Source organism: Arsenicicoccus dermatophilus, from assembly GCF_046267915.1.
In the GTDB taxonomy this organism is placed as follows: domain Bacteria; phylum Actinomycetota; class Actinomycetes; order Actinomycetales; family Dermatophilaceae; genus Arsenicicoccus; species Arsenicicoccus dermatophilus_A.
Genome location: NZ_CP176520.1, coordinates 789026 through 845559, shown reverse-complemented (window position 1 = coordinate 845559; position 56534 = coordinate 789026). Strand labels below are relative to the sequence as shown.

Genomic DNA, 56534 nt, shown 5'->3' with positions numbered 1-56534 from the left:
GCCACCTGGCACTGGTGCATGGCGTAGATCATCGCGGTGGAGGCGCAGCCCTTGGCGAGCTCCTCGCAGGCCAGGCCGATCTGCACGACGTCCGCGCCGGCGCCGCCGAGCTCGGTGGGGAGCCACGCGGAGAGCAGCCCGGCCTCGGCGATCGCCTGCATCGCCTCCCGGGGGTAGCGGCCGTCACGGTCGACCTCGGCGGCGTGCGGGGCGGCCACCTCGGTGGCGATCCGCCGCGCCTCGGCGACGACGTCGTCGCGCTGGAGGGTGGCCATCAGGCGTCCACGAGCGGGGTGAGCGCCGACTCGAGGGTGGCCACGGAGGCGAAGGTGGACTTCACCAGGAGGCTGTCGGGGATCTCGATGTCAAGCGTCTCCTCGAGCTCGAGGACCACGTTGACGGTGGCGTGCGAGGTGAGCCCCGCGGCATAGAGATCGGCGTCGGCGGGTATGCCGTGCGCGTCGACGCGCAGGCGGCCGGCCTCGGCGAGCGCCGAGCGGATGGCGGTGCTGATGGTGTCTGCAGACATGGATGGACCCTTGCTCATCGATACCTCGTGCGGGCCGGGCCCAGCCGTTGTCTCCCCCACCGGCGGCCCGTGCCGCGACTCTAGCCGCGCGGGCAGGTGGCTCGTGGGGGAATTCGGGGCACTACCCCGTACCTGGTCACCGCTTCGTACCACCCAGTTACACAGGGTCATCCTCAGTCACGGATATGGTCAGGCCTTGGCCGCGCTCGCAGCCGCCGCGATGTCGTCCAGCATGACGGCCTGCACCAGGTCCGCCGCCCAGCGCAGCACCGCCACGTCCCGCAGCACCCTGCCGCCCACCCGGGCGGTCATCGGCGCCGGGACGAGCAGCTGGTGCTGCTGGCCCTTGACCACGGTGCCCGGGTAGAGCCGCTCGAGCCGCAACAGCTGGCTCTCGCGCAGCTCCACCGGCCCGAAGCGCACGAACTTGCCCTGGACCCCGATGTCGTTGACCTTGGCCCGGCGGGCGACGGTGCGCAGGCGGGCGACCTCGATGAGGTTCTCCACGGGGGGCGGCGGGGTGCCGTAGCGGTCGGTCAGCTCGGCGACGATGTCCGAGAGCGCCGCCTCGTCCTCGACCACGGCGAGCTTCTTGTAGGCCTCCAGGCGCAGGCGCTCCCCCGGCACGTACTCGTGCGGCAGGTGGGCGTCGACGGGCAGCTCGATCTTGATCTCCAGCGGCTGCGTGGCCGAGTCGTCGCCGCGGAAGTCGGCGACGGCCTCGCCGACCATCCGGACGTAGAGGTCGAAGCCGACCCCGGCGATGTGGCCGGACTGCTCGCCGCCCAGCAGGTTGCCCGCGCCCCGGATCTCCAGGTCCTTCATGGCCACCTGCATGCCGGCGCCGAGGTCGGTGTGGCTGGCGATGGTCTGCAGCCGGTCGTGCGCGGTCTCGGTGAGCGGCTTCTCGGGCGGGTAGAGGAAGTAGGCGTAGGCCCGCTCGCGCCCGCGACCCACCCGGCCGCGCAGCTGGTGCAGCTGGGACAGGCCGAGCACGTCCGCCCGCTCCACGATGAGGGTGTTGGCGCTGGAGATGTCCAGCCCGGTCTCGACGATCGTGGTGCACACGAGGACGTCGAACTTCTTCTCCCAGAAGTCCAGCACCACCTGCTCCAGGCGGTGCTCGCCCATCTGCCCGTGAGCGGTCTCGACGCGCGCCTCGGGCACGAGCTCGCGCAGCCGCGACGCCGCACGCTCGATCGTCGACACCTTGTTGTGGACCAGGAAGACCTGCCCCTCGCGCAGCAGCTCGCGGCGCACGGCGGCGACGACCTGCTTCTCGTCGTACGCCCCGACGTAGGTCAGGACCGGGTGGCGCTCCTCGGGCGGGGTCGCCAGCGTGGACATCTCCCGGATCCCGGTGATCGCCATCTCCAGGGTGCGCGGGATCGGGGTGGCGCTCATCGCCAGCACGTCCACGGCCGTGCGCAGCGCCTTGAGCTGCTCCTTGTGCTCGACGCCGAAGCGCTGCTCCTCGTCGATGATGACCAGGCCCAGGTCCTTGAACTCGATCTCCTTGGACAGCAGCCGGTGGGTGCCGATGACCAGGTCGACCGAGCCGTCCTTGAGGCCGGCGACGACCTCGCGCGCCTCCCGGTCGGACTGGAAGCGGGACAGGCTGCGGACCGTCACCGGGAACTGGGCGTAGCGCTCGGAGAAGGTGTTGTAGTGCTGCTGCACGAGCAGCGTCGTCGGCACCAGGACGGCGACCTGCTTGCCCTCCTGGATCGCCTTGAACGCGGCCCGGACCGCTATCTCGGTCTTGCCGTAGCCCACGTCGCCGCAGATCAGCCGGTCCATGGGGACGGCCTTCTCCATGTCGGCCTTGACCTCGTCGATGGAGCTGAGCTGGTCGGGGGTCTCGACGTAGGCGAAGGCGTCCTCGAGCTCGCGCTGCCAGGGGGTGTCCGGCCCGAAGGCGTGGCCGGGCGTCGCCATCCGGGCGCTGTAGAGCCGGATCAGCTCGCCGGCGATCTGCTTGACGAACTTCTTGGCGCGGGACTTGGTCCGCTGCCAGTCCGAGCCGCCCATCTTGGACAGCGTCGGCTGCTCGCCGCCGACGTAGCGGGTGACCTGGTCCAGCTGGTCGGTCGGCACGAAGAGCTGGTCGCCGGGCTGGCCGCGACGGGAGGAGGCGTACTCCAGGACGAGGTACTCGCGGGTCGCGCCACCGACCGTGCGCTGCATCATCTCCACGAAGCGCCCCACGCCGTGCTGCTCGTGCACCACGAAGTCGCCCGGCTGCAGCTGCAGCGGGTCCACCTGGTTGCGGCGTCGTGAGGGCAGCTTGCGCATGTCCTTGGTCGAGGCCGCCCGCCCGCCGGAGCCGGTCAGGTCGGCCTCGGTGAGGACCACGAGGTCCACCCCGTCGCAGACGAACCCGCGCCCCAGGGTGCCGGTGGCCAGGCTGGCGACCCCCGGCTCCAGCGCCCCGTCCTCGCCGAGCAGACGGGCCGCGAGACCGCTCTGGCCGAGCAGCTCGACGAGCCGCTTGGCCAGGCCCGCGCCGTCGGTGGTGACCAGCACCCGGCGTCCGGCCTGCAGCCAGCCGCGCAGGTCCGCGGTCACGGCCTCCTGGTCGCCGCGATAGGCGGGGGTGTCCGCGGTGGGCAGGGTGAAGGAGAGCACGTCGTCGGTCTCGTCCATGAGCTCGGCAAGCTCGGCGTCGGCCGCGAAGGGGGTGAGGGACCACCAGGGTCGTCCGGTCGAGAGCGCGTGGTCGCGCACGTCGGCGAGGGACTGGTAGGACGCGGTGCCCAGGGTCCCCTGCAGGTCGACGGGCACGGCGTTGCCGGCGGCGGCGTTGGCCCAGCTGGCCTGCAGGAACTCCTCGCTGGTCGCGACCAGGTCGCGGGCCCGGGTGCGGACCCGCTCAGGATCGCAGAGCACCACGTGGGTGCCCTGGGGCAGCACGTCGAGCAGCGACTCCATCCCGTCGACCAGCGCCGGGCCGAGGGACTCCATGCCCTCGACGGCGATGCCCTCGGCGATCTTGGCGAGCATGTCGGCCACGCCCGGCAGCCGGTCGGCCAGCGCGCGGGCCCGCTCGCGGACGGTGTCGGTCAGCAGGATCTCGCGGCAGGGCGGCGCCCACAGCCCGTGCCGGGCCACCTCCAGCGAGCGCTGGTCGGAGACCCGGAACCAGCGGATCTCTTCCACGGTGTCGCCCCACAGCTCCACGCGCAGCGGGTGCTCCTCGGTGGGCGGGAAGACGTCGAGGATGCCCCCGCGCACCGCGAACTCGCCGCGCCGCTCGACCAGGTCGGTGCGGGTGTAGGCCGCCCCCACGAGCTCCTCGACGAGTCGCTCCAGGGGGCGCTCGTCGCCCGCCTGCAGGGCCACCGGCTCGAGGTCGCCCAGGCCCGTGGCGATCGGCTGGATCAGCGCCCGGACCGACACCACCAGCACCTGGATCGGGCCGTGTGCCGGGTCCTGGTCGCTCGGGTGGGCGAGCCGGCGCAGCACCGCGAGGCGACGGCCCACGGTGTCCGAGCGCGGGCTGAGTCGCTCGTGCGGGAGCGTCTCCCAGCTGGGCATCTCGGCCACGGCGTCGTGCGGCAGGAAGCACCGCAGGGCCGCGGCCAGGTCGTCGGCCTCGCGCCCGGTGGCGGTCACCGCGAGCAGCGGGGTGCCCCCCTCGCCCTGCCGGGCCAGGAGAGCGAGCAGCGGGGCGCGGGACCCGGTGGCCCCGGCGACGTCGACGAGCTGCTCCCGGCCGACCGACTCGAGCACCCGACGGACGGTGGCGTCACGTCCGAGGACGTCGAGGAGGGCAGGCAGCGCCATGGGGAGGTACTCGCTTCCGCAGGTGGTGAGGGCCGCGGACCAGCCTACGCCGCGGGACCGTCCCCCCGGCCGACACCGTCCCCCCGGCCGACATCGTCCCCCCGGCCGGTCCGGGCCCGCTGTCCGGGACCGCTCGGGCTGCTGCCGACCTGCGGCAGCGCGTGGTCAGCGGGCGTTCCAGCGGTCCTGGGCGAAGGTCACGCCGCGGGTCACCAGGTCGTCGACGATGTCGGCGGTGTCCTCCAGCATCACGTCGACGTCCGGCCGCTCCTTGCCGGAGAAGTCCCGGAGGACGAAGTCCGCCGGGTCCTGACGACCGGGGGGCCGCCCGATCCCGAGACGGACCCGCAGGTAGTCCTTGGTGCCGACGGCCCTGCTGATCGAGCGCAGGCCGTTGTGCCCGCCCTCGCCGCCGCCGCGCTTGACCCGGGTCACCGCGAAGTCGATGTCGAGCTCGTCGTGCAGCACCACCAGCCGGTCGGGGGTGATCTTGTAGAACGACATCAGGGCCTTGACCGGGCCGCCCGACTCGTTCATGTAGGACGCGGGCACCGCCACGACGACCCTGGGCCCGGGAGCGCCGCCGGGGAGGGCGCCGAGGCGCAGCTCGGCGGCGTCGGCGCGGGCCTTGTGGCGGCGCAGGGTCGTGCCGGCGCGGGCGGCGAGCACCGCCACCGCCATGGCGCCGACGTTGTGGCGGTTCCCGGCATACTCCCGGCCGGGGTTGCCGAGACCGACGACGAGCCAGGTGTCGGAGGAGGTCATGCCGTCAGTGTCCCATCGCTCTGGTGGCCGGACGCCGGACACGGCGCCCGGGCCGGAGCCCGGACGCCGCGTCCGTCAGGTCTGCGCAGCGGTGCTGCGGTCGAGCCGAGCCGAGGCTCAGGACTCGTCGCCGCCCTCGGTCTGCTGCTTCTCGGCGGGGGCGTCGCCCTCGGCCTGCTCCTTGGTGGCGCCGGTCTCCTCGGACTCCTCCGCCGACTCCTCCTTCTCGATGCCGGCCTCGGCCTCGGCCTCGGCGAGCTCGGCCTCCAGGGCCTCCTCGGAGATCATCGCGGTGATGTTGACGACCAGGAGCTCCTCGTCGGCGACCAGGGCGGAGCCGGCGGGCAGCTGCAGGTCCTTGGCGAGGATCTGGGTGCCGGCCTCCAGGCCCTCGATCGAGACCTCGATGCCCTCGGGCAGGCGGGTGGCCTCGGCCTCGAGCTGGATGGTGCCGTTCTCGACGGTGACGACGGTCTCGGCAGCGGCCTCGCCGACGGTGGTGACGGGGACGTCGACGGTGACCTTCTCGCCGCGCTTGACGATGACCAGGTCGATGTGGTCGATGACCGGCTTGATCGGGTCGCGCTGCACGTCCTTGGCCAGGGCGAGCCGCTCCTGGCCGTCGATGACGATGGCGAGCAGGGCATTGGTGTTCTTCAGGGCCTGCCAGGTGTCGTGGGCCGGGAGCGCCACGTGCACGGGGTCGGTGCCGTGTCCGTAGAGCACGGCGGGGACCTTGCCCTCACGACGGGTGCGGCGGGCGGCGCCCTTGCCGAACTCGGTGCGGGTCTCGGCGGAGAGCTTGATGGCGTCGGTCATGACGACTCCTCGGGGGGTGGTGGGGATGAGGTGGGCCTCGACGCGGGACAGGGCGCGGGGCGGACACGTCAGCGGGAGGTGCTCCCACCACCGCGTCGATCACGGAGCTCCTCGATCGGCCGACCGGTCCGTCCCCGAAGGGCGACCAGGCGTCGGCTCCCGTGCAGCGTCCCTCGCCGAGGCAACCTCGTCAGCATAACCGAGCCGGGGGTATGCCGAAAAGCCCGTGGGCCCCTGCGGGGGACGCACGGTCCCGGTCGGCCCGTCACCAGGTGGTGGAGGCGCGTCCCATGCCGCGGTAGCTCCAGCCCGCCGCCTCCCAGGTGCGCGGCTCGAGGGCGTTGCGGCCGTCGATGATCGCCCGGTCCTTGACCACCGATCCGAGCTGGTCGGGAGTCAGGCAGGTGAACTGGCGCCACTCGGTCAGCAGCATCACCAGCTCGGCGTCCACGCACGCCGCCCGCGCGTCCGGCGCCGTCTGGATGTGCGGGTAACGGGCGTGCAGACCTGGCAGGGCGATCGGGTCGGTGACCACCACGTCCGCGCCCTGACCGACCAGCCGCGTCGCGACGTACAGCGCCGGGCTGTCCCGCAGGTCGTCGCTGTCGGGCTTGAAGGCCGCCCCCAGGATCGCGATCCGCCGACCCTCGACCCCGCCACCGAAGTGCCGCTCGGCCAGCGCCACCGCGTGCTGCCGGCGCCGCTGGTTGATCCCGTCGACCTCCCGCAGGAAGGTCAACGCCTGGTCGACGCCCAGCTCACCCGCCCGCGCCATGAAGGCCCGGATGTCCTTCGGCAGACAACCACCCCCGAACCCCACCCCGGCCCGCAGGAACTTCGGGCCGATCCGCTCGTCGTGCCCCAGCGCCTCCGCCAGCCGGGTCACGTCGGCCCCCGTGGCCTCGCACAGCTCGGCGATCGCGTTGATGAACGAGATCTTCGTCGCCAGGAAGGAGTTCGCGGCGACCTTGACCAGCTCGGCCGTCTGGTAGTTCGTCACCAGCCGTGGCATGCCGTGGCTGAGCACCCCGGCATACACCTCGTCCAGCAGGTCCCGCGCCCGCTCCCCCGCGACCCGGTCCTCCGGCAGCCCGTACACCACCCGGTCCGGCGTCAAGGTGTCCTGCAGCGCGAAGCCCTCCCGCAGGAACTCCGGGTTCCACACCACCGTCGCGTCCACGCCCTCGTCGGCGCACCACTGCTGCAGCCGCGCCGCCGTCCCCACCGGCACCGTGGACTTGCCCACCACCAGGGCACCCGGCACCGGATGCTTCTTGAGCACCGCGATCAGGTCCCGGACCGCCGCGTCCAGGTAGGACAGGTCGGCAGCCAGCCCTGACTCCCGCTGCGGGGTGCCCACCCCGACGAAGTGCACGCAGGCCCCCGCCACCGCGGCCGGGTCGGTCGTGAACGACAGCCGCCCCGACTCCACGTTGCGCGTCAGCAGCTCGGCGAAACCAGGCTCGTAGAACGGCGCCTCCCCCCGCGCCAACCGCTCCGCGCGCGACGGGTCGACGTCGACGCCGACCACCTCGTGCCCCAGCTCAGCCATGCACGCCGCGTGCACCGCACCCAGATATCCACAACCGATCACCGAAATCTTCACCCGGGCATGGTGACCCGCAGCCACCCCGATGCACGTGTCGACACGGCGACGGCGATGCCAACGGGGGGTGAACGATCGCGCCGGAGGGTGATCCCGGGGCGAGGGGTGGATCTGCGCAGGTCCGGGCCCCGGGCCGGGACGGGGCTCGTTACACTGGCTGCCCAGGGGGGATGCTCGCGCGCGACAGCAGCCCGGCGCGAGGCCACGCAGGTGAGGACGGATGGATGACCGTGGTGGGGGTGGGGATCGATTCCACCGACGTAGCCGAGGTCCGGCGCGCCCTGCGCCGGCACGGCGACCGCTACCTGCGCTTCGTCCTGACCGACCGCGAGCTGGCCGAGTGCCGCCACGAGCCGGACCTGGCCACCGCCACGGCGCGGCGCTGGGCGGCCAAGGAGGCCGTCACCAAGGTGCTCGCGCCGACCGACGACGACCCCTGGCCCTGGACCCACGTCGAGGTGCTGGGCCTGGGGACCGGCACCACCGCCGTCCACCTGCACGGCCGTCCCCGTGCCCTCGCCGACTCCCGAGGCGTCCGGCACCTGCAGGTCGAGCAGATCCGCACCACCCGCGCCGACAGCGTGACCTACGCCGCAGTAGGGTCCGGGCTCACCACGCCCGGCCCCGTGACCTCCCCCGACACGAGAGGATGAGCATCATGAGCACCACCACCATCGAGGACGTGCGCGCCGTCGTGGCCGCGCACGCCGGTCTCGAGCGGGACGCGGCCACCCTGCGCCCTGGCGAGGACCTCTTCGACGCCGGCATGACCTCCCACCGCAGCGTCAACCTCATGATGGCCCTGGAGGAGGAGCTCGACATCGAGTTCCCCGACGCGATGCTGACCCGCGAGACCTTCTCCTCGCTGCAGTCCATCGCGGACGCCGTCGAGCAGCTTCGCTGACATGACCGCCCTGCAGGACGCGCAGCAGGACTTCCTCGACGAGATTCTCGCCGCAGGCCACTACCTCCCGCTCGGGCGCACCGGCGTCTGGGGTCGATCCGACGAGCTCGAGCACGTGGTGCTGGGCTTCGTGCGGCTCCTGGACGAGTTCTACGCCACCCGACCGCAGCAGGCGGTGCACTTCGGCCCGCTGGTCCCGCAGCCCCTCCTGGAGAGCACGGGGTACGTCGACACCCAGCCCCACCTCGTCGGCAGCATCGACGCCTTCCACGGCGACGACCACGCGCACCGGCAGCTGGTCACCGACCGCGAGGAGGGCCGCGACTGGCGCCGGCACCTGCAGCCGGCGGGCCTGACGATGGTGTCGTCGGCCTGCCACCCGCTCTACGGCGCGCTGTCCGGCCGGCAGGTCAACGGCAACTACCTCGTCCTCGGGTGGGTCTTCCGCCACGAACCGTCCGGCGACCCCTACCGGGTGGCGTACTTCCGGCAGAAGGAGTCGGTGCACGTCGGCAGCCACGAGGAGTGCGTCGACCACCGCGACCACTGGGTCCACCGCGCCGAGGACATGCTGCAGGGGCTGGGGCTGCCCGTGCACCTCGAGCTGGCCAACGACCCCTTCTTCGGTCGGGCCGGCCGGCTGATGGCGCGCGGCCAGCGCGCGGCCGCGCTCAAGAAGGAGCTGCTGATCGACGCCTACGGTGCCGACCTGCCTCCGGTCGCCCTCGCCTCCGGCAACCTGCACGGCGACCACTTCACGCACGCCTTCGAGATCCGCCAGGCCGACGGCTCCGCCGCCGAGACGGCGTGCATGGGCTTCGGGCTGGAGCGGGTGGCCTTGTCGTTGTTCAAGGTCCACGGCATGCGCACGTCCGACTGGCCCGCCGAGGTCCGCTCCCAGCTCGGTCTGTGACGGTTCTCCCCGGCGGTCGGTGACCCCGGTCGCCCGCCGTCGGGACGAGACCCACGTGCCCGGCCACCTCGAGGGTGGCCGGGCACTCGCACGCGGGAGACCGGACCGTCGGTGCGTCAGTCCTCGGCGTGGGTCAGTCCTCGGCGTGGGTCAGGTCGAACAGGCTGGTGACCGAGCCGTCCTCGAAGACCTCACGGATCGCGTCGCCGATCAGGGGAGCGATGGACAGCTGGGTCAGCTTGGGGAACTGCTTCTCCGGGGGGATCGGCAGGGTGTTGGTCACGATCACCTCGGACGCGCGGGACCCGGAGAGCTTCTCCACGGCCTTGCCCGACAGGATCGCGTGGGTGGAGACGATGACCACGTCCTTGGCCCCGGCGGCCATGATGGCGTCCGCGGCCTGGCAGATCGTCCCGCCGGAGTCGATCATGTCGTCGACCAGCACGCAGGTGCGGCCCTGGACCTCGCCGACCACACGGTTGGCGACCGACTCGTTGGCCCGGTGCACGTCCCGGGTCTTGTGGATGAAGGCCAGCGGCGTACCCCCCAGACGGTTGGACCACTTCTCGGCGACCTTGACCCGACCGGCGTCCGGGGACACGACGACCAGGTCCTGCCCGGCATACCGGTCGTGGACGTACTCCGACAGGATCGGGATGGCCTGCAGGTGGTCGACCGGGCCGTCGAAGAAGCCGGAGATCTGCTCGGTGTGCAGGTCGACGGTGATCAGCCGGTCGGCGCCGGCGGTCTTGAACAGGTCCGCCATGAGCCGGGCCGAGATCGGCTCGCGTCCCAGGTGCTTCTTGTCCTGGCGGGCGTAGCCGTAGAACGGGATGACGGTGGTGATCCGCTTGGCGCTGGCCCGCTTCAACGCGTCGATCATGATGAGGTTCTCCATGATCCACTCGTTGATCGGGGCCGTGTGGCTCTGGATCACGAAGGCGTCGGACCCGCGGACGGACTCCATGAAGCGCACGTAGATCTCGGAGTTGGCGAAGGTCCGGAAGTCCGTGGGGACCACCTGGGTCTCCAGCTGCTGGGCCACCTCCTGCGCGAGCGCCGGATGGGCGCGCCCGCTGAAGAGCATGAGGTTCTTCTCGTTGGTGCGCTTCACACCGGTCATCGCGTGGTGCCCTCCTGGCTCGACGCCTGGTCGTGCTCGTCCGAGGCGGCTGCGGCCTCGGCTGCCTTGGTCCCCGGGCGGCGCCTGACCGTCCATCCGGGGCTGTTGTGCTGCCGCCCGCGGGCGACCGCAAGCTCGCCGGCCCCGACGGGGTCGGTGATCGCGGACCCGGCCGCGACGAAGGCGCCGTCACCGATCTCCGCCGGTGCCACGAGCACCGAGTTGGAGCCGATGAAGACCTGCCGGCCGAGCCGCGACCGGTGCTTGTGGTCCCCGTCGTAGTTGGCGAAGATCGTGCCGGCCCCGACGTTGGTGCCCGCACCGATCTCCGCGTCCCCGCAGTAGGTCAGGTGGGGCACCTTGGCCCCGTCCCCGATCTGGGCGTTCTTGGTCTCGACGAAGCCGCCGATCTTGCCCGCGACGCCCAGTGCGGTGCCCGGGCGCAGGTAGGAGAAGGGACCGACCGTGGCACTGGCCCCGATCTCGGCCAGCAGGGTCTGGCTGCGGACCACGCTGGCGCCGTCCCCGACCCGGGTGTCCTGCAGCGTGCTGTCGGGACCGATCTCGGCGCCCTCGCCGATCGACGTCGCGCCGAGCAGCTGCACCCCGGGGCGCACGACGGTGTCGCGGCCGATGGTGACGTCGGCGTCGATCCAGGTGGTGGCCGGGTCGACGACGGTGACCCCCGCGCGCATCCAGCGCTCGACGATCCGGCGGTTGAGCTCCCTGCCCAAGGTCGCCAGCTGCACCCGGTCGTTGACGCCCTCGGTCTGCCACAGGTCGTCGACCACGTGTGCGGAGACCGTCAGCCCCTGCCGCCGGGCGATGGCGAGGACGTCGGTGAGGTACTTCTCGCCCTGCGCGTTGTCGGTACCGACCTGGTCCAGCGCCTCGCGCAGCACCCGCCCGTCGAACGCGTAGAGCCCCGAGTTGATCTCGGTGATCGCCCGCTGCTCCTCGGTCGCGTCCTTCTGCTCCACGATCGCGGCGACCGACCCGTCCGCGTCCCGCACGACGCGGCCGTAGCCGGTCGGGTCGTCCAGGTGGGCGGTGACCACCGTGACGGCGCTGCCGGAGGTCGAGTGCTGCGCGAGCAGGGCCGTCAGCGTGGCCGGCTCCAGGAGCGGCACGTCGCCATACGTCACCACGACCGTCCCGGTCAGGCCGGACGGCAGCTGCTCCAGCCCGCACTCGACGGCCCGGCCGGTGCCCTTGACCTCGTCCTGGTCGGCGATCAGGGCGTCGGGGGCGACCTCGGTGACGTGGGCGGCGACCCGGTCACGCTCGTGGCGGACGACGACGACCAGGTGCTCCGGGTCGACGCCACGGGCGGCGGCGATGGCGTGGCCGACGAGGCTGCGCCCGCCGATCGCGTGCAGCACCTTGGGGGTGGCGGACTTCATGCGGGTGCCCTCACCCGCGGCGAGGACGATGACGGCGGCGGGACGGACTGCGGTCACGAGAGGCTCCAGCCTGGCGGGGACGGATGCGGCGCGCGCGGGCGCGACCGAGGTGAACTCTACCGGTCCGGCAGGTGTCCCCCGGCCGAAGGGCCGACGGGCCGCCGCACCCCGCCCCGCGCGGGTCAGCCGCGCGGCAGGTGCGTCGGGGTCACGAAGCCCAGGACGTCGGCCAGCGTCACCACCCCGAGAACCTCTCCCCCGCGGTGCACCAGGGCCAGGTGGGTGCTCGTGCGCCGCATGCGCGCGAGCGTGTCGCGGATCGACAGCTCGGCCGGCAGCCGCAGCACCGGTCGGGTGACGTCGGCCACGGGCTCCCGGTCCGCCAGCGACAACGTGTCGCGGACGTGGACGAGGCCGGTGAGCTCGCCCGCGCGATCTCGCACGAGGACCCGCAGGTGGCCGCTGTCCAGCGAGGCGGCCCGGACCTCGGCTGCGGTGGCTCCCACCCCGACGGCGACCGGAGGCGCCCGGTGGACCAGCCCGTCGATGGCGGCGTCGCCGATCTCCAGCGCGGCGGTCAGGCGGGCCGCGTGCGGGGCGTCGAGGACCCCGGCGTCCACGGAGTGCTCGACCAGGTGCCGTAGCTCGGCCGGGCTCCGACCGCCGGCCGCTGGCGCGTCGGGGTCCGCGCCGGCGCGCCGCACCAGCGCGGTGGCCGTGTCGTTGAGGACCACGAGGAGCGGCCGCAGGACGACCATGAACGCCCGCATCGGCAGCGCCAGCAGCACCGCCGAGCGTTCGGGGTGTGCGATGGCCCAGGACTTCGGTGCCATCTCGCCGACGACCAGGTGCACGAAGGTGACGACCAGCAGGGCGAGGACGAAGGCCAGGACGTCGACCGCGGCCACCGGCAGGCCCAGCGTCCCCAGCAGGGGCACGAGCGCGTGGTGCACGGCGGGCTTGGTGACGGCGCCCAGGGCCAGCGTGCAGACCGTGATGCCCAGCTGGCAGCCTGCGAGCAGCACCGTGAGCTCCGCGCAGGACCGCAGGGCGGCCCGGGCGGCCCGGCTGTGCAGCGCCTGGTCCTCCAGGCGGTGCCGCCGAGCGGCCATCAGCGAGAACTCCACGGCGACGAAGAACGCCGACAGCGCGACGAGGGCGACGGTGATCAGGAGGACGGCGAGGGGGCTCATCGGACGGCACCGTTCGTGGGATCGGTCGGGAAGGTCTCGTCGGGGGGCAGGTCGACGACCTCCACGCGCACGCTCGCCGGCACGTGCCGCTCCACGGCCAGCACCTGCAGGTCGAGGGCTCGGCGCACCGGCTCGTCGTCGTGGACCAGGTCCGCGGGGTCCACGGCCAGGGCCGCCCGCACGGCGCCACCCACCTCCAGCAGGCCACCGTGGACGCTCATCGTCAGTCCGGCGAGGGTCTCGACGTGGTCCGCCCCGATCCGGGCGCCGACGATCCGCTCGACCTCGTCCAGCGGCACGTCGCCCGCCATCAGCCAGACCCGGTCCGGGTCGACAGGTATGACGTCCGGCCCACCGGCGTCGTGCTCGTCGGTGATCTCGCCGACGATCTCCTCGGCCAGGTCCTCCACCGTGACGATCCCCGCGAAGCCGCCGTACTCGTCGACGACGCAGGCCATCTCGGCCTGGGCCGCGCCGAGCCCGCGGACCGCCCGGGGTAGCCCCGTGAGGTGGGACAGGACGAGCGCAGGCCGGGCCAGGTCGTCGACGGGGGCATCGGGTCGGTCGAGGACGGCCAGCAGGTCCCGCAGGTCGAGGATGCCCACCACGTCGCCGTCCGCACCGACGAGCGGGTAGCGCGAGTGTCCCTGGGCGGCCATGCCCGCCCGGAGCTCGCCCACCGTCGTGCCCGACTCGACCACGTCCACCCGGGCCCGCGGCACCATGGCGTGCTCGAGGGTCCGGTCCGGGAAGTCCAGGATCCGGTCGAGCATCGCCGCCTGGTCCTCCGGCAGGTCACCGGCCTCCTTGGACGCGGCCACGATGTGCTCCAGGTCGCGCACGGTGGCCGAGTGCTCGACGTCGTGGACCGGCTCCATCCGCACCGCGCGCAGCAGGGCGTTCGAGGCGGCGTCGAAGACCCGGATCAGCGGGCCCAGCACGCGCAGGTAGGCCAGCGTGGACCCGGCCAGCCGTCGCGCCACGGGCTCCGGTCGGGCGATGGCGTAGTTCTTGGGGAAGAGCTCGCCGAACACCATCTGCACCACGGTCGAGACCAGCAGCGCCGTCGTGGCCCCCACGCCGAGGGCGACCGCGGGGCCCAGGCCCGTGCGCCGGAGCAGGGTCGCGAGGGACTCGCCGACCAGCGGCTCGGCGACGTACCCCACCAGCAGGCCGGTGACCGTGATCCCGAGCTGGGCGCCGGACAGCATGAACGAGGTGCGGCGGGTGACGTCGAGGGCAGCCGCGGCCCGCGGGTCACCGGCGTCCGCCTGCAGGGCCAGACGGGAGCGATCGGCACCCATGTAGGCGAACTCCTGGGCCACGAAGTACCCGGTGAGCGCGGTGATGAGGACGACGACCACCAGACCGAGCAGGAGAGTCAGGGCGGCGGTGATCATCGGGCGTCCCCCAGGGCGTCGCGCCGCAGGGGCGGGTCCGCGGCAAGGACCGGTGCCGGGACCGGCGCACGGGTGGGTCGGTGGGCGGGGTCCATGGGTCGGCGGATCCGTTCTCGGGCCGGCACACCGGCGGGGCCGCGGGGTGGGTGGTCGGTCGCGGGCCGCACCGTGCGGTCCACGGTGGGGCCGACAACCGCAGACCCGGTCATCGGACCGGCAGCCAGCGGTGGAGGGCGTCCACGAGCGGTCGCTCGACCAGGTCCGGGAGCCACGCCGGGACGCCGGTCAGCCACAGCACGGTGATGCTCACGGCGGTGACCAGCACCGCCGTGGCGACGCCGAGGCCCGCACGCACCCACCACGACCGGTCGGCGACCCACCGGGTCCATCGCGCCAGCAGCTCTCGCCCCCGGTGGTGCAGCCGGCGCGCCCACTCGAACTCCAGCGCCCAGATCCCCACCCCGCCCAGGACGATCAGCCAGCCGGGGCCCGCCAGCGGCACGAGGACCAGCCCGACGACGACCACCAGCAGACCGGTCGCCCCGACGCCTGCACGCCACAGGGCGCGGGACAACGGGCGCGGACGACCTCGCAGGCCGGGGGCAGGGGGCACGGGCTCTCCTCAGACGGTGTCGGCGTGCGGCCGACCAGGGGTCTGAGGTCTCCTTCACCCGGCGACTCGTCGTGCGTCGGGTGCTCGACCGGGGCGGGCCACGAGGCCGCCGTCATGACCGGTGCGAGGCTTGGGAAGTACTCCCCTCGTGCGCCCACGATACCCCGGCAGGACCGAGCCGGGGGCGATCGTCGGCGGAGCGGACGGCCGGGTCAGGGCTCCCCGGGTAGGAATCGAACCTACGTCGCTTGTCCTGATTCAAAGTCAGGCGGGCCCTGCCAGCAGACCAACCGGGGAACGTCGCGGGCGCGACCGGGCAAGCCTAGTCCAGCCGTCGGTGACCGAGGCATCTCACCCGACTCCCCATACCCGGGCCCCGTCGCGCGGCCGATTCGTCGGGTTCGGACCCCGGCCGCACCCGTGGTGGCTAGGGTGCGGGGCGAGGGGGCGCACGGGGATCGGGTCGCGACGCACGAGGGGGATGCCGGCGTGGACGAGGCGGGCAGTCGGAGCATGATGCGCACGGGGATCGCGACCGTGTGCCTGTCGGGGACGCTGGCAGACAAGCTGGAGGCCTGTGCGGCAGCGGGATTCGACGGGGTGGAGATCTTCGAGCAGGACCTGGTGGTGAGCCCGCTCGCCCCCGCCGAGGTGCGTCGTCGGTGCGCGGACCTGGGGCTGGCGATCGACCTCTACCAGCCCTTCCGCGACGTCGAGGGCACCGACGAGGAGGTGTTCGCACGGACGCTGCGACGGGCCCGGCACAAGCTGGAGCTGATGGCGCAGCTCGGCACGGACACCATGCTGGTCTGCAGCAATGTCGCCACCGCGACCGTCGACGACGACGACCTGCGGGTCGAGCAGCTCTGCCGTCTGGCCGATCTCGCGCACGAGCACGGGATGCGGCTGGCCTACGAGGCGCTCGCCTGGGGGCGGCACGTGTCGACCTACGACCACGCCTGGGAGCTCGTGCGCCGCGCCGACCACCCGGCCCTCGGCACCTGCCTGGACAGCTTCCACGTCCTCAGCCGGGGCAGCGATCCCGCCGGGATCGAGCAGATCCCGGGCGACAAGATCTTCTTCCTCCAGCTCGCGGACGCGCCCGCGCTCTGCCTCGACGTCCTGTCCTGGAGCCGGCACCACCGGGTCTTCCCCGGCCAGGGGGACTGGGACCTGCCAGGATTCACCGCCCAGGTGCTGCGCACGGGGTATGCCGGACCGCTGTCCCTCGAGATCTTCAACGACGTCTTCCGGCAGGCCGACGAGTCCCGGACCGCGGTCGACGCCCGGCGCTCCCTGACCTGGCTGGAGGACCGCACCGCCGCCCTGCTCGACGAGCGTCCCGGCCGGTGGGCGGGGGCCGCCACCCGCGCGCCCGAGCCCGGGGGCTGCCCGGCGGTGGAGCTCGGGCGGCTGCCGCGGGTCGAGGAGCCGCACGGGTTCAACTTCGTGGAGATCCCGGACGCGGCGGGCGGCCCCGTCGAGCAGCTGCTCACCGCGCTAGGATTCACCGCGCGTGGGCGCCACCGCACCAAGGACGTCGCCCTGTGGACGCTGGGCCGCGCCGCGGTGGTCGTCAACCACGAGGACCGGCGCGGCCGCCCGCCGCACGTCGCGGGTCTGGGCCTGGACGTGGAGCAGCCCGTCATCGCCGCGAGCCGCGCCCTGCGCCTCGGGTCCCATCTCCTCCCCCGCCGCACCGAGGCCGGGGAGGAGGTGCTGCGTGGTGTCGAGGCGCCCGACGGCACCGAGCTGTACTTCTGCGGGTCGGCGACGCCGACCGGGAGCGGCTGGTGGCGGGAGTTCGGCGACGGGGAGGTGCACCGCGACACCGTCGGGGCCACCGTCGTCGACCACGTCAACCTCGCCCAGCCCGCCGAGGCCCTCGACGAGAGCGTGCTCTTCCTGTCCAGCAGCCTGGCGCTCGACCCGTTGCCCTCGGTGGACGTGGCCAGCCCCACCGGCCTCGTGCGCAGCCAGGTGATGCGCTCCGCCGACGGGGTCGTGCGGATCGTGCTCAACCTCGCTCCCCCGCTGGGCAACCACGACGAGGTCACCGCCACCGAGCACGTGGCTCTGGCCGTCGACGACCTGGTGACCGTCGCCCGTGAGGCCCGCACCCGCGGCCTGGTCACCCTGCCCGTCCCGGCCAACTACTACGCCGACCTGGCGGCCCGCTTCGACCTGGACCCGGAGCTGCTCGCGACCCTGCAGGACCTCGACCTGCTCTACGACGAGGACGGCCAGGGTCAGTTCCTGCACCTGTACACCGAGACCGTCGGCGGCGTGTTCTTCGAGCTGGTCGAGCGACGCGGCGGGTATGACGGCTACGGCGCCCCCAACGCCCCGGTGCGGCACGCCATCCAGCACGCCCGGGCGCTGCGCCGCACCAGCGACCCCGGCGCCTGATCGGGCAGCCCGCCGCCCTCGCGCACCGACCCGCCGAGCCAGGTCACGCCCCGGGTGCAGGACCGACCCGGGATCAACCCTCGAAGGACAGGAGGAGCCGCCGCAGGGTGCCCGCGAGCTCGTCCCGGTCGGCCTCCGACAGCTCGCCGAGGAGTGCCTGCTCCCGGGCGAGCAGGTCGGCGAACGCCGCGTCCACGGCCGCCCGCCCCTCGTCGGTCAGCGAGACGATCACACCCCGTCGGTCGTGCGGGTCGGGCGAGCGACGGACGTATCCGCGCGCGGTCAACCGGTCCACGCGGTTGGTCATGGTGCCGCTGGTCACCAGGGTCTGCTGCACCAGGGCACCGGGCGACAGCTCGTAGGGCGCCCCCGCCCGCCGCAGCGCCGCGAGCACGTCGAACTCCCAGCCCTCCAGGTCGTGGCGCGCGAACGCCGCGCCCCGCGCCAGGTCCAGGTGCCGGGCCAGCCGCGACACGCGGGAGAGCACGTGCAGCGGCGCCAGGTCGAGGTCGGGGCGCTCGCGGGTCCAGGACGCCACGATGCCGTCGACGTCGTCGGCCTCCACGGGGGCCGCCGCGCGGTCCGCACCCGCTGGTGCCCCGGGGGCGTCGTCGCGCGCCTGCGGGTGGCTCGCTCGAGAGGTCATGGGGTCAGGTTACTCTCGCCGAGATTCTCGACGTCGAGCGACCAGGGCCGGTCGTCCGTCGACGGGCGCCCGGTCCGGCGCCGACCGGCGCGGTGTCAGCCGGCGATCTCCGCGGCCTCCAGCCAGGCCATCTCCAGCTCCTCGCGCTGGTCCACGAGCTCGCGCAGCCGGGCGTCCAGCTCGCGCACGGCGGTGGCGTCCGTGGCCCTGGCGACCATCTGGTCGTGCAGCCTGGTCTGCTCGGACTCGAGCCTGGCGATCTGGCGCTCCAGCCGCTGCATGTCCTTGCGGGCCTCACGCACCTGGGCCGCGGTGTACGCCGAGGAAGCACCCGCACCGCCCGACCCCGCGGGCGCCGCGGGCCCGCCCGCCGTGGCCGACCCGGTGCCGCGCAGCCGGGCCTGCCGCTCGGCATACAGCTGGAGATATTGCTCGACGCCGCCGGGCAGGTCCCGCAGCCGGCCGTCGCCGAGGAGCGCCAGCTGGCGGTCGCACATCCGCTCCAGCAGGTAGCGGTCGTGCGAGACGACGAGCAGCGTGCCCGCCCAGCCGTCGAGGACGTCCTCGAGGGACTGCAGGGTCTCGATGTCCAGGTCGTTGGTGGGCTCGTCGAGGATCAGGACGTTGGGCTCGGCCATGAGCAGGCGGAGCAGCTGCAGCCGGCGGCGTTCGCCGCCGGACAGGGAGCCGACCCGGGTCTGCTGCCGCTGGCCGGTGAAGCCGAGCTGCTTGGCGAGCTGGGAGGCGCTGACCTCCTTGCCCCCGAGCATCGTGAACTTCTTGACGTCCTCGATCGCCTCGATCACCCTCCGGTCGGCGAAGCGGTCGAGCTCGCGGACCTCCTGGGTGAGGAAGGCCATCGAGACGGTCTTGCCGACCTTGCGCCGGCCCGCGTCGATCGGCACGTCGCCCGAGATCACCCGCAGAAGCGTGGACTTCCCGGCGCCGTTGACGCCGACCAGCCCGATCCGGTCGCCCGGGCCCAGGCGCCAGGTGATGTCGTCGAGCAGCTGCTTGTCGCCGAGCCGCACCGACACGTCCTCGAGGTCGACGACGTCCTTGCCGAGCCGGGTGGTGGCGAAGCGCACCAGCGCCACCTCGTCGCGCGGCGGCGGCTCGCCCTCGATGAGCTGGTTCGCCGCCTCGATCCGGAACCGTGGCTTGGAGGTGCGGGCCGGGGCACCCCGCCGCAGCCAGGCGAGCTCCTTGCGGAGCAGGTTGTTGCGCCGCTCCTCGGTGACCGCGGCGAGGCGGGCGCGCTCGGCCTTGGCGAGGACGTAGGCCGCGTACCCGCCCTCGAAGGCCAGCACCTGCCCGTCGACGACCTCCCAGGTGTCGGTGGCCACCGCGTCGAGGAACCACCGGTCGTGGGTGATGACCACGAGCGCGCTGTCGCTGCGGGTGCGGCGGGTCGTCAGGTGCTGGGCGAGCCAGGCCACCCCCTCGACGTCGAGGTGGTTGGTGGGCTCGTCCAGGAGCAGCAGGTCCGGGTCCTCGACCAGGAGCCGGGCGAGCGCGAGACGGCGGCGCTCGCCACCGGACATCGGGCCGACGGTGCTGTCCAGGCCCCCGATGGTCGGCGCGCCGATGCCCCCGAGGAGCCCGTCGAGGACGTCGCGGATCCGGGCGTCGCCGGCCCACACGTGCTCCGGGCGATCGCCCAGGACCGCCTGGCGGACGGTGTGGGTGGGGTCGAGCGAGTCGTCCTGGGTCAGCATCCCGATCGTCAGGCCGCCGGTGCGGGCGATGCGGCCCTCGTCGACGTCCCGGACCCCGGCGATGACCTTGAGCAGCGTGGACTTGCCGCCGCCGTTGCGGCCGACGACCCCGACGCGGGTGCCCGAGCTCACCCCCAGGGACAGGTCGTCGAGCACCATGGTGGTGCCCAGCGCGAGGGAGACGTGCTCGATCGAGACGAGATTGGCCACGGGTGAGGTCACTGCTCCTTGCCGGGGTGGATCACGCGGGCGCCCGCGGCGGGGCCCGTCGCGCGGCGCACGTCCTGCGCCACGCCGGACGCGGTCAGGGCGACCGCGATGTCGAGGGCCTGCTCGTTGTCGCGCGCGAGGAAGGCCACCGTCGGCCCGCTGCCGCTGACGACCCCGCCGAGGGCGCCGCACTCGGCCCCCACCTCGAGGGTCTCGGCCAGGCGCGGCTGCAGCGAGATCGCCGCCTCCTGCAGGTCGTTGCGCAGCGCCCGACCCACGGCCACCTCGTCGCCCACGAGCAGGGCGGCCATCAGGTCCTGGGAGACCTCCGGGCGGGCGACCTGCTCGCCGCGCTCGGCGCGCAGCCGGTCCAGCTCGGCGAAGACCCGGGGCGTGGCCAGGCCCTCGTCGCTGAAGGCGAAGACCCAGTGGTAGCTCCCGCGGGCGAGGGCCGGGACCAGCTCGTCGCCGCGGCCCGTGCCCACGGCGGTCCCGCCCAGCACCGAGAAGGGCACGTCCGCACCCAGCCGCGCCGCGATCGCCTGGGTGCTCGCCCGGTCCAGCTGGGCGCCCCACAGGGCGTCGGCGGCGACCAGGGCCGCGGCGGCGTCGGCGGATCCTCCCGCCATACCTCCCGCCACGGGGATGTCCTTGACGATCTCGATGGCGACCGGCCCGGCCCCCTCGTGCTCCTCCGCCACGGCGACGGCGGCCCGCCAGGCCAGGTTGGTCGCGTCGGTGGGAACCTGGTCGGCGCCACGGCCGCGGACCGACAGCGCGTAGGCCGGCGCCGGGCGCAGGGTGACGTCGTCGTGCAGGGAGACCGCCTGGAAGACCGTCGCGAGCTCGTGGTAGCCCGTGGCGTCGTCGCGCGGGCCGACGATCAGCTCGAGGTTGACCTTGGCTGCGGCGCGCACGGTGACGGCATCGGGGCGGGGCATGTCTGGCACCCTACCGACAACCCGTCGCCGACAGCACAGGTCAGGGTGCGCGGGTCGCCGCGGCGGCGATGCGGGCGTAGGCCGAGATGTCCAGCGCCTCACCACGCGCCTGCGGGTCCACCCCCGCCGCGCGCAGGATCTCCTCCGAGCGGGCCGCCGAGCCCGCCCAGCCGGCCAGCGCCGCCCGCAGGGTCTTGCGCCGCTGCAGGAAGGCCGCGTCGACGATCCGGAAGACCTCCCGCCGGTCCACCGGCTGCCCGTCGACGGTCGGCTCGGGGCGACGCACCATGGCGACCAACCCGCTGTCGACCTTGGGGGCGGGCCAGAAGACGGTGCGTCCCACGGTCCCCGCGAGGCGCACGTCGCACCACCACGCGGCCTTGAGCGAGGGCACGCCGTAGACCTTCGAGCCCGGCCCGGCCGCCAGCCGCTCGGCCACCTCCAGCTGCACCATCACCAGCACCCGCTCGATCGAGGGGAAGTCCTCGAGCATGCCGAGCACCACGGGCACCGACACGTTGTAGGGCAGGTTGGCGACCAGCGCCGTCGGCTGCGGGTCCGGCACCTCGTGCACCGTGAGCGCGTCCGCGTGCAGCAGCGAGAGCTTGTGCGCCACAGCGGGGTTGGTGGTCCGCACGGTCTCCGGGAGGGCCGCGGCCAGGGCCGGGTCGACCTCGATCACGGTGACCTGGCGGACCTCGGGCAGCAACGCCAGCGTGAGGCTGCCCAGCCCGGGACCGACCTCGACCACCACGTCGTCCGGGCTCACCCCGGCCAGGCGCACGATGCGCCGCACGGTGTTGGCGTCGATGACGAAGTTCTGCCCCCACTGCTTGGTGGGCCGCACGCCCAGGCGGGTCGCGAGCTCGCGGACCTGCGCCGGTCCGAGCAGCCCCGTGCCGTCCGCCGTCGCCACGGGCTCGCTCATGCCCAGCCGCCGTAGCTGCGCTCGGCGTTGTCCGACACCGCGCGGCACAGCGTCGGCACGTCCACGTTGAGCGTCGTCGCCATCGCCCGCAGCGTGACCGGGACGAGGTATGGCGCGTTGGTGGCCCCCCGGTAGGGGTGCGGGGTGAGGTAGGGCGCATCCGTCTCCACCAGCACCCGCTCGAGCGGCACGATCGACAGCGCGTCGCGCAGCGCCTTGGCCGACCTGAAGGTCACCGTCCCCGAGAAGGACAGGTAGTAGCCCCGCTCCACGCACTCGCGGGCCATGGCCATGTCCCCGGAGAAGCAGTGCATCACCGTGACCTCGGGCGCGCCCTCCTCGGCGAGGATCCGCAGCACGTCCTCGTGGGAGTCCCGGTCGTGGATCTGCAGGGCCTTGCCCAGCCGCCTGGCCAGATCGATGTGCCACCGGAAGGACTCGTGCTGCAGGGCGTGCCCCTCCGGGCCGGTGCGGAAGTAGTCGAGCCCCGTCTCCCCCACCACGCGGACCCGCGGGTGCTGCGCCAGACGCTCGATCTCGGCGTACGCCGCCTGGAGCTCGCCCGCCTCGTGCAGGGGCAGCACCTCGTTGGGGTGCAGGGCCACGCCGCCGAGGACCTCCGGGTGCAGCACCGCCTGCTCGACGGTCCAGCGCGCGGCCTCCAGGTCGCAGCCGATCTGCACCAGCCGGTCCACGCCGACCGCCCGCGCCTGGCGGATCACCTCGCCCAGGTCCGGGCGCGGCTCGCCGTCGCGGGCGATGTCGACGTGGGTGTGGTTGTCGGGGACGGGCAGCGGCAGCGGGTCGGGCAGCGGAGGCGGTGCCTGCCGGTCGTGCCCGCTCGTCGTGCCGCCGCCGTCGCTCATGCCCCGGCCTCGCCCGTGGACGTGCCCGCGCCGGCCCCCGACATCCGCGCGATCTCCTCCTCGACCACCGAGGGGTCGAGCTTGACGAAGACCGGGGAGGGCTTGGCGACCGGCGCGCCGACCCGCACCGGACGGGACTCCCAGCGCGGCGTCGCCGAGTAGTCCCCGGTGATGATCGGGTAGCTGCGGGAGTCGTCGTCGAGGTCGCGGACCTGCTCGATCCGCGGCATCGGCATGAACTCGCCCTCGCCGCCGAGGACCTGGTGGACCTGGTTGGCCGAGTGCGGCAGGAAGGGCGCCAGCAGGGTGTTGCAGTCGCTCACGCACTGGGCCAGCGTGTGCAGCACGGTGTGCAGGCGCTCGCGCTGGTCCTCGCCCTTGAGCTTGAACGGCTCGGTCCGCGAGACATAGGCATTGACCTCGCCGACGATGCGCATGGCCTCGGCGATCGCCTGACGCTGACGGTGGTGGCCGAGCAGCTCCCCGACGGTGTCGAAGCCCTGTCGCACGACGCCGAGGATCGCCTCGTCCTGCGGCTGCAGCGGGCCCGGCCGCGGGATCTCGCCGACGTTCTTGGCAATCATCGCGGCCGTCCGGTTGACCAGGTTGCCCCAGCCGGCGACCAGCTCGGAGTTGGTGCGCTGCACGAAGTCGGCCCAGGTGAAGTCGGCGTCCTGGGTCTCCGGGCCCGCCGCGCAGATGAAGTAGCGCAGCGCGTCCGGCTGGTAGCGGCTGAGCACCTCACCGACGTAGATCACGTGGCCGCGGCTCGTGGAGAACTGCTTGCCCTCCATGGTCATGAACTCGCTGGACACGACCTCGGTCGGCAGGTTCAGCTCGCCGTACGGACCGGGCTCGCCGCCCTTGGCCCCCTTGCCGTTGTGGGCGATGAGCTCCGCCGGCCAGATCTGGGAGTGGAAGACGATGTTGTCCTTGCCCATGAAGTAGTAGGACAGCGCCTGCGGATCGTTCCACCAGTCGCGCCAGCGCTCGGCGTCGCCGCTGCGGCGGGCCCACTCGATGCTCGCCGACAGGTACCCGATGACCGCGTCGAACCAGACGTAGAGCCGCTTGCCCGGCTGGTCCTCCCAGCCCGGCACGATGATGCCCCAGTCGATGTCGCGGGTCATCGCCCGCGGCCGCAGGTCGTCCAGCAGGTTGAGGCTGAACTTGATGACGTTGGGTCGCCACAGTCCCGACTCGTCCCGCTCGCGCAGGAAGCGCCCCAGCTCCTCGGCCAGGGCCGGCAGGTCGAGCAGGTAGTGCTCGGTCTCCACGAAGGTCGGGGTCTCACCGTTGATCCTGGAGCGCGGCTCGACCAGGTCGATCGGGTCGAGCTGGTTGCCGCAGCTGTCGCACTGGTCGCCGCGGGCCTCGGTGCAGCCGCAGATCGGGCAGGTGCCCTCGATGTAGCGGTCGGGCAGGGTGCGGCCGGTGCTCGGGCTGATCGCGCCCATCTGCACCTGCTGCAGGAAGTAGCCGTTGTCCCGCACCGTGCGGAACATCTGCTGCACGACGGCGTGGTGGTTGCGGGTCGTGGTGCGGGTGAACAGGTCGTAGGACAGCCCCAGGTCGACCAGGTCCTGCACGATGACCGCGTTGTTCTTGTCCGCGAGGTCCTGGGCGGTCACGCCCTCCTTGTCCGCGGCGACGAGGATCGGGGTGCCGTGCTCGTCCGTGCCGGAGACCATGAGCACGTCGTGCCCCGCCATCCGCATGTATCGGCTGAACACGTCGGACGGGACGCCGAAGCCCGCGACGTGACCGATGTGGCGGGGGCCATTGGCGTACGGCCAGGCAACTGCTGACAAGACCTTGCTCATGGGGGCCAAGTCTAGTGGTCGGGCAGGGTCGCTCCCGGCCGGGTTTTCCGAGCCTCGTATGCCGGAGGCGTGCGGCCGGGTCAGGAGACCGGGCCAGGCTCCCGGCGCCAGCCCAGGCCGGTGTTCCCCGTCCGGTGCCACCGGACCGGCTCGGCGGCGACCTCGACGTCGGTGAGCCACCAGGTCTCGTCGGGGTCCCACCCGGCCATCATGGTGGCGGTGTCCTCGTCCAGGTGGAGCACCCGTCCCGCCGTCGTGAGGTAGGCCCAGATCGTCAGGTGCACCGCGTCCCACTCCTACGCAACCGCCTGCCAGTCCGGGATCACCCAGCGGCCGAGTCTGCGGGTGGTCTCCCCCCAGACGGACCAGCGGCTCTCGGTGACCTCCAAGGGGTGCCGGCGGACCAGCTCCAGCCAGTCGGCCGCCGTGCGCACCTCCAGGACGCGGGCCCCCGCGGGCGGGGTCACCCGCCAGGCGAACCCGTCGTCGCTGATGCTCGAGTCCTCCATGAGGATCAGCCGGGTCGGCGCGCCCCCGGCGAGCGCGAGGGAGGGCGTGCCGGCAACCACGCCGCAGCAGGCCGGGACGCTCCACCAGACGCCCCCAGCGCACGTCCGGGATGACGGCGGCGGTGCGCGGCGTGGTCGGCCTCGCTGCGCACGGCGTCGTCGCGCCACCGGGCCAGGAGCGCCCGTGTGCTCACCTGCCCGAGCTGGGGATCCCAGTCGTCCTCCGTCCCCCAGGCCGCCCACTGGTCGTCCGGGCGGACCGGATCGTCCCAGGAGGCCGTGGCCGGCGAGCCGACGAGGGCGTCGGCGACGGGAGCGAGCCGGGCGGTCTCCGTCGCGGTGGGCGGAGCGTAGACGCCGCAGAGCTCCGGTTCACCCCAGTAGCAGGCCCAGGTGACCACCGGCTCCAGGCGCTGCAGGATCTCCGGTGCCGGGTCGGGGCCGGTCCAGCCCGGGCCCAGCCAGGTGGCCACGTCGGCGGGCGCGGCGTCGTGTGCCTCGGTGGTGTCCGGACCGGACGACAGGTAGTCGCACAGGTCGCGACCTCGGGGACTCGCGAGCAGCTCGCCCCCGGAGGGGGCCGTCATACCGGCCGCTCGGCGAGCAGGCGGGCCACGACGTCGATGGCCTCCTCGTAGCCCGCGGTGCCGTGGCCGACGATCGACTCCGCGGCGACGGCCTCGAGGTAGGAGTGGTGCCGGAAGGGCTCACGGGCGTGGATGTCGCTGATGTGCACCTCGATGACGGGCGCCTCGACGGTCTCCAGTGCGTCTCGCAGGGCCACGCTGGTGTGGGTGTAGCCGCCCGCGTTGACGACCAGGCCGACGCAGCTCGCGCGGACCTCGTGCACCCAGTCGATGAGCACGCCCTCGTGGTTGGACTGGCGGCAGTCGGCGACCAGGCCGTGGGCGGCCGCCCGGTCGGCGCAACGGCGCTCGACGTCGGCGAGGGTCTGTACGCCGTACACCTCGGGGTTGCGCACGCCCAGGAGGTTGAGGTTGGGCCCGTTGAGCACCACCACGACAGACCTACCGGGGGCGGTCGGATCTGCCTGGTCGGGTTGCGTAGGCGGATCCGACCGCCCCCGGTAGGTATGCATAGGAACACGCTAGCGGCCCGTCCTTCGGGGAGGGGGACGGGCCGCCAGGGATGTCGGGACGGGGACCAGGTGGCTACCTGCGGGAGCCCGTCACCGACGGAGAGGGCGCATCACATGCGCTTGCCGCCCTTGGACTTGCGGAAGTCCGCGTTGAGCGTCGAGATGACGTCCAGCGGGATCTCCTTGGGGCACGCTGCCGAGCACTCGCCGATGTTGGTGCAGCCGCCGAAGCCCTCGGCGTCGTGCTGCTTGACCATCGCGGCGACGCGGGCCCAGCGCTCGGGCTGACCCTGCGGCAGCTCGCCGAGGTGCGTGACCTTGGCGCCCATGAACAGCATGCCCGCGGCGTTGGGGCAGGCCGCGACGCAGGCGCCGCAGCCGATGCACGCCGCCGCCTCGAAGGCACGGTCGGCCTTGAGCTTCTGCACCGGCACGGAGTGGGCCTCGGGGGCCGCTCCCGTGTTCGCGCTGATGAAGCCGCCGGCCTGGATGATGCGGTCGAACGCCGAGCGGTCCACGACCAGGTCGCGGATGACCGGGAAGGCGTTGGCCCGCCAGGGCTCCACCGTCAGCACGGCGCCGTCCTGGAAGGACCGCATGTGCAGCTGGCAGGTCGTGGTGACCTCCGGGCCGTGCGCCTGGCCGTTGATGACCACGCCACACTGACCGCAGATACCCTCACGGCAGTCGCTGTCGAACGCGACCGGCTCCTCGCCGGCGTTGATGAGGTTCTCATTGAGCACGTCGAGCACCTCGAGGAAGGACATGTCCTCGGAGACGTCGGCGACCTCGTAGGTCGCCAGGGCGCCCTTGGCGGCGGGGCCGGCCTGGCGCCAGATCTTCAGGGTGATTCTCACTTGTAGCTCCGCTGCTTCATCTCGACGAACTCGTACACGAGGTCTTCCTTGTGCAGGGTGGGAGCGCCGTCCTGGCCGCCCCACTCCCAGGCCGCGACGTAGGCGAACTCGTCGTCGTGACGCAGGGCCTCGCCCTCCTCCGTCTGGGACTCCTCACGGAAGTGACCACCGCAGGACTCCCGCCGGTGCAGGGCGTCGATGCACATGAGCTCACCGAGCTCCAGGAAGTCGGCCACGCGGCCGGCCTTCTCGAGCTCCTGGTTGAGCCGGTCGCCCTCGCCGAGGACCCGGACGTTGCGCCAGAACTCGGCGCGCAGGTCGCGAATCATGCCGATGGCCTTCTTCAGGCCCTCCTCGGTGCGGGACATGCCGCAGTACTCCCACATGATGGCGCCGAGGGCACGGTGGAAGGAGTCCACCGAGCGGGTGCCGTTGCAGGTGAGGAAGTGGCGGAGCCGGTCCTCGACCGAGCGCCGGGCCTCCGCGACCGCGGCGTCGTCGGCCGCGACCTTCGGGAACGGACCGGCGGCGAGGTAGTCGCGGATCGTGTTGGGCAGGACGAAGTACCCGTCCGACAGGCCCTGCATGAGCGCCGAGGCACCCAGTCGGTTGGCGCCGTGGTCGGAGAAGTTGGCCTCACCCGTGACGAACAGGCCCGGGATGTTGGACTGCAGGTTGTAGTCGACCCACAGGCCACCCATCGTGTAGTGCACGGCGGGGTAGATGCGCATCGGCGTCTCGTAGGGGTTGTCCCCCGTGATCCGCTCGTACATGTCGAACAGGTTGCCGTACTTGGCCGACACCGCGTCCTTGCCCATCCGCTGGATGGCCTCGGAGAAGTCGAGGTAGACACCGCGGCGGACCATGCGCTCCTGGCCGTCCGGGCCGACCTCGGCGATGGCCGGGCCGACACCGCGACCCTCGTCGCACATGTTCTTGGCCTGGCGCGAGGCGATGTCGCGAGGCACCAGGTTGCCGAAGGAGGGGTAGATCCGCTCCAGGTAGTAGTCGCGGTCCTCCTCGGGGATGCTGCGCGGGTCCTTGTCGCAGTCCTCGGCGCGCTTGGGCACCCAGATGCGGCCGTCGTTGCGCAGGGACTCCGACATCAGCGTCAGCTTGGACTGCTTGTCGCCGTGCTGCGGGATGCACGTCGGGTGGATCTGCGTGTAGCAGGGGTTGCCGAACAGCGCACCCTTGCGGTGGGCCCGCCAGGTGGCGGTGACGTTGCAGCCCATGGCGTTGGTCGACAGGAAGAAGACGTTCCCGTAGCCACCGGTCGCGAGCACGACCGCGTCGGCGAGGTGGGTCTCGATCTCGCCGGTGACCATGTCGCGGGCGATGATGCCGCGCGCCCGCCCGTCGACGACGATCAGCTCGACCATCTCGTGCCGGGTGTACTGCTTGACGGCGCCGGCGGCGACCTGGCGCTCCAGGGCCTGGTAGGCACCGATCAGCAGCTGCTGGCCCGTCTGGCCGCGGGCGTAGAAGGTGCGGGACACCTGCACGCCGCCGAAGGACCGGTTGTCGAGCAGGCCGCCGTACTCGCGCGCGAAGGGGACGCCCTGCGCGACGCACTGGTCGATGATCGCGGCCGAGACCTCGGCCAGGCGGTAGACGTTGGACTCACGGGCGCGGTAGTCGCCACCCTTGACCGTGTCGTAGAAGAGACGGTAGACGGAGTCGCCGTCCTCCTTGTAGCCCTTGGCGGCGTTGATGCCGCCCTGGGCGGCGATGGAGTGGGCGCGCCGCGGGCTGTCCTGGTAGCAGAAGGCCTTGACGTTGTAGCCGGCCTCGCCCAGGGTGGCGGCGGCGGCGCCGCCGGCCAGGCCGGTGCCGACGATGATCACGTCGAGCTTGCGGCGGTTGGCCGGGTTGACCAGCTTGGTCTCGAACTTGTGACGCGTCCAGCGCGTCTCGATCGGACCGGCCGGGCAAGCGGTGTCCTTGATCGGCTCACCCTCGCGGTAGAGCCCGTGGACCAGGTTGTCAGTCATTGGTGGTCACTTCCCGATCAGGCCGGTGAGGATGGCGAGCGGCGGCAGGGCGAAGCCGACCGTGACGATGAGCGCCAGCGCGATCGACACCAGGGTCGAGATCCGCTGGGACTTCGCGGTGCTGGTGCCACCGAGCGTCTGGATCGAGCTGTAGATCCCGTGCCGCAGGTGCAGCCCGAGGAAGACCAGCGCGAGGAGGTAGATCAGCGTCATCCACCAGGTCTGGAAGGCCGCGTAGGTCAGCATGTAGGGGCTCTCGTGCCCGTCGACCAGGAGGCGCTGGTGGTCGTAGGCCGGGTTGACATTGATCTTCATGATCGTGAAGTGCAGCAGGTGCCAGACGATGAAGAGCAGCAGGCCGATGCCGCCGAAGCGCATCGTGCGCGAGGCGAGCGAGGACTTGAGGTTCTTCTTCAGGACGTACTTCTGCGACCGCGCCGCGTGATTGCGGCCGATCAGCTGGAAGGCCGACCAGACGTGGGCGAGCACGGCCACGATCAGGCTGAGGCGGAAGAGCCAGAGGAAGCCCTCGTTGGGGAAGATCGGCGTGAGGAACACCCGCAGGTGGTGGGCGTACTCGTCGAAGGCCGCCTGACCGGCGAACATCTTGAGGTTGCCATACATGTGAAAGAGGACGAAGAACACGAGGTACAGGCCGGAGACCGCCATGATGATCTTGAGGGCGATGCTGGGCGTGCGCGACGTGGTCTGCCTCGCGGAGGTTGTCGAAGTAGCCACGAAGGAAACCTATCGCGCCGCAGGTGGCGGGGCGGTGGCGGGGCGCACCTGGCAGCCAACGGTTCGGGAACGATCTGCGGCGCGAGGACGTTGAAGCCCCGCCTCACGTGACCGAGATCACGCGAGCCCGGCCCTGGTCGGTCACGACGTGGACGACCGGTCCGTATGCCGAGCCGCCAGCGCCCCGTCGTACAGCGCCTTGCGGCTGAGTCCGGTCTCGGCGGACACCGCGGCACAGACGTCCTTGAGCCGCTCCCCGGCCGCGACGCGCTCGCCCACCACGCGCACCGCCTCCGGCAGGCTCGCCACCACGGGCGACCCGCCCTCGACCACGACGGTGATCTCGCCACGCACCTCGCCCTCGGCCCAGGCGACCAGCTCGTCGAGGTTGCCTCGGACGACCTCCTCGTAGGTCTTGGTGAGCTCGCGGCACACCGCGGCCCGGCGCGACCCGCCGAAGGCCTCGCGCAGCGCCCCGAGCATCACCGCGAGCCGGTGCGGCGCCTCGAAGAAGACCATGGTCCGCCGCTCGCCCGCGAGCTCGGCCAGCGCCCGGGCGCGGTCCCCCGCCTTGCGCGGCAGGAAGCCCTCGAAGCAGAACCGGTCGACCGGCAGGCCGGAGACGGCCAGGGCCATGAGCACCGCTGACGGCCCGGGCACGCAGGTGACCCGCACCCCGGCGGCCACGGCGGCCGCCACCAGGCGGTAGCCCGGGTCGGAGACGGAGGGCATGCCGGCGTCGGTCACGACCAGCACCCGCTCGCCGGCCTCGAGGCGGGCGACCAGGTCGGCGGTGCGGCTCGCCTCGTTGTGCTCGTGATAGCTGAGCACCGCGCCGGACGGCTGCACGTCCAGCGCCTGGCAGAGCCGGTGCAGCCGCCGGGTGTCCTCCGCGGCGACGACGGCGGCGTCCCGCAGCTCCTCGGCGAGGCGGGGGGCGGCGTCGCGCGGGTCGCCGATGGGGGTGGCGGCGAGGACCAGGATCCCCGCGCCGCAGGCGCGCGTCATACGAGCGGCTCGCGCCCGAGATCGGCCGTGGTCGGGGGGATCTCGACGGGCGCGCCGTCGTAGGACCGCGGGTCCTCCAGCGGCTCGAGGTGGGTGATGACCCGCAGGCCGGGCAGCTCGGTGTGCAGCGCGTCCTCGACCTCCTCGGCGAGGTCGTGCCCGCGGCGCACGGTCCAGTGCCCGGGCACGAGCAGGTGCAGCTCGGCGAACTCCTGGTGCCCGGACTTGCGGGTGCGCAGCCCGTGGAAGTCGACGTCGTCGCAGGCGAACCGGCCGAGCACGGTCGCGATCTCGCGGTGTCGCTGCGCCGGGAGCGCGGTGTCCATCAGGCCCCCCACGGACTCCTTGAGCAGCCCCACGCCCGCGACGACGATGTTGATCCCGACCAGGAAGGCGACGACCGGGTCCAGGCGCTCCCAGCCGGTGAGCGCGACGAGGAGCACGCCGACGACCACGCCGACCGAGGTCCACACGTCGGTCATCAGGTGCTTGCCGTCCGCGCGCAGGGTGATCGAGTCGTGGGCCCGGCCCGCCCGCATCAGCACCACCGCGACCGCGCCGTTGACCACCGAGGCCACCAGGGACACGCCGAGGCCGATGCCGACGTTCTCCAGCGGCTGCGGGTGCAGGAAGCGCTCGACGGAGGTCACCAGGATCACGCCGGCGGCGATGAAGATCATCAGCCCCTCGACGGCGGCCGAGAAGTACTCCGCCTTGGAGTGGCCGAAGTGATGGTCGTCGTCGGCCGGCTGGGCCGCCACGGTCAGCGCGACCAGCGCCACCACCGCCGCGACGAGGTTGACGATGGACTCGGCGGCGTCCGACAGCAGGCCGACCGATCCGGTGACCAGCCAGGCGCCGGCCTTGAGGGCGATGGTCACGATCGCGGCGGCGATGGACAGCCAGGCGTAACGACGCAGGTCGCGTGCGGGCGCGGCGGGGGTGAGGGCGGGAGCGGTCACGCCCGCCATCATCCCATCCGGTTGGTCCTACGATGTGCGACGTGACCCCAGCCACCGACCTCCGGCAGCGGCTGCGCCAGCGACTGCTCGGCCGCCCGCTCACCGACACCCTGCGCGCCTGGCTGCTCATCGGCGCGATCGCCGTGATCGGCGGCGCGCTGCGCATGTGGCGGGTGGGTGAGCCCCACGAGCTGATCTTCGACGAGACCTACTACGTCAAGGACGGCGTCGGGCTGCTCAAGGGCGGGGTGGAGCTCACCCCCAAGTCCTCGATCACCAGCCACGACGTGCCGTTCACCCACGGCACCACCGACGTCTTCGGCACGGCGGGCAACTTCGTGGTCCACCCCCCGGTCGGCAAGTGGTGCATCGCGGTCGGCGAGATGATCTTCGGTCCCACCAGCGGGTTCGGCTGGCGCTTCACCGTGGCCTTCATGGGGGCCCTGTCGATCCTGATGATCGGCCTGGTCGCCCGGCGGATCTTCCGCTCGACCCTGCTCGGGGTGATCGCCGCCCTGCTGCTCACGGTCGAGGGCCACCACTTCGTGCACTCGCGGACCTCGCTGCTCGACCTGATCCTGATGTTCTGGTGCTTCGCGGCCTTCTGCGCCCTGGTCACCGACCGGGAGACCTCCCGCACCCGCCTCGCGGACCGGGCGGCCGCGATCGTCGAGGGCGGCGGCGACGTCGCGCGGGGTCGCATCCGCCTCGGCCTGCGTCCGTGGCGGCTGCTCGCGGCGGTGTTCCTCGGGCTCGCCATCGGCACCAAGTGGTCCGGCGGGTTCTACCTCGCCGTCTTCGGGCTGATGACGGTGGCGTGGGACGTCCAGGCGCGGCGGGCGATCGGCGAGCGGCACTGGCTGGCCAACGCCGCTCACGACGCCGTCCAGGCGGCCCTGACGATCCTGCCGCTGACCTTCCTGACCTACCTCGCCGGGTGGACCGGCTGGCTGCGCAGCTCCAACGGCTACGGCCGGCACTGGGCCGAGAAGCACCCCGCCCAGGCCGGGTGGGGCTGGGTCCCGGACGCGCTGCGCTCCCTGCTGCACTACCACCAGGAGATGTACACCTCGGCGCGCGGGATCACCTCCTCCCACCCCTACATGTCCAACCCCTGGTCCTGGCTGCTGCAGGGCCGCCCCACGTCGTTCTACTGGCAGAACCCCAAGAAGGGCGAGGAGGGCTGCACCGTGGACTCCTGCGCCAAGGCCATCACCTCGGTCGGCACCCCGACGATCTGGTGGGTGGGGACGGTGGCCCTGGTCCTGCTGGTCGGGATCTGGCTGCTGCGGCGCGACTGGCGGGCCGGCGCGATCGTCGCGTCCCTGGCGGCGGGCTACCTGCCGTGGTTCATGTACCAGGAGCGGACGATCTTCTCGTTCTACGCCATCGTCTTCGTGCCCTACCTCGTCCTGGCCGTCACCTACGTCCTCGGCCTGGTCATCGGCGGCCCCGAGGCCTCACCCACGCGCCGACGCGCCGGACTGACCGTGGCCGGGACCTACCTCGCCCTGACGGTGGCGTGCTTCGTGTTCTTCTGGCCGCTCTACACCGCACAGGTCATCCCTTACGCCCAGTGGCAGCTGCACATGTGGTTCCCCAGCTGGATCTGAGCCCCAGGCCCGGCGGGCAAGGGGCCAGGCCTGCGCCACGGGCAGGTCGACGACCCGGTAGCCCTGCGCCCCGGCCGCCGTCGCCGCGACCAGGGTGGCGATCCCGGCCCGCCGCTGCCACCAGGACTGGCGGATCGTCCAGCCGACGACGCCCTGTCCGTCCAGGGCCACGGTGCGCCGCAGCAGGGACCCCTGCCGTATGACGAGAAGCCTGCGCCCGTCCCGCAGCTCGAGGACCGTGTGCCCGAGCTGGCGGTAGCGGTCCTCCGCCAGCGCGGGCGCCGCGAGCAGCAGGACCGCGGCCGGCAGGCACCACCACCAGGACCATCCCTGCCACGCGACGACCGCCACCGCGGGAGCCAGGAGCGCCAGTCCGCCCTGCACGGCACGGCTCCGGCGCCGTCGCCGGGCCGCCGGGCCGTGGGACGCCAGCGGCACGTCGAGGGCCGCCGCGCCCAGCAGCTCGGCGGCCAGCTGCGCGGTCAGGTGGCGCGGGGACGCGGGAAGCAGCCCCGCCCCCGAGCCCTCCCCCGCGCCGTCGTCCGCGTCGGGACCACCCAGGCCGGTCGTCACGGCCGAGAGCGACGCGCCCCGGACCAGCCGCAGCGGCAGCGGCTCGCTGCGCCGGACGCCGCGCAGCCGGTCCAGGTCGATGGTGGTGGCCCGGACCGTGAGCAGTCCCCGACTCACGTGGAGCCGGGTCGGCGCGGTGCGGGTGACCGTGTGACCCCAGCTGGTCAGGACGTAGCCGACGACCGCGCACAGGAGGACGAAACCCAGGGCCCCGAGGCCGAGACCGACCAGCAGCAGGGCCAGCCCCTGCTGCGCCGCCTCCCCGATCGCCTGGTCGATGCGCTCGTCGGTGAGCACGTCGTCGACGTACTGCGAGCAGAAGCCGAGGATGGCGCCGGCCACGGCCAGGCCGGTGTAGGTGAACGGCGCGTAGCGCACCCAGGACGGCGAGAACCGCACCAGCACCTCGGGATCCGGAGGAAGCAGCCTGGTCGGGACGGCCCTTGCGGCGCCGGTGTCCGGGCCCTCCCCCGCCGGTCCGACGAGGACCGGGTCGAGCTCGGCGGGGTCGAGCGTGGCGGGGCCGGTCCCCATGGGACGCGTCCCCGGGGCCAGCAGCGCGTGCCGCAGCCGATCGGCGTCAGCCACGGTGAGCCCGTCCAGCACCAGCGGCCGACCGCCGGAGACCCCGGTGCCGATCCGGGTGGTCCTCAGCCGCAGCACCCGGTGCAGCGGCGAGGCCGCCACGTCGACGGTGCGCACCCGGTCCACCGGCACGGTCAGCGTCTCGCGGCGCAGGAGCCCGTGCCGCTGCTGCACCCTGCCCTCGCTCACGCGAAAGGTCGTCGTGGCCCACCGGACCGACGCGAGGGCCAGCACGACGAGAGTCGAGCCCAGCAGCCACCACCAGCCCCAGCCGCCGTCCTCGCTGCGGCTGGCCCCCAGCACCAGCGCCGGGATCAGTCCGGGCAGGACCTCCTTGGCCGACCGCAGCGGGTGGATCAGCAGCATCCGGGCGCTGAGCCGCTGCCACCCCTGGTCGCCGGCCGGGGCTGTGTCGTGCGGGGTGCTCACGTCGCGTCGCCCGGAGAGGTCGCCGTCACCCGCGTGAGGTGCACGACGAGCGACTCGGCGGTCGCCAGGTCCAGGGCCTGCAGCTCGACCGCGCCCTCGCTCGACGCCGTCGTGACGGTGACCGTGGCCAGCCCCAGCATCCGCGCCAGCGGGCCGCGCTCCAGGTCGACGGTCTGCACCCGGGAGATCGGCGCGACCCGCCGCTCCTGGGTCCACCAGCCGGAGCGGGTGACCACGGCGTGCGGCGTCACCTGCCAGCGGTGGACGGCATACCGCCAGCGCGGGACCACCAGCACCTCGGCCAGCGTGAGCACCGGCACCGTGGCGAGCAGCCAGACCGACAGCCAGCGCCGCTCCTCGTCGAGCCACCACCACAGCCCCAGCGGCACGAGCAGCACCGCCGCCCCCACGACCAGCTCGAGCGTCCACAGGGTCCGCGCGCGCGGACTCACCCGGTGCTCCGGCTCTGCCAGCGCCCGGCCCAGCCCGTCGTCCCCCTCGACCGCCATGAGGTCACTGTGCCAGAGCCGTGGCGGGTATGCCGGGCGCGCCCCGCCCCCAGGACGGGGCGGGGCGCGCGGGGTTGGGGCGGGGCCGGCATACGGCCCGGTCTCCTGCAACGCAGGATCAGCGCACGTCGTCGTCGACCCAGTCGAAGGTCTTGGTGACGGCCTTCTTCCACAGGCGGAAGGTCCGCTCGCGGTCGTCCTCGTCGACCGCGGGCTCCCAGCGCCTGTCCTCGGCCCAGTTGTCGATGACGTCCTGCTCGCCCTGCCAGTAGCCCACCGCGATGCCGGCGGCGTAGGCCGCGCCCAGCGCCGTGGTCTCCGCGACCTTGGGCCGGACCACCGGCACGCCCAGCTGGTCGGCCTGGAACTGCATGAGCGTCTCGTTGGCGGTCATGCCGCCGTCGACCTTGAGCTCGGTGAGCTCGATGCCCTTGTCCCTGGCGTCGGCGGCCATGGCCTCGGAGACCTCTCGGGTCTGGAAGGCCGTGGACTCGATGACGGCGCGGGCGATGTGGCCCTTGTTGACGTACCGGGTCAGCCCCACGAGGGCGCCGCGGGCGTCGTCCTTCCAGTACGGCGCGAACAGGCCGGAGAAGGCCGGGACGAAGTACGCCCCGCCGTTGTCCTCGACCCCCTTGGCGAGCGTCTCGATCTGTGCGGCGTCCGTGATCAGCCCGAGGTTGTCGCGCACCCACTGCACCAGCGAGCCGGCGACGGCGATGGAGCCCTCGAGGGCGTAGACCGGCTTCCGGTCGCCGATCTGGTAGCACACGGTGGTGAGCAGGCCGTTCGTGGAGTGGATGATCTTCTCGCCGGTGTTCATCAGCATGAAGCAGCCGGTGCCGTAGGTGTTCTTGGCCATGCCGACCTCGAAGCAGGCCTGGCCGAAGGTCGCGGCCTGCTGGTCGCCGAGGATGCCCGCGATCGGCACGCCGACCAGGAAGCCGCCCTCGCGGCCGGTGCCGTAGACCTCCGAGGAGGACCGGATCTCGGGGAGCATGGACATCGGGATGCCCATCTCGGCGCAGATGTCCGGGTTCCAGTCCAGGGTGTCGAGGTTCATCAGCATGGTGCGGCTGGCGTTGGTCACGTCGGTGACGTGGACACCGCCCTCGACGCCCCCGGTGAGGTTCCAGACCACCCAGGAGTCGGTGGTGCCGAAGAGCAGGTCGCCCCTGTCGGCCTTCTCGCGGGCGCCCTCGACGTTGTCGAGGATCCACTTCACCTTGGGCCCGGCGAAGTAGGTGGCGAGCGGCAGCCCGCAGCGCTCCTTGAAGCGGTCGGGGTCACCCTGCCCCAGCTCCTCGACGATCTTGGCGGTGCGGGTGTCCTGCCAGACGATGGCGTTGCAGATCGGCTCGCCCGTGGTGCGGTCCCACACGACGGCCGTCTCGCGCTGGTTGGTGATGCCCACGGCGGCGATGTTCCTGGAGTTGACGCTCGGCGAGGAGCCGAGGCAGTCGGCGACGGCCCGGCGGACGTTGCGCCAGATCTCCATGGCGTCGTGCTCGACCCACCCGGCGCGGGGGAAGATCTGCTCGTGCTCGAGCTGGCCGACGCTGACGATGTCGCCGGCGTGGTCGAACAGGATCGCCCGGGAGCTGGTGGTGCCCTGGTCGATGGCGAGGACGTAGGTCGTGGTGCTGGGGCTCATGAGGTGTCCTTCACTACGGAGTGACGGGGAGGGTGGTCGGCCGCGGCCGACGGGAGGGCGGTCCGCAGGCGCAAGGGCCCGGGAGGAGCCGGGAGGGCTCAGCCGACGAAGGCCTTGCCGAGCAGGCCGGCGAGGACACCGCCGATGACGGGTCCGACGACCGGCACCCAGGAGTAGGCCCAGTCGCTGGCGCCCTTGCCCCGGATGGGCAGGAGGGCGTGCGCGATGCGGGGGCCGAGGTCACGGGCCGGGTTGATCGCGTAGCCGGTGGGGCCACCGAGGCTGGCGCCGATGCCGATGACCAGGAAGGTCACGGGCAGCGGGCCGAGCTGGGCAGGATTCGTGCCGAAGCACACGATCACGAAGACCAGCACGAACGTCGCGATGATCTCGGTGAGGACGTTGTTGGCGTGGCTGCGGATCGCCGGGCCGGTGGCGAACACCGCGAGCTTGTCGCCAGCGGGACCCTCGGCGTCGAAGTGGTCGCGGTAGGCCAGCCAGCACAGGACCGCCCCGACGACAGCCCCGGCCAGCTGGGCCAGGACGTAGCCGACGGCGGCGGCGGCCGAGGCCGGGACCCCCGGGGCGAAGGCGGCACCGTTGGCCCACAGACCGAGCGTCACGGCCGGGTTGAGGTGGGCGCCCGAGCTGAAGGCGACGTACACGCCGGCCATCACACCGATGCCCCAGCCGACGTTGATCATGAGGTTCCCGCCGCCCTTGCCCTTGGAGTGCGGCAGCAGGGCGTTGGCGACGACGCCGCAGCCGAGCAGGATGAGGATGGCGGTGCCGAGGAACTCGTGCAGGCACGCGGTGCCGAGGGGCACCCGCTCGGCCGCGGCGGCCACGGTCGCGAGATGGGACATGGGTCTCTCCGATGGGTGAACGTCGTTGTTCGACTACGGGATCGATCCGGTCATGCTCCGGATCGGGAGGGACCAGGACAACCTGGTCCCGGCTGGTGGGCAGACGGGTCGCGCGTCGCCCGGCCGTGCTGGGGCGGTGCCGGGCGTCACGCGGTCGCGTCAGCGGGCGGGCAGGACCTGGCGAGGGGTCTGCCCGGCGGCCCGGGCCCGGGCGCGCGAGGCCGCGGCGTCGGTGCGCTCCAGCTCCGCGGCGGCCTCACCCGCGACCCGGTCGCGATAGGTCTGCTGCTCGGCGGCGGCGCGGTCGGCGTCCCACCCCAGCAGCGGCGCGACCAGGGCGGTGATCTCCGCCAGGGCGGACAGCCCCCGGTCGCGGGTCTCGTAGTGCAACCGGATGCGGTGCATCAGCACGTCCTCCAGGTGCAGCGCCCCCTCGTGGGTGACCGCGAAGACCGCCTCGACACGCAGGTAGGCCGGTGCGGCCGAGAGCGGCTGGCCCAGGCTCGGGTCCTCGTCGACCATGGCCAGGAGGGTCGGCAGCTCGGCGCCGTACCGGGACAGCAGGTGCTCGACCTGCTGCTCGGACCAGCCGTACGTCGCGGCGATGCGTGGCGCCTGGGCGCGGTAGGCCTGGTAGCCGGCCGCCCCCACCAGCGGGGTGCGGTCGGTGACGCTGGGGCGGCGGGCCGCCTCGGCCTTGCCGAGCGCCACGTCGACCGCGTCCTGCGCCATGACGCGGTAGGTCGTGAGCTTGCCGCCCGCGATCGACCACAGCCCGGGCGCGACCTCGGCGACGGTGTGCTCGCGGGACACCTTGGTCGAGGCCGACCCGTCACCTCGGTGGGGCTGCAGCAGGGGCCGCAGACCGGCGTAGGTGCCGATGACGTCGTCCCGGCCGAGCGGCCTCGCGAGCACCGAGTTGGCGTGCTCCAGGACGTAGTCCACGTCCGCCGCGGTGGCGACGGGGTGGTTGCGGTCCTCGGTCCAGGGGGTGTCGGTCGTGCCGATCACCCAGTAGCGCTCCCACGGGATGACGAACAGCACGGACTTCTCGGTGCGCAGGAAGAGCCCGGTGTCGCCGGCGATCCGGTCCTTGGGCACGACGATGTGGATCCCTTTGGACGCCAGCACCTTCAACCCCTCGTCGGCGCCGGACAGCTGCTCGACCTCCTCGGTCCAGACCCCGGCGGCCGCGACGACCCGGTGGGCCCTGACGGTCAGGTCGCGGTCGGCCTCGCCGTCGTGGACCTCGGCGCCCACGACCCGGCCGGTCTCGTCCTTGACGAAGGACGTCACCGTGGTGCGGGTCGCGGCCAGCGCGCCGTAGCCCGCCGCCGTGCGCACCAGGTCGATCACCAGACGGGCGTCGTCGACGCGGGCGTCGTAGAAGCGGATGGCCCCCGAGAGCGCGTCCTTGCGGATGTCGGGGAACAGCGTGCGGGCGCCCTTCCTGCTGTAGTGCTTCTGCAGCGGGACGGTCTTGGAGCCCCTGGCCCCGAGCACCGCCAGGGCGTCATACATCCCGACCCCCACCGCGCTGTAGGACCGCTCGACGACCGGCACCTTCAGCGGCCACAGGAAGGGCTGCGCCTTGACCAGGTGCGGGGCCAGGGTGGTCAGCAGCAGCCCGCGTTCCTTGAGCGCCTCGGCCACGAGGGCGAAGTTGAGCTGGTAGAGGTAGCGAAGCCCGCCGTGGACCAGCTTGCTCGACCACTGGGAGGTCCCGGAGGCCCAGTCCCCCGCCTCGACGATGCCGACGCGCAGCCCGCGGGAGGCGGCGTCCAGAGCGATACCGGCGCCGGTCACCCCGCCGCCGACGACGAGCAGGTCCAGCGGCTCGCCCGAGGTCATCTGCTCCAGGGCCTCGGCGCGGGACCGGGCGGTCAGTGCGGTGGCGTTCATGGGTGCGCCCCTCTCGACGGTGATGAGTTGCCTGCCAGCATGCGCCCTCCTGCACGTATGCTCAACCGTGGTGCACGGATGTGCAGAAGGAGATGCTCTGCGTGAACGAAGGTGACGAGATGCTGCGCGCCGCGCAGCTGTACTACCTGCAGGACCGCACCATGGACGCCGTCGCGGCCGACCTGGGCGTGTCCCGGTCCACCGTCTCGCGCCTGCTCGCCCGCGCGCGCGAGACCGGGCTGGTGCGGATCACCGTGGCCGCGCCCGAGCATCCCGCCGACCACACCGCGCGGGCCCTGCACGAGGCCTTCGGGGTCACCGTCCACGTGGTGCCGACCCCTGCCGCCGCCGGCGACCCGCAGCGCATCGAGGCCGTCGCCCGCCGGGCGGCCGGTCTGCTCGGGGACTGGTTCCGGGACGGGATGACCCTCGGGGTCGCCTGGGGCACCACCATGTCCGCCGTCGCCGCCCACCTGCGCCCTACCGAGCTGGTCGACGCCCGGGTCGTGCAGCTCAACGGCGCGGCCAACGCCCGCACCGCGGGGGTGCGCCACACCACCCAGCTGCTCGACCGCTTCGCCACGGCCTTCGGCGCCGACCTCTACTACTTCCCGGCCCCCGCGTTCTTCGACTACGCCGAGACCCGTGACCTGCTGTGGCAGGAGAGCGCGGTCCGACGGATCTTGGAGCTGCGCCGCACCTGCGACCTGGCGGTGTTCAGCGTCGGGGCCTTCCGGGGGCGGCTGCTGAGCCAGGTCTACTCCTCGGGCTACCTGCGCGCCGAGGAGGTGGCCGCGCTCGCCGAGCAGCGGGTCGTGGGTGACGTGGCCACCCACTTCCTGCGGGTCGACGGCAGCTTCGCCGACATCGCCCTCAACCGCCGCGCCTCGGGCCCCTCCCCCGCTGAGCTGCGCCGGGTGACCCGTCGGCTGTGCGTCGTGGCCGGGGACAACAAGATCCAGGGCACCCTCGGCGCCCTGCGGGCGGGCGTGATCACCGACCTGGTGGTGGACGAGCGGACCGCGGCCGGGATCGTCGGCTACCTGCGGGCCGGCTGAGCGATCTCGGCGGTATGCCGACCGGCCCCGCGCGCCGGCGGTGCCATCCCGCGCCGGCACGCGATCACGCGCCTCGGCAGCGGGGACGCCCTCGGCCACGCCACGCACGCAGAAGGCCCGGACCAGATGGTCCGGGCCTTCTCGGGGTGGAGCTGAGGGGATTCGAACCCCTGGCCTTCTCATTGCGAACGAGACGCGCTACCAACTGCGCCACAGCCCCTTGCGTCGAGGAACACTACCACCTCGGCGCGATCGGTCGAAATCCTCAGCCGCCCACGACCCGTCGCAGCGGGACCGGCTCGTCCAGGAACTCGTCCTCGATCTCGACCGGGGCGAACACGTCGTCCTCCCCCGGCACGGACCCGGCGGCCACGACCGGGTGGGCGGCGCGGGGCGCGGCGGTCTTGAGGGCGTACGTCGGCCGCGGCACCGGGACCGGGCGCCACTGGCCGGGGGCGAGCGGCTCGGGCTCGGCCTCGACGACGACCAGCGGGGGCTCGTCGTAGGACCGGACGTCGAAGGGGCACGGGTCGAGCTCGGCGACGCGCGGGCGGGGGGCTGGGGTGATCGGGGTGCGGTCCGCGGCGACGGTCCGCACCGCGGGGGCGGGCGCCTGCACGGCGGGGATGAGCTCGGTGGCGGCGGCCGGGGGCGCATAGCTCGCCGGTCGCTCGGCCGGACGCCCCTGCGGCCGGGCCGCCGGAACCGGAGCCGGCTCGACGGCGGCCCGCCCCGACGACGGCTCGGTGCGCGGGGCGGCAGGCGCCCACGCGGCGGCCGCGGCGGCGGACCGGCGGGCGGCACGGGTGGTGCGAGCAGCGGGGGCCGAGGCCCGGCCACGGTGACGCCCGCCGTCGGAGACCGGAGCGGGGCGCGGCGTGACCGTCGACTTCGCGGCGTGCCGCAGCCAGCCGAGGTCGAGCACCAGCAGCGCCACGCCGATCGCGGGGGTCCACAGGGGCAGCAGCCGCAGCGCGGCGAGCACCACGACGGCGACGGTCGCACCGAGGGTCAGCACGAGCGACAGGGCCCGCACCGTCCGGCCACGACGGCTCGCGGGGCGCGCGGGTGTCGCGACCCGGGTGGCGCAGGAGTCGGCCTCCGGCCGGGGCGCCGAACCGGTCGGCCGCAGCGGGCTGACGGCATACGACCTGGTGGAGGACGTCGCGATGATCGGACGCTCCTGGAGGACCGTGATCGCCTCGGCATAGCGCTCGAGGGAACGCGCGGTCTGCAGGTGCTCCCGACGTCGCATCCACGACTGCGTCAGGTAGGCAGCCCACAGCCCGATGACGACCACGAAGACGAGACTGGAGGGCTGCATGGGACTGAAGGTACGGGTGGGAGAGGTGGGACCATCTCAAGCGAAAGGGCGTGTCGACTCTTCGTCGTGAGATCCACCCGTTCGGCCCTGACCACGGTCACCCGAGCGGAGTCTCTGAACGAAGGTTGACCCTCCGAGATCCTCGGTTGTCAACGCGAAGGAGTGATGATCGCGCCACGCTCCGTCGATATGCAGGTAGCGCTCACGCAGACCTTCCGCGCGAAAGCTCAGCTTGGCCGCCACCGCGAGGGAGCGATGGTTCTCCGGCCGGATGTTGACCTCGATGCGGTGCAGCCCCCGCTCGCGGACCGCGTAGTCGCAGCTCATCGCCAGCGCAAGGGGTGCGATCCCCCGGCCGGCATGGGTCGGGGCGCACCAGTAGCCCGCCGACGCGCCCCACAGCGCCCCCTCGAAGACCTGGGACAGCGTGACCGCGCCGCAGAGCCGGCCCTCCACCTCCACGACGAAGGGCAGCAGCCGTCCCGCCCGCGCCTCGCGACGCTGGTGACGCAGGTAGGCAGGGTAGGGCAGCGCCACCTGGCCGGGTCGCGCGGGCGTCGGCTCCCACCGCTCGAGCCACTCCCAGCTGCGGCGGCGCAGCTCCAGCCACTCGCGCTGGTCGCGGCGGCGCAGGCCCCGCAGCACCAGGGTGGCGCCGTCGTCGAGCCGGTCCTCGATCCGGACCGGCCAGGGGTGCGCCATCAGTGGTCGCCCCCGGCCACCTGGTCGAGGGCGTGCGCGACGAGCGGTTCCAGGACCGCCAGCCCGTCGCGGACCCCGCCGGTGGAGCCCGGCAGGTTGACGACCAGGGTGCGGCCCGCGAGCCCGGCGACCCCGCGGGACAGCGCGGCGGTGGGGATCCCGGCACCGGTGCCCGCGGCCCGGACGGCCTCGGCGATCCCGGGGACGAGCCGGTCGACGACGGCGAGCGTCTCCTCGGGGGTGCGGTCCGTGGGTGACAGGCCGGTCCCGCCCGTGGTCACCACCAGGTCGGCGCCTGCGGCGACGGCATCGCGTATGGCCCCGCCCACGGCCTCCCCGTCGGGGACCACCACGGCCGGCGGGGTGTCCAGGCCCCAGCGCCGCAGGGCTGCCACGAGGACCGGGCCGGTGCGGTCGGGATAGACCCCCGCCGCGGCGCGCGTGGACGCGGTGACGACCACGCCGCGGCGCGTCCGGGGAGCGGTCATCGGTCGCCCTCGACCCAGTCGCCGGACCGGCCGCCGGACTTGGCGGTCACCCGGACGTCGGTGATCCGGGCGTGCTTGTCGACCGCCTTGACCATGTCGACGAGGGCGAGCGCGGCCACGGTGACGGCGGTCAGCGCCTCCATCTCGATGCCGGTGCGATCGGCGGTGCGCACGGTGGCCGTGACGTCGACCCCGTCGTCGGCCACGGCGAGGTCGACGGCGACCGCGTGGACGGCGACCGGGTGTGCCAGCGGGATCAGCTCGGAGGTGCGCTTGACCGCCTGGATGCCGGCGATGCGGGCGACGGCCAGGGCGTCGCCCTTGGGGAGGGCACCGTCGCGCAGGGCCGACACCGCGGCCGGGCAGACCAGGACGCGGCCCCGGGCCGAGGCCTCGCGGGCGGTGACGGGCTTGGCGGACACGTCGACCATGTGGGCGGTGCCGTCGGCGCGGACGTGGGTCAGCGCGTGGGCGGGTGGGACGTGGCTCATCGGCGGGACTCCTGCGTGGGGGTGGGGCGGGACGAGGTGGGGAGCGTCGCGAGCGGACGCAGGGGCAGGCAGGTGAGCCGTGTGCCGGGCCGCACCTCCTCGGTCGTCGCGGGCACCACCGCGAGGGCGTCGGCGGCGGCGAGCGCGCCCAGCATGTGCGACCCCTGGCCACCGGCGAGTCGCAGGTGCCACTCGCCGGCGTCCTGGTGGAGGGTGACCCGGGCGAGCTGGGTGCGGCCCGCGGATGTGCGCCAGCCCTCGTCCGCCACGGCGAGGACCTCGTCGCCGTCCGCGGCGCCCGGACCGGCGGGGTGGGCTGCCAGCCGGCGCAGCACCGGCAGGACGAAGACGAGGTAGGACACCATGGCGCTGACCGGGTTGCCGGGCAGCGTCAGGACGGGCACCCGGCGGCCGTCGGCCGCGTCGAGCACCCCGAAGCCCTGCGGCTTCCCCGGCTGCATCGCGACCCCGCGGAAGGTCGCCCGGCCACCGCGGGACAGCACGGCCTTGACCACGTCGTAGGCACCCGCCGACACCCCGCCCGTCGTCACGAGCACGTCGCAGCCCTCGACGAGCTCGGTCAGGGTCCGCTCGAAGGCCGCCTCGTCGTCACCGGCCGCCCGGGCCCGCAGGGCAGGGAAGCCGTGCTCCCGCAGCGCCGCCACGAGCATCGGCCCGTTGCTGTCGACCACCTGGCCGTGGGCGGCCAGGGCGCCGGGCTCCAGGAGCTCGTCGCCGGTCGTCAGGACGGTCACCCGCGGCGGCGCGACCACCGCCACCTGGGGGCGGCCCACCGACACCAGCAGCGCCAGCACCCGTGCGTCCACGCGGGTGCCCGCCGCGAGGACGGTCTCCCCGCGGCGCACGTCGTCGCCGGCCGGCCGGACGTGGGCGTGCGGACGCGGCTCCTGGTGCAGCCGGACCTGATCGGTGCCCCGGTCGGTGACCTCCACCGGGATCACCGCGTCGGCGCCCTCGGGGACCGGGGCCCCGGTCATGAGACGTACGGCGGTGCCCGGGGCAAGGGTGACCCGGTCGGTGCGGCCGGCCGGGACGTCGTCGGCCACCGGGAGGGTGACCGGTCGCTCGGCGGACGCGCCCAGCACGTCGGCGCGGCGCACGGCGTAGCCGTCCATGGCCGAGTTGGCGCACACCGGGACGTCGACGGCGCTGACGACGTCCTCGGCGAGGACGGCACCGTGCGCCTCCAGGACCGGGACGGTGATCACCCGCCGCGGGACCTGTGCGCAGGCGGCGAGGACGTCGGCGCGGTGCTGCTCCAGCGGGACCAGGTCGGATGTCATGGCGCGGACACTAGTCGAGCACGGTGTGCTCACCCGTCGTGGCGGCCCGGTCGCGCCCCGCGGCCTTGGCCGCCGTCATCGCGCTGTCGGCCGCCCCGAGCATGTCCAGGGCGGTCGCCCCGTCGTGGGGCCAGGTGGCGACCCCGATGCTGCAGGTCACCGGCAGCAGCTGGCCGCCGACGTCCAGGGGGCGGGCGCGCAGGTCCGCGACGAGACGGTCGGCGAGGGCCAGGGCCTGCTCCGAGCCGAGCTCGGGGCACAGCACCGCGAGCTCCTCCCCGGCATACCGCGCGACCGTGTCGACGGGGGGCACGAGCTCGACGAGCCGGGCCGCGAGCGCCCGCAGCGCGCCGTCCCCGGTCTCGTGGCCGTGCTTCTGGTTGAGCGCCGCGAAGTTGTCGATGTCCACCACGAGCAACGACAGCTCCCGCCCGAAGGCCTGGGCCCGGGCCACCTCCCGGCTGAGGGCGGAGGTGAGCATGCGCAGGTTGCCGACGCCGGTGAGCGGGTCCACGACCGACTGGCGCTGGGCGGTCCGGTGGAGCATCGCGTTGTCCATCGCGACGCCCGCGGGCCCGGCGACCACCTCGAGCAGCTCGGCCGTCTCCTCGTCATAGGCCTCCCGGTCCTCCCCTCGCTCGACCACCAGGACGCCGACGGCGTGGTCGCCCGAGACCAGGGGCGCCGCGCAGGCGCGGCCGTCGAGGACGGCGGACGGGCAGGAGGTGGCCTCGTCCAGCATCACGACCCGGCGCTCGGACGCCGCCAGGCCGACGATGCCCTCGTCCAGGCCGACCCGGCTGGTGGGCGGCCGGGGCGTGCCGATGGGGTGGACCACGCGCAGGCGCAGCCCCGTGCCCTCGCGCAGCCACACCGAGGCGGAGGCCGAGGAGGTGGTCGTCTCCGCCAGGGCGCACACCGCCGTCAGCAACCCGTCCAGGTCATGGGTGCGCTGCAGGGTGGCCGCGATCGCGTGCGCGGTGTCGTGCAGCGCCTGGCGGCGGTCGCGCAGCTCGGCCATCTGCCGGTCCAGCTGGGCCGCCATGTGGTTGAAGTCGCGCGCCAGCTCGCCGATCTCGTCCTGACGCTGGTCGGGCAGCCGCACCGACAGGTCGCCGTCGGCCACCTGCTGGGCGCCCCGGCTCAGGGCCACGATCGGCTCGGTGAGCTCGCGCGCCAGCCACCGCACGAGCAGGACCGCGCCGGCGAGGACGGCGAGGAGCACGATCAGCGGCAGCCAGGCCCGCAGGCCCGAGGTCGGGTCGGGCGCCGAGCCCTCCACCGCGCAGGGGCGGCCCGGCCCGGCCTCCACGGTCTGGACGATCGCGCCCCGCCCGGTGTCGGCGCTGGGGTGCACCTCCGAGCCCGCGCAGAGCAGGACGGCCCGCACGTCGCTGACGGCGGCGTGGCGGGCCAGGGCGTCCAGGCGCCCGGGCGTCAGCGGCTCGACGACGAGCACCGACAGGTCGCCCCGGTCGGTGCGCAGCGTGACCTGCTCGGCCAGGGCGGCGCCCGCGCGCGAGGTCACCTGGGAGCAGCGCGTCGTCGGGAGGGTTCCCGGTCTGCGGGCCGGTGGCCTGCCCGCGGTCCCGATGACCTTGCCGCCCTGCGTGACCACGGCATACCCCTGCTCCGCGCCGAGTCCCCCGCGCGTCTCCTCCGTGAGGACCACCTGGGGCGGGCGCCCGTTGGCCACCGAGAGCGCGATCACCTCGGCGCGGTCGCCGAGCGCCCAGCACTCCGCGCCGATCGCCGTGGCCAGCGCCGAGGTGGCCCGGTCGACGTCGCGCCGCTGACCGTCGACGAGGGCCCGGGGCAGGAAGACCCCCGCGAAGAGCCCGGTCAGGAGCAGCGCCGGCAGGACGACGGCCGCGAGCGCGATGCCCAGGCGGGTGCGGATCGGCACGGCTCCTCCTCGAGGTCGGTGCGCCCATGGTGGCACGCCGCACGCTCTCGTGCGCCGAGGCGCCGGCCGGGCCTGCGAGGATGTCCGCATGGACGGCACTGCTCCCGGGTCCAAGAAGGCCCTGCGCACCCAGCTCTGGGCGGCCCGCCGGGCCCGGCTCGCGAACTCCACCGGTGCACGACGAGACTCGGACGCCGGCCGGCTCGCGGAGCAGGTGATGCGGCTGGTCCGCGAGCAGGTGGGTCCGGGCGCCACGGTGACGTCCTACGAGTCCTATCCGGCCGAGCCCGGGACCCGGCCGCTCAACCGTGCCCTGGTCGCGGCCGGCTACCGGGTGATCGTCCCGGTGACGCTGCCCGACCTCGACCTGGACTGGCGTCCGCTGGACGGCGCCGAGGACGACGCGGACGCCCTGCTCGGACGTGACGCGATCGGGGAGGCGGACCTGCTGCTGATCCCGGGCACCGCCGTCGACCGCACCGGGGTGCGCCTCGGGCAGGGCGGCGGGTGCTACGACCGGGCGTTGCCGCGACGCCGGGACGGCGTGCCGGTGGTCACCCTGCTGCACCCCGGCGAGCTGCTCGCCACCCCGCTCCCCCGCGACGACCACGACCAGCTCGTCGACGCGGTCGTGACGGCCTGCGGCACCAGCTGGCTCCGGCGCCGCTGACCTCGAGCCGCAGGCCGTGGACGGCGATCTCGTCCCCCGATCGGGGCCCACGGCCGGGCTGGACCGAGCTCAGTCCCCGTCGGTCGGCCGCAGGATCAGGTGGTCGACGGCGTCCCGGGCGACCGCCTCGGGCGAGAAGGTCCACGGGTAGGGGTCGTTGGTCAGCCAGCGAGCCGTCTGGTCGTCGTAGTGGTCGCTCGTCGGGTGCCCCGAGACGCCCGTGCTCTGCACCCAGGTGCTGCTGTCCAGCGAGCCGAGGTCGACCACCATCCGCATCGAGGGTCCCCAGTCCACGTCGTAGGACCGGGCCAGGTCCGAGCCGAGGGCGTTCGGCGACAGGGCGGTGCCGGGGGCCGGGTGCGGGCCGCGGTCGAGCAGGTCCCCGATGAGACCCGGTGCGGCCTCCCCGAGCGGGTGCCGCAGGGTGAGCCGGTGGAGCCGGCCGTAGTCCCACGAGCCGACCTCCTTGCCGGTCCGCCTGGTCAGCTCCAGCCGGGCGTCGACCTGGGCGCGGCGCAGGATGTCGTCGCGGGTCTCGACCTTCAGCGTCTTCTGGTCGTCCCACCAGGGCGAACGCGGGTCGGCGAGGAGCCGCTCGACCACCGCCGCCCAACGGGCGCCGCCGTCGGGCCGCAGGCCGGTCGGCAGGTCGTCGTCGAAGGTCAGGTGGAGCAGCGCCGACCAGGTGGCGGCGAAGTACGCCGCGCCCCGGGACGAGGCGTTCTCCCCGGTCACGAACCTGCCGTCCCAGCCGCGCAGGGTGTCCTGGCCCTCCTTGGTGAAGGAGTCCGACCCAAGGTCGACCGCGAGCAGGGCCTTGGTCAGGATCGGCTGGAAGCCGTCGCTGCTGTCGCTCTGGATGTCCCGCATCCGCTGCGGGGTGACCGGGCCGCCCTCCTCCAGGAGGGTGCGGATCCGGGTGGACCGCCAGCCGGCGCTCCAGTCGGTGGTGAGGAAGGGGGTCGCGCTGCGGGTGACCTGCTGGTTGGCGGTGACCACGAGCCCCTCGGGCGGGTCGTAGGCCCACGGCAGCTGGTCGAAGGGCACGTACCCGCGCCAGTCGTTGCGCGACTCCCACCCGAGGGCGGGCAGGTAGCCGGGGGGCGTCCCGGCGGTCCCGGCCCGGCGGATCGGGACCAGGCCCGGAGCCTGGTAGCCGATGTGCCCGTCCACGTCGGCGTAGATCGCGTTCTGCGCGGGCGCGACGAACGACACCAGCGCCTCCCGGAAGCTCGTGAAGTTCGTCGCCCGGTCCAGCCGGAAGATCGCGTCGGCGGTGGTGGTGCGGTCCAGCGCGGTCCACCGCAGCGCCACGGCGCTCCGCTCCCCGGGGTCGGCCGGGGGTGCCGCCTCCGCGACCCCGTCGAGGACGCCCGAGACGATCGGGCCGTGGGAGGTGGACCGGACGGTGACGGTGCGGTCGGGCCCGCCCGCCACCTTGACGGTCTCGGTGCGGGTGCTGACCGGCAACCAGCGACCGTCCTTGAGCACCGTGTCGCCCTTGAGCCGCTCGAGGTAGAGGTCGGTCACGTCCGGGTCCAGGTTGGTGAAGCCCCAGGCGATGCGCTGGTTGTGACCGATCACGACCCCCGGGAAGCCCGCGAAGGTGAACCCGGAGACGGCGTACGGACAGGTCGTCGACAGGGTCCGGCAGCGCAGCGACACCTGGTGCCAGATGCCGGGCTGCTCCAGCGCGAGATGAGGGTCGTTGGCCAGCAACGGCTTCCCGGTGCTGGAGCGGCGCGGGCCGACCACCCAGGAGTTGGAGCCGATGCCCGCCCCCGTCCCGATCGAGCTGCGGACGGCGGCGAGGGTGCGGGCGGTGTCGTCCAGCGCCTCGGACGCCCCGGGCCGCAGCGCCGGTATGCCCCCCCGGCCGGCCGAGCGTCCGCCGTGGCGCGCCATGCCCGGCTTCCAGTCGGCCGGGGAGAGGATCGGGGCCCGCCGGTCGACGGCGTAGGGCGGGTAGAGCTCGGCGACCTCGGCCAGGGACCGGCCCTGGGCCAGCAGCCGGGCCCGGGCCAGCTCGTCGTCGAGGTTGCCCTTGAGGTCCCAGGCCATCGCCTTGAGCCAGACCAGCGAGTCGACCGGTCCCCACGGCTCGATGGTGTAGCCGGGGTGCGCCACGCCGAGCAGGAGGTACTCGGGCGCCACCTTGGTGGGGTCGCCCGTCCGTTCCAGGTAGGCGTTGACCCCGTCGGCGTAGGCCGTGAGGTAGCGCCGGGTGTCGGCCGACAGCATGGGCAGCTCGGCCTCGGCGGTGCGCCGCCAGCCCATGGTGCGCACGCCGGTGTCGGAGGCGACGCCCGCCTCCCCGACGAGCTCGGCGAGGCGCCCGGACGTGGCGTGCCGGCGCAGGTCCATCTGGAAGAAACGGTCCTGGGCGTCGACGTAGCCCTGGCCGCGGAAGAGGTCCTCGGGGGTGTCGGCCTCGATGTGCGGGACCCCCTGGGCGTCCCGCCGCACGTCGACCCGCCCGCTCAGCCCCCCGAGGCGGTGCTCCCCGCCCAGCTCGGGGTCGGTGCGACGGACCGCGCCCCACAGGACCCCGGTGACGATGAGGGCGGCGACGACGAGGAGCGCGACCACGGTGACGGCGGTCCGTCGGGCGATCTGGGCAGCGTGCGACACGACAGCGAGACTAGGCCACCGGGTGGGGGTGACCGCGCGGGCGGGGCGGGGCGTCGTGGACGCGGCGGCCTCCGGCATACGACACAATGCGTGACATGCAGACGGCGGCGATCGCGGGGTTCGGCGTCGAGGACCTCCGTCTGGTGCTGCTGGTGGGCTCGGTCGTGCTGCTGCTGGCGGTGGTGGCGGTGCGGGTGAGCACCCGCTCGGGCCTGCCGTCGCTGCTGCTCTACCTGCTCATCGGGGTGGCTCTCGGGGAGTCCGGGTTGGGGATCCAGTTCGAGGACACCCGGCTGACGCAGGCCCTGGGCTACGCCGCCCTGGTCATCATCCTGTCCGAGGGCGGGCTGACGACGTCCTGGCGGCACATCCGCCCCTCGGTGGCGCCCGCGGCGCTGCTGTCGACCGTGGGCGTGCTGGTCTCGGTCGCCGTCATCGGGGTGGCCGCGCACCTGCTGCTCCCCCTGGACTGGGCTGCGGCGATGCTGGTCGGGGCGGTCCTGAGCTCGACCGACGCCGCGGCGGTGTTCTCGGTGCTGCGCAGCGTCCCGCTCCCCCACCGACTGACCGGGATGCTGGAGGCGGAGTCGGGCTTCAACGACGCACCGGTGGTGATCCTGGTGACGGCGTTGACGGGGGTGGTGGCGGGCACCTCTCACGCGGGCCCGCTCGTGCTCTTCGCCGAGGCCGTGGTCGAGCTGGTGGTCGGCACCCTCACCGGGCTCGCGGTGGCGTGGCTGGGGACCCGGCTGCTGCACCGCTACGCCGACACCTCCTCGGGTCTGTTCTCGATCGGCGTCCTCGCGGTCCCCGGCCTGGCGTATGCCGGCGCGACCTACGCCCACGGCAGCGGCTTCATCGCGGTCTACGTCGCCGCCCTCGTCCTCGGCAACTCCTCGCTGCCGCACAAGGCCGCCACCCGCGGGTTCGCCACGGCCATGGGGTGGCTGGCCCAGATCGGGCTGTTCGTCCTGCTGGGGCTGCTGGCCTCTCCCTCGCAGCTCGCACGGTGGGCGGTGCCCGCGGTCGTCCTCGGGCTGGTCCTGCTGCTCGTGGCCCGCCCGCTGTCGGTCCTGGTGGCGGCCACGCCGTTCGGGATCGGGGCGCGCGAGCAGGTCTTCCTGTCGTGGGCGGGCCTGCGCGGGGCGGTGCCCGTCGTCCTGGCGACGGTGCCCGCGACGGAGGGCGCGCACCAGCTGGCCTGGTTGTTCGACCTGGTCTTCATGCTCGTGGTGATCTACACCGTCGTCCAGGGCCCGACGCTGCCGTGGGTGGCACGGCGCCTCGGCGTCATCGACGAGGGCGCGACGATGGACCTGCAGGTCGAGTCCACCCCGCTGGAGCGGATGAACGCCGACGTGGTGCAGGTGGAGATCGGCGACGAGTCCCGCCTGGCCGGCGTCGAGGTCTACGAGCTGCGGCTGCCTCGCGGGGCCGGCGTCGCCCTGGTGCTGCGGCGCGGGCGGTCCTTCGTGCCCGAGCGGTCCACGATGCTGCGCCGCGGTGACTCGCTCATGGTGGTCATGCCCTCGACGCTGCGTGAGGCGACCGAGCAGCGGCTGCGGGAGGTGTCCGAGCAGGGGCGCCTTGCCGGGTGGCTGCGTCCCGGGGAGCGGCCACCGCTGCCCCGCGCCCTGCGCGAGCGCGGTCAGCAGGGGCGCCACGGCTCGCTAGACTGAGCCACCGCCCGCGCACTCGCCCGACCCCGTGGAGACCCCGTGCCTACCTACTCCTACCGCTGCTCCGACTGCGACGAGGCCTTCGACGTCGTGCAGTCCTTCAGCGACGACGCCCTGACCGAGTGCCCGGCGTGCCAGGGCCGGCTGCGCAAGCTCTTCACCGGCGTGGGTGTGGTCTTCAAGGGCTCGGGCTTCTACCGCACCGACTCCCGCGGCACCCCCGCGGCCACCCCGGCCGGCTCGGACACGGCGGCGTCCTCCTCCTCGGCCACCGCCCCTGCGGCCTCCGCCCCGAGCTCGACCGCCACCCCCGCCGCCGACTGACCCGCTCCCGAGGCAGGCTGTCCACAGGTGCCCGCGGTCCGGCGCCGACCGTCCACAGCCCGTCGGGCCGTATGCCGGTGGCCGCCCCCCTCGCCCTAGCGTCAGGTCATGGCTGCGCACCCCACCCTCGTGGACCCGCTCGTCCTCGGTCCTGCCCCCGCATCAGCCCGCGGACCGGCGGGCCCGGCCGCCGGTCCCCCTGCCCCCGCCCGGGTCGGATGGCGCGAGCGGCTCGCGGCCCGCGGCGGCACCCGTCGGTGGTGGTGGCTGCGGCTCGGGCGCCGGGTGCTGGGGGCGCTGCTCGCCGCGGCCGCCGTGGCCCTGACGGTCCGGCTGGCCTTCCCGCCACCCGCGCCCGTGGGGGTGCTCGTCCCCACCGCGGCCCGAGACCTGCCGGCAGGCCACCGACTCACCGCCGCAGACCTCACCGTGCGGCGGTGGCCCGGTCCCGACGCACCCTCGCGGCCGGCGAGCGTCGCCTCCCTGGCCGGGCGCCCGCTCGTCGTCGCCGTGCGGGCCGGTGATCCCCTCCCGGCCGCCGCCGTCGTCGGACCTGCCCTGGTCGACGGCCTGGCCGACGGCCGGGTGGCGCTGTCGATCCCCGACGTCCCACCCCTCGTGGCCCAGGCCGCGTCGGCTGGCGACCGGGTCCAGCTGTGGGCCGGCGAGCGGCTGGTCTCATGGGACGCGGTCGTCCTCGCCCGTGGTGAGGACGCAGGCGGAGGCGGACCGGTCCCGGCCCCCGCGCTCGGGCCCGGCAGCGGCTCCACCGGGGACGGTGGGACGGGCGGGACCCTGCTGGTCTCGCTGACCCGGACCGACGTCGAGCGGGTCCAGGCGGCCCGAGGCGGCAGCCCGGACCCACGCCCGATCGTGGTGGTCCTGCGCTCGCGCTGAGCATCGGTCCCGGGCGCGTGTCGCCCCAGCCGGACACATCCGGGCAGAACGGGTCAAGGTCACAGGTTGTTCACGACCGGCCCAGGACGTGCCTGCCCGGACCCTGGCTGTGGTGGGGTGAAGACCTGTGCGACGCCGACCGGGTCGACGCGCACCACCAGCTGCGGGCGCGCATCCCCCGGACGCCCGCCCCCCGCCCCATCGCGAAAGAGGCCCCACCATGCTCAAGGGTTACAAGGACTTCATCATGCGCGGCAACGTCGTCGACCTGGCGATCGCCGTCATCCTCGGCTCCGCGTTCGCCAAGGTCGTCGAGTCCTTCGTCGCCGTCCTGATGAACCTCATGGGCAAGGTGTTCCACCAGGAGGACTTCAGCTCCTTCCGTCCCTGGGACGTCCCGGTGGGCGCCTTCCTCACCGCGCTGGTGTCCTTCCTCATGGTGTCGGCGGTCATCTACTTCTTCGTCGTCGTCCCGATGAACCGCATCGCGATCCGCCGTGCCGGTGGCGTGGCCCCCGAGGCCGCCCCCACCGCCGAGGCCCTGCTGGCCGAGATCCGCGACGAGCTGCGGGCCCGCCGGCCCTGACCTGCGCCTGACCTCGAGAGGGGGCCCCGTCCGTGCGGACGTGGCCCCCTCTCGGCATACCCGTCGTGGACGCCCGTTCCCTCACTCCCAGTGAGGCGGACGTTGCTCGCGCAGCCATCGGTCCCGCGCCCCCTCCGCACGGCCGTCGGACGCACCCGTGGCCCGGACCGAGCCCGAGCCCATGGCTGCCCCGGATGCACGCGCCGCGGCCGGGCGGGCAGCCGACCGGGACGCGCCCGCCGCGGGGGTCGGCGCGGCGTCGCCCGTCGGTCCCGTCCGGGGCTCCGGCTCTCCCACCGGGCGTCCCGCGGCGGCGCCCGTGCCCGGCGCGTCGACCCGGCGGTGCCGCCGCCGACCGGCGCCGGTGGTCATCGCCCGGCCCGCCGGTCCTCGGCGGCGTCGGTGACCGCCTGCAGGATCCGGGCCACCTCCCGCTCGGGCGCCCGGAAGGCGTCCATCGACCAGACCCGCAGCGGTCGCCATCCCTGACGCTCCAGCAGGGCGGGCCGGTGCACCTCCCGGTCGGCGGGGTTGGCGGCGGCGGCGTGCACGCTCCCGTCCGACTCGACCGCCACCGCGCCGCCCCACACGGACTTCGGGTCGCGGACGGCGAGCTCGATGGGCCCGACACCTCGACCGGCCCGCTCGGTCACGTCCATGCCCGCCTCCCGCAGCCGGGCGGCGAGGTCGAGCATCACCGGGTCGGTCAGCTCGCCCTGCGAGGGGGGCAGGTCCGGCGACTCCGCGGCGAGGGTCAGCACCTCCGCGAGCAGGTCGATCCCGCCCGACCCACCGGCGGCCCGTCTCAGCTCCTCCACCGTCAGGGCGGTGATCACGGTGAGGGTGTGGCGCGCGCGGGTGACCGCGACGGACACGCGGCGCTCGCCGCTCGCCAGCGCCATCGAGCCGAACCGGTGCCCGGCCTGCCCGGTGTCGTCCACGACGTACCCCACGGTCAGCAGGATGTCGTCACGGGTGTCCCCCTGCACGTCATCGACGTGCTTGACCCAGAAGGCTTCTCGTCGCTCGGCGGCGAAGTAGTCGATGAGCGGGTCGCCGGGCTCGAGAACGGCCACCTCGGCCTGGATGCGTTCGCGGACCCGGTCGGCGTGCTCGGCGTTGAGCGCGATGACGCCCAGGCTCCGGTCGGTGAAGCCGCGGGCGTGCGCCAGGGCGAGGCGAGCGACCCGGTCGACCTCCTCGTCGGTGCTGACGGCGGCCTCTCCCGCCTCGCCGCGGCTGCCGGGGTGCAGCTCCACGTGCTCCAGGGTGACCCGTTGGAGCGTCCCGGCCGGAGGGACGGTCGTCGGCTCCTCGACGTACAGGTGCTCGTCGAGAGCGACCGTGAGCCGGTCGTCGAGGATCCGGTGATGGGTCTTGAGGGTGTATGTCGGCAGCCGGGCCGACAGCACGCTGAGCACGGAGACGGACCGCTGGTCGGCGCGGACGTCGTCGACCGGCCGCGGGTCCACCTCGAAGCTCAGCTCGCAGGGCGGGAGCTGCTGGTGGTCGCCGCACACCACGACCTGACGACCGCGGCTGACCGCCGAGACCGCCTGGGCGACGGCCAGCTCGGAGGCCTCCAGGACGATGACCGTGTCGACCACGGGGCCCGGGGCGAGCAGGGCGCCGACCTCGTGCGGCGAGACGGCCCGGCAGGGCGCCGCACCCCGCGTGGCCCGGGCGACGGCCTGGGCGCGCTCACGCAGTGCCCGCGCCTCCAGCCGGCGCAGCTCCTCGGCCATGGCGTGCAGGGAGGGGCCGTCGTGGCCGCCGTACCGCGCGTCGGACCGCCCCACTTCCTCCAGGAAGGACGCCCACCACACGTGGCGGACCTCCGGGGCGACCTGCTCCGGCGGCACGTGGCGCTCGGCCAGGTCCTCGACCAGGGCTCCCATCCCCTGGTCGCGCAGGTCGTCGAGGAAGCCCGTGACCTTGGGCAGCACCTCGAGCCGACCCTGCTGGGAGACCAGGTCGTGCATCCGCAGGTGGATCACGTCGACGTGCTGGGTGGTGGTCGCGGCGCCCTCGCCGGTGGTGGCGAGCACGGGCTCCAGTCGCTCCAGGTCGTCGACGACCGCGTGGTAGGCGGACCAGGCCTCGTCGATGCCCTCAGCAGGGGCAGGCACCGCGTCGGGGCCTCCGCGCGCCTGCCACAGCACGAGCTGCTCGTGGGCGAGCGCAAGGGTCTGGTGCAGGTCCCGCGGCGCCATGCCCGGGCGGACCAGCGACTTGGCGTCACGGCGCAGGGCACCGCGGCGCAGCACCCCGATCCGGGAGCCGTGCTCGGCGCGGTAGGACGCGGACGTGGCCTCGAGCAGGTCGGGCAGGGGCGCCTCGAAGACCTCGGGGTGCAGCACGTCCAGGGTGGCGCGCACCCCGGTGAGCAGCTCGAGGTCGGAGCCGATGCCGGCCAGCGTGGTCGCCGGGGGCAGGCCGACGCCGCGGGACAGCTCGTCGACGAGCCGCACCAGGCGTGGGATCCCGCGGTCCCCGGCGAGACGCTCGCACGCGGCGAGGGCGTCCGCGGCCTCGGCGTCGGTGGTGATCCGGGCCCCGCGCCACGGGTCGGGAGCCGGCG

Annotated in this window: 49 protein-coding genes, 2 tRNA genes and 1 pseudogene (2 of these 52 running past the window's edge); 11 read left to right on the top strand and 41 right to left on the bottom strand. The window is 73.5% G+C overall.

The genetic code is table 11. The features are described 5' to 3' along the window. From ACK2IS_RS04305 to ACK2IS_RS04280, 6 genes are all read right to left on the bottom strand, one after another. Window positions 1–275: the 5' portion of an acyl-CoA dehydrogenase family protein gene (locus tag ACK2IS_RS04305; RefSeq protein ID WP_409484918.1), read on the bottom strand. It extends 883 nt beyond the left edge of the window; the window shows 275 of its 1158 coding nt (coding positions 1–275); it begins with the start codon at window positions 273–275; its stop codon lies beyond the left edge, outside the window. After that, window positions 275–529, bottom strand: a complete 255-nt coding sequence (locus ACK2IS_RS04300) for an acyl carrier protein (RefSeq protein WP_409484917.1) — start codon at window positions 527–529, stop codon at window positions 275–277. The genes ACK2IS_RS04305 and ACK2IS_RS04300 overlap by 1 nt, the downstream gene beginning before the upstream one ends. 189 nt (window positions 530–718) lie before the next feature. Continuing rightward, window positions 719–4315, bottom strand: a complete 3597-nt coding sequence (gene mfd, locus ACK2IS_RS04295; protein WP_409484916.1) for a transcription-repair coupling factor — start codon at window positions 4313–4315, stop codon at window positions 719–721. A 165-nt stretch (window positions 4316–4480) separates the two neighbouring features. Continuing rightward, window positions 4481–5080, bottom strand: a complete 600-nt coding sequence (gene pth, locus ACK2IS_RS04290) for an aminoacyl-tRNA hydrolase (protein WP_409484915.1) — start codon at window positions 5078–5080, stop codon at window positions 4481–4483. Window positions 5081–5197: 117 nt separating this feature from the next. Beyond that, window positions 5198–5899 carry a 50S ribosomal protein L25/general stress protein Ctc gene (locus ACK2IS_RS04285; protein ID WP_409484914.1) on the bottom strand — a complete coding sequence of 234 codons (702 nt, stop codon included), beginning with the start codon at window positions 5897–5899 and terminating at the stop codon, window positions 5198–5200. Between the two features lie 265 nt (window positions 5900–6164). Continuing rightward, the gene (locus ACK2IS_RS04280; RefSeq protein WP_409484913.1) at window positions 6165–7505 is read right to left on the bottom strand and encodes a UDP-glucose dehydrogenase family protein; all 1341 of its coding nucleotides are present in this window, start codon (window positions 7503–7505) and stop codon (window positions 6165–6167) included. A gap of 224 nt (window positions 7506–7729) precedes the next feature. On the opposite strand from ACK2IS_RS04280, the gene ACK2IS_RS04275 reads away from it, so the two are divergent. The 3 genes from ACK2IS_RS04275 to ACK2IS_RS04265 are packed head-to-tail and all read left to right on the top strand — an operon-like array spanning window position 7730 to window position 9322. After that, complete coding sequence (locus ACK2IS_RS04275; protein WP_409484912.1) at window positions 7730–8158, top strand: holo-ACP synthase; 429 nt, start codon at window positions 7730–7732, stop codon at window positions 8156–8158. A 5-nt stretch (window positions 8159–8163) separates the two neighbouring features. Continuing rightward, window positions 8164–8409 carry an acyl carrier protein gene (locus ACK2IS_RS04270; protein ID WP_409484911.1) on the top strand — a complete coding sequence of 82 codons (246 nt, stop codon included), beginning with the start codon at window positions 8164–8166 and terminating at the stop codon, window positions 8407–8409. Between the two features lies 1 nt (window position 8410). Further along, window positions 8411–9322, top strand: a complete 912-nt coding sequence (locus ACK2IS_RS04265) for a hypothetical protein (RefSeq protein ID WP_409484910.1) — start codon at window positions 8411–8413, stop codon at window positions 9320–9322. A gap of 133 nt (window positions 9323–9455) precedes the next feature. Here ACK2IS_RS04265 and ACK2IS_RS04260 read toward each other — a convergent pair whose 3' ends face one another. The 6 genes from ACK2IS_RS04260 to ACK2IS_RS04235 form a co-directional block, all read right to left on the bottom strand. Next, window positions 9456–10445, bottom strand: coding sequence for a ribose-phosphate diphosphokinase (locus ACK2IS_RS04260; protein WP_409484909.1), 990 nt, complete (start codon window positions 10443–10445; stop codon window positions 9456–9458). Continuing rightward, on the bottom strand, window positions 10442–11905 hold the full coding sequence (glmU, locus tag ACK2IS_RS04255; protein ID WP_409484908.1) for a bifunctional UDP-N-acetylglucosamine diphosphorylase/glucosamine-1-phosphate N-acetyltransferase GlmU: 1464 nt from the start codon (window positions 11903–11905) through the stop codon (window positions 10442–10444). Before glmU ends, ACK2IS_RS04260 begins: the two co-directional genes overlap by 4 nt. Before the next feature lie 125 nt (window positions 11906–12030). After that, the gene (locus tag ACK2IS_RS04250) at window positions 12031–13041 is read right to left on the bottom strand and encodes a CNNM domain-containing protein (RefSeq protein WP_409484907.1); all 1011 of its coding nucleotides are present in this window, start codon (window positions 13039–13041) and stop codon (window positions 12031–12033) included. Next, window positions 13038–14441, bottom strand: coding sequence for a hemolysin family protein (locus tag ACK2IS_RS04245; protein WP_409484906.1), 1404 nt, complete (start codon window positions 14439–14441; stop codon window positions 13038–13040). Before ACK2IS_RS04245 ends, ACK2IS_RS04250 begins: the two co-directional genes overlap by 4 nt. Before the next feature lie 205 nt (window positions 14442–14646). Beyond that, window positions 14647–15054, bottom strand: a complete 408-nt coding sequence (locus ACK2IS_RS04240; RefSeq protein WP_409484905.1) for a PGPGW domain-containing protein — start codon at window positions 15052–15054, stop codon at window positions 14647–14649. A gap of 218 nt (window positions 15055–15272) precedes the next feature. Then, window positions 15273–15351, bottom strand: a tRNA-Gln gene (locus tag ACK2IS_RS04235). Window positions 15352–15567: 216 nt separating this feature from the next. Here ACK2IS_RS04235 and ACK2IS_RS04230 point away from each other — a divergent pair. Beyond that, window positions 15568–17463, top strand: coding sequence for a bifunctional sugar phosphate isomerase/epimerase/4-hydroxyphenylpyruvate dioxygenase family protein (locus tag ACK2IS_RS04230; protein WP_409484904.1), 1896 nt, complete (start codon window positions 15568–15570; stop codon window positions 17461–17463). A gap of 73 nt (window positions 17464–17536) precedes the next feature. Here ACK2IS_RS04230 and ACK2IS_RS04225 read toward each other — a convergent pair whose 3' ends face one another. From ACK2IS_RS04225 to ACK2IS_RS04155, 15 genes are all read right to left on the bottom strand, one after another. Beyond that, the gene (locus ACK2IS_RS04225; RefSeq protein WP_409484903.1) at window positions 17537–18109 is read right to left on the bottom strand and encodes a MarR family winged helix-turn-helix transcriptional regulator; all 573 of its coding nucleotides are present in this window, start codon (window positions 18107–18109) and stop codon (window positions 17537–17539) included. Window positions 18110–18204: 95 nt separating this feature from the next. Next, a complete protein-coding gene (locus ACK2IS_RS04220; RefSeq protein ID WP_409485629.1) occupies window positions 18205–20037 on the bottom strand; it encodes an ABC-F family ATP-binding cassette domain-containing protein in 1833 nt (610 codons plus the stop codon). 8 nt (window positions 20038–20045) lie between these two features. Next, entirely contained in the window at window positions 20046–20978 is a 933-nt protein-coding gene (locus ACK2IS_RS04215) for a 4-(cytidine 5'-diphospho)-2-C-methyl-D-erythritol kinase (RefSeq protein ID WP_409484902.1), read from the bottom strand. 40 nt (window positions 20979–21018) lie between these two features. After that, window positions 21019–21906 (bottom strand): 16S rRNA (adenine(1518)-N(6)/adenine(1519)-N(6))-dimethyltransferase RsmA, encoded by an 888-nt coding sequence (rsmA, locus tag ACK2IS_RS04210; RefSeq protein ID WP_409484901.1) that lies wholly within the window; start codon window positions 21904–21906, stop codon window positions 21019–21021. Then, window positions 21903–22772, bottom strand: coding sequence for a TatD family hydrolase (locus ACK2IS_RS04205; RefSeq protein WP_409484900.1), 870 nt, complete (start codon window positions 22770–22772; stop codon window positions 21903–21905). The genes rsmA and ACK2IS_RS04205 overlap by 4 nt, the downstream gene beginning before the upstream one ends. Continuing rightward, window positions 22769–24595, bottom strand: coding sequence for a methionine--tRNA ligase (metG, locus tag ACK2IS_RS04200; protein WP_409484899.1), 1827 nt, complete (start codon window positions 24593–24595; stop codon window positions 22769–22771). The genes ACK2IS_RS04205 and metG overlap by 4 nt, the downstream gene beginning before the upstream one ends. A gap of 80 nt (window positions 24596–24675) precedes the next feature. Beyond that, on the bottom strand, window positions 24676–24879 hold the full coding sequence (locus ACK2IS_RS04195; RefSeq protein ID WP_409484898.1) for a hypothetical protein: 204 nt from the start codon (window positions 24877–24879) through the stop codon (window positions 24676–24678). A gap of 12 nt (window positions 24880–24891) precedes the next feature. Beyond that, window positions 24892–25104 (bottom strand): hypothetical protein, encoded by a 213-nt coding sequence (locus ACK2IS_RS04190; protein WP_409484897.1) that lies wholly within the window; start codon window positions 25102–25104, stop codon window positions 24892–24894. 5 nt (window positions 25105–25109) lie between these two features. Next, window positions 25110–25691, bottom strand: coding sequence for a hypothetical protein (locus tag ACK2IS_RS04185; protein ID WP_409484896.1), 582 nt, complete (start codon window positions 25689–25691; stop codon window positions 25110–25112). Further along, window positions 25688–26122 (bottom strand): type II 3-dehydroquinate dehydratase, encoded by a 435-nt coding sequence (gene aroQ / locus ACK2IS_RS04180; protein ID WP_409484895.1) that lies wholly within the window; start codon window positions 26120–26122, stop codon window positions 25688–25690. Before aroQ ends, ACK2IS_RS04185 begins: the two co-directional genes overlap by 4 nt. A gap of 191 nt (window positions 26123–26313) precedes the next feature. Then, the gene (locus ACK2IS_RS04175) at window positions 26314–27060 is read right to left on the bottom strand and encodes a succinate dehydrogenase/fumarate reductase iron-sulfur subunit (RefSeq protein WP_409484894.1); all 747 of its coding nucleotides are present in this window, start codon (window positions 27058–27060) and stop codon (window positions 26314–26316) included. Further along, complete coding sequence (locus tag ACK2IS_RS04170; RefSeq protein ID WP_409484893.1) at window positions 27057–29054, bottom strand: fumarate reductase/succinate dehydrogenase flavoprotein subunit; 1998 nt, start codon at window positions 29052–29054, stop codon at window positions 27057–27059. Before ACK2IS_RS04170 ends, ACK2IS_RS04175 begins: the two co-directional genes overlap by 4 nt. Before the next feature lie 6 nt (window positions 29055–29060). After that, entirely contained in the window at window positions 29061–29792 is a 732-nt protein-coding gene (locus ACK2IS_RS04165; RefSeq protein ID WP_409484892.1) for a succinate dehydrogenase cytochrome b subunit, read from the bottom strand. Between the two features lie 141 nt (window positions 29793–29933). Then, window positions 29934–30800, bottom strand: a complete 867-nt coding sequence (gene rsmI / locus ACK2IS_RS04160; RefSeq protein ID WP_409484891.1) for a 16S rRNA (cytidine(1402)-2'-O)-methyltransferase — start codon at window positions 30798–30800, stop codon at window positions 29934–29936. Next, window positions 30797–31771, bottom strand: coding sequence for a cation diffusion facilitator family transporter (locus tag ACK2IS_RS04155; protein ID WP_409485628.1), 975 nt, complete (start codon window positions 31769–31771; stop codon window positions 30797–30799). Before ACK2IS_RS04155 ends, rsmI begins: the two co-directional genes overlap by 4 nt. 23 nt (window positions 31772–31794) lie before the next feature. Between ACK2IS_RS04155 and ACK2IS_RS04150 the strand changes: the two genes are divergently transcribed. Next, window positions 31795–33375 (top strand): dolichyl-phosphate-mannose--protein mannosyltransferase, encoded by a 1581-nt coding sequence (locus ACK2IS_RS04150; RefSeq protein WP_409484890.1) that lies wholly within the window; start codon window positions 31795–31797, stop codon window positions 33373–33375. A gap of 39 nt (window positions 33376–33414) precedes the next feature. Here the strand turns inward: ACK2IS_RS04150 and ACK2IS_RS04145 are convergent. The 5 genes and pseudogenes from ACK2IS_RS04145 to ACK2IS_RS04125 form a co-directional block, all read right to left on the bottom strand. Beyond that, window positions 33415–34899, bottom strand: a pseudogene (locus ACK2IS_RS04145) (PH domain-containing protein); the annotation flags it as partial. A gap of 59 nt (window positions 34900–34958) precedes the next feature. Then, on the bottom strand, window positions 34959–35471 hold the full coding sequence (locus ACK2IS_RS04140; protein WP_409484889.1) for a PH domain-containing protein: 513 nt from the start codon (window positions 35469–35471) through the stop codon (window positions 34959–34961). A 118-nt stretch (window positions 35472–35589) separates the two neighbouring features. After that, window positions 35590–37125 carry a glycerol kinase GlpK gene (gene glpK, locus ACK2IS_RS04135; protein WP_409484888.1) on the bottom strand — a complete coding sequence of 512 codons (1536 nt, stop codon included), beginning with the start codon at window positions 37123–37125 and terminating at the stop codon, window positions 35590–35592. A 98-nt stretch (window positions 37126–37223) separates the two neighbouring features. Next, a complete protein-coding gene (locus tag ACK2IS_RS04130) occupies window positions 37224–37991 on the bottom strand; it encodes an MIP/aquaporin family protein (protein ID WP_409484887.1) in 768 nt (255 codons plus the stop codon). Between the two features lie 159 nt (window positions 37992–38150). Further along, window positions 38151–39893 (bottom strand): glycerol-3-phosphate dehydrogenase/oxidase, encoded by a 1743-nt coding sequence (locus tag ACK2IS_RS04125; protein ID WP_409484886.1) that lies wholly within the window; start codon window positions 39891–39893, stop codon window positions 38151–38153. Between the two features lie 92 nt (window positions 39894–39985). Between ACK2IS_RS04125 and ACK2IS_RS04120 the strand changes: the two genes are divergently transcribed. Beyond that, window positions 39986–40951, top strand: coding sequence for a sugar-binding transcriptional regulator (locus tag ACK2IS_RS04120; protein ID WP_409484885.1), 966 nt, complete (start codon window positions 39986–39988; stop codon window positions 40949–40951). Between the two features lie 147 nt (window positions 40952–41098). Here ACK2IS_RS04120 and ACK2IS_RS04115 read toward each other — a convergent pair. From ACK2IS_RS04115 to ACK2IS_RS04085, 7 genes are all read right to left on the bottom strand, one after another. Further along, window positions 41099–41171, bottom strand: a tRNA-Ala gene (locus ACK2IS_RS04115). A gap of 45 nt (window positions 41172–41216) precedes the next feature. Further along, entirely contained in the window at window positions 41217–42275 is a 1059-nt protein-coding gene (locus ACK2IS_RS04110; protein WP_409484884.1) for a hypothetical protein, read from the bottom strand. Between the two features lie 36 nt (window positions 42276–42311). Further along, window positions 42312–42977 (bottom strand): GNAT family N-acetyltransferase, encoded by a 666-nt coding sequence (locus ACK2IS_RS04105; protein WP_409484883.1) that lies wholly within the window; start codon window positions 42975–42977, stop codon window positions 42312–42314. Beyond that, the gene (locus tag ACK2IS_RS04100; protein WP_409484882.1) at window positions 42977–43465 is read right to left on the bottom strand and encodes a molybdenum cofactor biosynthesis protein B; all 489 of its coding nucleotides are present in this window, start codon (window positions 43463–43465) and stop codon (window positions 42977–42979) included. Before ACK2IS_RS04100 ends, ACK2IS_RS04105 begins: the two co-directional genes overlap by 1 nt. Further along, on the bottom strand, window positions 43462–43956 hold the full coding sequence (gene moaC / locus ACK2IS_RS04095) for a cyclic pyranopterin monophosphate synthase MoaC (protein ID WP_409484881.1): 495 nt from the start codon (window positions 43954–43956) through the stop codon (window positions 43462–43464). Before moaC ends, ACK2IS_RS04100 begins: the two co-directional genes overlap by 4 nt. Beyond that, the gene (glp, locus tag ACK2IS_RS04090; RefSeq protein WP_409484880.1) at window positions 43953–45260 is read right to left on the bottom strand and encodes a gephyrin-like molybdotransferase Glp; all 1308 of its coding nucleotides are present in this window, start codon (window positions 45258–45260) and stop codon (window positions 43953–43955) included. Before glp ends, moaC begins: the two co-directional genes overlap by 4 nt. A gap of 10 nt (window positions 45261–45270) precedes the next feature. Then, window positions 45271–47166: a diguanylate cyclase gene (locus tag ACK2IS_RS04085; RefSeq protein WP_409484879.1), complete on the bottom strand. Its 1896-nt coding sequence runs from the start codon at window positions 47164–47166 to the stop codon at window positions 45271–45273. An 88-nt stretch (window positions 47167–47254) separates the two neighbouring features. Here ACK2IS_RS04085 and ACK2IS_RS04080 point away from each other — a divergent pair, with 88 nt between their 5' ends. Continuing rightward, window positions 47255–47836, top strand: coding sequence for a 5-formyltetrahydrofolate cyclo-ligase (locus ACK2IS_RS04080; RefSeq protein ID WP_409484878.1), 582 nt, complete (start codon window positions 47255–47257; stop codon window positions 47834–47836). A gap of 69 nt (window positions 47837–47905) precedes the next feature. On the opposite strand, the gene ACK2IS_RS04075 is transcribed toward ACK2IS_RS04080, so the two are convergent. After that, window positions 47906–50467 (bottom strand): penicillin acylase family protein, encoded by a 2562-nt coding sequence (locus ACK2IS_RS04075; protein WP_409484877.1) that lies wholly within the window; start codon window positions 50465–50467, stop codon window positions 47906–47908. Between the two features lie 95 nt (window positions 50468–50562). Here ACK2IS_RS04075 and ACK2IS_RS04070 point away from each other — a divergent pair, with 95 nt between their 5' ends. From ACK2IS_RS04070 to mscL, 4 genes are all read left to right on the top strand, one after another. After that, window positions 50563–52146, top strand: a complete 1584-nt coding sequence (locus tag ACK2IS_RS04070; RefSeq protein WP_409484876.1) for a potassium/proton antiporter — start codon at window positions 50563–50565, stop codon at window positions 52144–52146. A 39-nt stretch (window positions 52147–52185) separates the two neighbouring features. Then, on the top strand, window positions 52186–52470 hold the full coding sequence (locus ACK2IS_RS04065) for an FmdB family zinc ribbon protein (RefSeq protein ID WP_409484875.1): 285 nt from the start codon (window positions 52186–52188) through the stop codon (window positions 52468–52470). Between the two features lie 108 nt (window positions 52471–52578). Continuing rightward, the gene (locus tag ACK2IS_RS04060) at window positions 52579–53367 is read left to right on the top strand and encodes an SAF domain-containing protein (protein WP_409484874.1); all 789 of its coding nucleotides are present in this window, start codon (window positions 52579–52581) and stop codon (window positions 53365–53367) included. 220 nt (window positions 53368–53587) lie between these two features. Then, on the top strand, window positions 53588–53953 hold the full coding sequence (gene mscL / locus ACK2IS_RS04055; RefSeq protein WP_409484873.1) for a large conductance mechanosensitive channel protein MscL: 366 nt from the start codon (window positions 53588–53590) through the stop codon (window positions 53951–53953). Window positions 53954–54321: 368 nt separating this feature from the next. Here the strand turns inward: mscL and ACK2IS_RS04050 are convergent, their stop codons facing one another. Next, window positions 54322–56534 carry the 3' portion of a hypothetical protein gene (locus tag ACK2IS_RS04050; RefSeq protein ID WP_409484872.1) on the bottom strand. Its footprint extends 1339 nt past the window's final position, so the window shows 2213 of its 3552 coding nt (coding positions 1340–3552); its start codon lies off the right edge, out of view; its stop codon occupies window positions 54322–54324.

Coding starts and splice junctions, on each gene's coding strand:
- ACK2IS_RS04300 (WP_409484917.1), bottom strand. CDS start 529: ATGTCTGCAGACACCATCAGCACCGCCATCCGCTCGGCGCTCGCCGAG.
- mfd (WP_409484916.1), bottom strand. CDS start 4,315: ATGGCGCTGCCTGCCCTCCTCGACGTCCTCGGACGTGACGCCACCGTC.
- pth (WP_409484915.1), bottom strand. CDS start 5,080: ATGACCTCCTCCGACACCTGGCTCGTCGTCGGTCTCGGCAACCCCGGC.
- ACK2IS_RS04285 (WP_409484914.1), bottom strand. CDS start 5,899: ATGACCGACGCCATCAAGCTCTCCGCCGAGACCCGCACCGAGTTCGGC.
- ACK2IS_RS04275 (WP_409484912.1), top strand. CDS start 7,730: ATGACCGTGGTGGGGGTGGGGATCGATTCCACCGACGTAGCCGAGGTC.
- ACK2IS_RS04270 (WP_409484911.1), top strand. CDS start 8,164: ATGAGCACCACCACCATCGAGGACGTGCGCGCCGTCGTGGCCGCGCAC.
- ACK2IS_RS04265 (WP_409484910.1), top strand. CDS start 8,411: ATGACCGCCCTGCAGGACGCGCAGCAGGACTTCCTCGACGAGATTCTC.
- ACK2IS_RS04260 (WP_409484909.1), bottom strand. CDS start 10,445: ATGACCGGTGTGAAGCGCACCAACGAGAAGAACCTCATGCTCTTCAGC.
- ACK2IS_RS04250 (WP_409484907.1), bottom strand. CDS start 13,041: ATGAGCCCCCTCGCCGTCCTCCTGATCACCGTCGCCCTCGTCGCGCTG.
- ACK2IS_RS04245 (WP_409484906.1), bottom strand. CDS start 14,441: ATGATCACCGCCGCCCTGACTCTCCTGCTCGGTCTGGTGGTCGTCGTC.
- ACK2IS_RS04230 (WP_409484904.1), top strand. CDS start 15,568: ATGATGCGCACGGGGATCGCGACCGTGTGCCTGTCGGGGACGCTGGCA.
- ACK2IS_RS04225 (WP_409484903.1), bottom strand. CDS start 18,109: ATGACCTCTCGAGCGAGCCACCCGCAGGCGCGCGACGACGCCCCCGGG.
- ACK2IS_RS04215 (WP_409484902.1), bottom strand. CDS start 20,978: ATGCCCCGCCCCGATGCCGTCACCGTGCGCGCCGCAGCCAAGGTCAAC.
- rsmA (WP_409484901.1), bottom strand. CDS start 21,906: ATGAGCGAGCCCGTGGCGACGGCGGACGGCACGGGGCTGCTCGGACCG.
- ACK2IS_RS04205 (WP_409484900.1), bottom strand. CDS start 22,772: ATGAGCGACGGCGGCGGCACGACGAGCGGGCACGACCGGCAGGCACCG.
- metG (WP_409484899.1), bottom strand. CDS start 24,595: ATGAGCAAGGTCTTGTCAGCAGTTGCCTGGCCGTACGCCAATGGCCCC.
- ACK2IS_RS04190 (WP_409484897.1), bottom strand. CDS start 25,104: ATGGAGGACTCGAGCATCAGCGACGACGGGTTCGCCTGGCGGGTGACC.
- ACK2IS_RS04185 (WP_409484896.1), bottom strand. CDS start 25,691: ATGACGGCCCCCTCCGGGGGCGAGCTGCTCGCGAGTCCCCGAGGTCGC.
- ACK2IS_RS04170 (WP_409484893.1), bottom strand. CDS start 29,054: ATGACTGACAACCTGGTCCACGGGCTCTACCGCGAGGGTGAGCCGATC.
- rsmI (WP_409484891.1), bottom strand. CDS start 30,800: ATGACGCGCGCCTGCGGCGCGGGGATCCTGGTCCTCGCCGCCACCCCC.
- ACK2IS_RS04155 (WP_409485628.1), bottom strand. CDS start 31,771: ATGGCGGGCGTGACCGCTCCCGCCCTCACCCCCGCCGCGCCCGCACGC.
- ACK2IS_RS04150 (WP_409484890.1), top strand. CDS start 31,795: ATGTGCGACGTGACCCCAGCCACCGACCTCCGGCAGCGGCTGCGCCAG.
- ACK2IS_RS04140 (WP_409484889.1), bottom strand. CDS start 35,471: ATGGCGGTCGAGGGGGACGACGGGCTGGGCCGGGCGCTGGCAGAGCCG.
- glpK (WP_409484888.1), bottom strand. CDS start 37,125: ATGAGCCCCAGCACCACGACCTACGTCCTCGCCATCGACCAGGGCACC.
- ACK2IS_RS04130 (WP_409484887.1), bottom strand. CDS start 37,991: ATGTCCCATCTCGCGACCGTGGCCGCCGCGGCCGAGCGGGTGCCCCTC.
- ACK2IS_RS04125 (WP_409484886.1), bottom strand. CDS start 39,893: ATGAACGCCACCGCACTGACCGCCCGGTCCCGCGCCGAGGCCCTGGAG.
- ACK2IS_RS04120 (WP_409484885.1), top strand. CDS start 39,986: ATGCTCTGCGTGAACGAAGGTGACGAGATGCTGCGCGCCGCGCAGCTG.
- ACK2IS_RS04110 (WP_409484884.1), bottom strand. CDS start 42,275: ATGCAGCCCTCCAGTCTCGTCTTCGTGGTCGTCATCGGGCTGTGGGCT.
- ACK2IS_RS04105 (WP_409484883.1), bottom strand. CDS start 42,977: ATGGCGCACCCCTGGCCGGTCCGGATCGAGGACCGGCTCGACGACGGC.
- ACK2IS_RS04100 (WP_409484882.1), bottom strand. CDS start 43,465: ATGACCGCTCCCCGGACGCGCCGCGGCGTGGTCGTCACCGCGTCCACG.
- moaC (WP_409484881.1), bottom strand. CDS start 43,956: ATGAGCCACGTCCCACCCGCCCACGCGCTGACCCACGTCCGCGCCGAC.
- glp (WP_409484880.1), bottom strand. CDS start 45,260: ATGACATCCGACCTGGTCCCGCTGGAGCAGCACCGCGCCGACGTCCTC.
- ACK2IS_RS04080 (WP_409484878.1), top strand. CDS start 47,255: ATGGACGGCACTGCTCCCGGGTCCAAGAAGGCCCTGCGCACCCAGCTC.
- ACK2IS_RS04070 (WP_409484876.1), top strand. CDS start 50,563: ATGCAGACGGCGGCGATCGCGGGGTTCGGCGTCGAGGACCTCCGTCTG.
- ACK2IS_RS04060 (WP_409484874.1), top strand. CDS start 52,579: ATGGCTGCGCACCCCACCCTCGTGGACCCGCTCGTCCTCGGTCCTGCC.
- mscL (WP_409484873.1), top strand. CDS start 53,588: ATGCTCAAGGGTTACAAGGACTTCATCATGCGCGGCAACGTCGTCGAC.